Source organism: Pseudoxanthomonas sp. 134C1 (genome assembly GCF_057773065.1).
On record NZ_JBYMTH010000005.1, the window covers coordinates 57672 to 114849 of the forward strand.

48 protein-coding genes and 1 other RNA gene (2 of these 49 only partly in view) are annotated in these 57178 nt (G+C 67.3%); 13 read left to right on the forward strand and 36 right to left on the reverse strand.

Going from position 1 to position 57178, the window contains the following annotated elements:
* The 3 genes from AC3DEZ_RS11550 to AC3DEZ_RS11560 all read left to right on the forward strand — a co-directional run.
* Positions 1-841, forward strand: partial view of a LysR family transcriptional regulator gene (locus tag AC3DEZ_RS11550; RefSeq protein ID WP_488388339.1) — the 3' portion only. 59 nt of this gene lie to the left of the window's left edge; the window shows 841 of its 900 coding nt (coding positions 60-900); its start codon lies off the left edge, out of view; the stop codon is at positions 839-841.
* A 215-nt stretch (positions 842-1056) separates the two neighbouring features.
* Complete coding sequence (gene acnA, locus AC3DEZ_RS11555) at positions 1057-3816, forward strand: aconitate hydratase AcnA (RefSeq protein WP_488388340.1); 2760 nt, start codon at positions 1057-1059, stop codon at positions 3814-3816.
* Positions 3817-4421: 605 nt separating this feature from the next.
* A complete protein-coding gene (locus AC3DEZ_RS11560; RefSeq protein ID WP_488388341.1) occupies positions 4422-4862 on the forward strand; it encodes a hypothetical protein in 441 nt (146 codons plus the stop codon).
* Between the two features lie 10 nt (positions 4863-4872).
* Here AC3DEZ_RS11560 and AC3DEZ_RS11565 read toward each other — a convergent pair whose 3' ends face one another.
* On the reverse strand, positions 4873-5343 hold the full coding sequence (locus tag AC3DEZ_RS11565) for a nuclear transport factor 2 family protein (protein WP_488388342.1): 471 nt from the start codon (positions 5341-5343) through the stop codon (positions 4873-4875).
* 114 nt (positions 5344-5457) lie between these two features.
* On the opposite strand from AC3DEZ_RS11565, the gene AC3DEZ_RS11570 reads away from it, so the two are divergent.
* Together AC3DEZ_RS11570 and AC3DEZ_RS11575 are read left to right on the forward strand one after the other, a co-directional pair.
* Positions 5458-7149: a long-chain fatty acid--CoA ligase gene (locus AC3DEZ_RS11570; protein ID WP_447102068.1), complete on the forward strand. Its 1692-nt coding sequence runs from the start codon at positions 5458-5460 to the stop codon at positions 7147-7149.
* Positions 7150-7380: 231 nt separating this feature from the next.
* Positions 7381-8247, forward strand: a complete 867-nt coding sequence (locus tag AC3DEZ_RS11575) for a crotonase/enoyl-CoA hydratase family protein (protein ID WP_295375678.1) — start codon at positions 7381-7383, stop codon at positions 8245-8247.
* A 114-nt stretch (positions 8248-8361) separates the two neighbouring features.
* Here AC3DEZ_RS11575 and AC3DEZ_RS11580 read toward each other — a convergent pair whose 3' ends face one another.
* The 4 genes from AC3DEZ_RS11580 to prfB all read right to left on the reverse strand — a co-directional run bounded on the left by AC3DEZ_RS11580 (position 8362) and on the right by prfB (position 14752).
* On the reverse strand, positions 8362-10548 hold the full coding sequence (locus AC3DEZ_RS11580) for an ATP-binding protein (RefSeq protein ID WP_488388343.1): 2187 nt from the start codon (positions 10546-10548) through the stop codon (positions 8362-8364).
* A 3-nt stretch (positions 10549-10551) separates the two neighbouring features.
* Positions 10552-11691, reverse strand: coding sequence for an HD domain-containing phosphohydrolase (locus AC3DEZ_RS11585; protein ID WP_183641532.1), 1140 nt, complete (start codon positions 11689-11691; stop codon positions 10552-10554).
* 330 nt (positions 11692-12021) lie between these two features.
* Positions 12022-13545: a lysine--tRNA ligase gene (lysS, locus tag AC3DEZ_RS11590; protein WP_488388344.1), complete on the reverse strand. Its 1524-nt coding sequence runs from the start codon at positions 13543-13545 to the stop codon at positions 12022-12024.
* A gap of 81 nt (positions 13546-13626) precedes the next feature.
* Positions 13627-14752 (reverse strand): peptide chain release factor 2 gene (gene prfB, locus AC3DEZ_RS11595; protein ID WP_488388345.1). Its coding sequence is split into 2 segments (ribosomal slippage): positions 13627-14676 and positions 14678-14752, totalling 1125 coding nucleotides; the frame shifts between segments, so codons are not numbered across the junction.
* A 163-nt stretch (positions 14753-14915) separates the two neighbouring features.
* Between prfB and AC3DEZ_RS11600 the strand changes: the two genes are divergently transcribed.
* Positions 14916-15551 carry a hypothetical protein gene (locus AC3DEZ_RS11600; protein WP_488388346.1) on the forward strand — a complete coding sequence of 212 codons (636 nt, stop codon included), beginning with the start codon at positions 14916-14918 and terminating at the stop codon, positions 15549-15551.
* Positions 15552-15829: 278 nt separating this feature from the next.
* On the opposite strand, the gene AC3DEZ_RS11605 is transcribed toward AC3DEZ_RS11600, so the two are convergent.
* From AC3DEZ_RS11605 to hrcA, 23 genes are all read right to left on the reverse strand, one after another.
* Positions 15830-16711 carry a LytTR family DNA-binding domain-containing protein gene (locus AC3DEZ_RS11605; RefSeq protein ID WP_488388501.1) on the reverse strand — a complete coding sequence of 294 codons (882 nt, stop codon included), beginning with the start codon at positions 16709-16711 and terminating at the stop codon, positions 15830-15832.
* Between the two features lie 95 nt (positions 16712-16806).
* Positions 16807-19743, reverse strand: a complete 2937-nt coding sequence (locus AC3DEZ_RS11610; protein ID WP_488388347.1) for a DUF2135 domain-containing protein — start codon at positions 19741-19743, stop codon at positions 16807-16809.
* 78 nt (positions 19744-19821) lie between these two features.
* Complete coding sequence (gene recJ / locus AC3DEZ_RS11615) at positions 19822-21546, reverse strand: single-stranded-DNA-specific exonuclease RecJ (RefSeq protein ID WP_488388348.1); 1725 nt, start codon at positions 21544-21546, stop codon at positions 19822-19824.
* Positions 21543-22487, reverse strand: coding sequence for a phosphoglycerate mutase (locus AC3DEZ_RS11620; protein ID WP_488388349.1), 945 nt, complete (start codon positions 22485-22487; stop codon positions 21543-21545). Before AC3DEZ_RS11620 ends, recJ begins: the two co-directional genes overlap by 4 nt.
* Before the next feature lie 7 nt (positions 22488-22494).
* The gene (gene greA, locus AC3DEZ_RS11625; RefSeq protein WP_447105247.1) at positions 22495-22953 is read right to left on the reverse strand and encodes a transcription elongation factor GreA; all 459 of its coding nucleotides are present in this window, start codon (positions 22951-22953) and stop codon (positions 22495-22497) included.
* 14 nt (positions 22954-22967) lie between these two features.
* Positions 22968-26210: a carbamoyl-phosphate synthase large subunit gene (gene carB, locus AC3DEZ_RS11630; protein WP_488388350.1), complete on the reverse strand. Its 3243-nt coding sequence runs from the start codon at positions 26208-26210 to the stop codon at positions 22968-22970.
* 4 nt (positions 26211-26214) lie between these two features.
* Positions 26215-26826: a hypothetical protein gene (locus tag AC3DEZ_RS11635; protein ID WP_488388351.1), complete on the reverse strand. Its 612-nt coding sequence runs from the start codon at positions 26824-26826 to the stop codon at positions 26215-26217.
* Positions 26823-27950 (reverse strand): glutamine-hydrolyzing carbamoyl-phosphate synthase small subunit, encoded by a 1128-nt coding sequence (gene carA / locus AC3DEZ_RS11640; RefSeq protein ID WP_488388352.1) that lies wholly within the window; start codon positions 27948-27950, stop codon positions 26823-26825. Before carA ends, AC3DEZ_RS11635 begins: the two co-directional genes overlap by 4 nt.
* Positions 27951-28211: 261 nt before the next feature.
* Positions 28212-30050 (reverse strand): carboxypeptidase regulatory-like domain-containing protein, encoded by a 1839-nt coding sequence (locus AC3DEZ_RS11645; protein WP_488388353.1) that lies wholly within the window; start codon positions 30048-30050, stop codon positions 28212-28214.
* Positions 30047-32221 (reverse strand): hypothetical protein, encoded by a 2175-nt coding sequence (locus AC3DEZ_RS11650; RefSeq protein WP_488388354.1) that lies wholly within the window; start codon positions 32219-32221, stop codon positions 30047-30049. The genes AC3DEZ_RS11645 and AC3DEZ_RS11650 overlap by 4 nt, the downstream gene beginning before the upstream one ends.
* Positions 32218-33378, reverse strand: coding sequence for a BatA domain-containing protein (locus AC3DEZ_RS11655; RefSeq protein WP_488388355.1), 1161 nt, complete (start codon positions 33376-33378; stop codon positions 32218-32220). Before AC3DEZ_RS11655 ends, AC3DEZ_RS11650 begins: the two co-directional genes overlap by 4 nt.
* Positions 33375-34271: a DUF58 domain-containing protein gene (locus AC3DEZ_RS11660; RefSeq protein ID WP_488388356.1), complete on the reverse strand. Its 897-nt coding sequence runs from the start codon at positions 34269-34271 to the stop codon at positions 33375-33377. Before AC3DEZ_RS11660 ends, AC3DEZ_RS11655 begins: the two co-directional genes overlap by 4 nt.
* Positions 34272-34284: 13 nt before the next feature.
* On the reverse strand, positions 34285-35280 hold the full coding sequence (locus AC3DEZ_RS11665) for an AAA family ATPase (RefSeq protein ID WP_488388357.1): 996 nt from the start codon (positions 35278-35280) through the stop codon (positions 34285-34287).
* A gap of 61 nt (positions 35281-35341) precedes the next feature.
* Positions 35342-36016 carry a DUF4159 domain-containing protein gene (locus AC3DEZ_RS11670; protein ID WP_488388502.1) on the reverse strand — a complete coding sequence of 225 codons (675 nt, stop codon included), beginning with the start codon at positions 36014-36016 and terminating at the stop codon, positions 35342-35344.
* Positions 36017-36236: 220 nt separating this feature from the next.
* Positions 36237-37571, reverse strand: a complete 1335-nt coding sequence (locus tag AC3DEZ_RS11675; RefSeq protein ID WP_488388358.1) for a TldD/PmbA family protein — start codon at positions 37569-37571, stop codon at positions 36237-36239.
* A 97-nt stretch (positions 37572-37668) separates the two neighbouring features.
* Positions 37669-39303, reverse strand: a complete 1635-nt coding sequence (locus tag AC3DEZ_RS11680) for a TldD/PmbA family protein (RefSeq protein WP_488388359.1) — start codon at positions 39301-39303, stop codon at positions 37669-37671.
* Positions 39304-39723: 420 nt separating this feature from the next.
* Positions 39724-40443 (reverse strand): 4-hydroxy-tetrahydrodipicolinate reductase, encoded by a 720-nt coding sequence (dapB, locus tag AC3DEZ_RS11685; protein WP_488388360.1) that lies wholly within the window; start codon positions 40441-40443, stop codon positions 39724-39726.
* 147 nt (positions 40444-40590) lie between these two features.
* On the reverse strand, positions 40591-41784 hold the full coding sequence (locus AC3DEZ_RS11690) for an aminotransferase-like domain-containing protein (RefSeq protein WP_488388361.1): 1194 nt from the start codon (positions 41782-41784) through the stop codon (positions 40591-40593).
* A gap of 68 nt (positions 41785-41852) precedes the next feature.
* Complete coding sequence (locus tag AC3DEZ_RS11695; protein ID WP_488388362.1) at positions 41853-42968, reverse strand: prephenate dehydrogenase; 1116 nt, start codon at positions 42966-42968, stop codon at positions 41853-41855.
* A 53-nt stretch (positions 42969-43021) separates the two neighbouring features.
* On the reverse strand, positions 43022-44137 hold the full coding sequence (gene dnaJ / locus AC3DEZ_RS11700) for a molecular chaperone DnaJ (RefSeq protein ID WP_488388363.1): 1116 nt from the start codon (positions 44135-44137) through the stop codon (positions 43022-43024).
* A gap of 127 nt (positions 44138-44264) precedes the next feature.
* Complete coding sequence (gene dnaK, locus AC3DEZ_RS11705) at positions 44265-46187, reverse strand: molecular chaperone DnaK (protein ID WP_488388364.1); 1923 nt, start codon at positions 46185-46187, stop codon at positions 44265-44267.
* 107 nt (positions 46188-46294) lie between these two features.
* The gene (grpE, locus tag AC3DEZ_RS11710; protein ID WP_447102045.1) at positions 46295-46813 is read right to left on the reverse strand and encodes a nucleotide exchange factor GrpE; all 519 of its coding nucleotides are present in this window, start codon (positions 46811-46813) and stop codon (positions 46295-46297) included.
* Positions 46814-46855: 42 nt separating this feature from the next.
* Positions 46856-47908, reverse strand: coding sequence for a heat-inducible transcriptional repressor HrcA (hrcA, locus tag AC3DEZ_RS11715; protein WP_447105245.1), 1053 nt, complete (start codon positions 47906-47908; stop codon positions 46856-46858).
* Positions 47909-47997: 89 nt separating this feature from the next.
* On the opposite strand from hrcA, the gene AC3DEZ_RS11720 reads away from it, so the two are divergent.
* Entirely contained in the window at positions 47998-48486 is a 489-nt protein-coding gene (locus AC3DEZ_RS11720) for a DUF2269 family protein (protein ID WP_488388365.1), read from the forward strand.
* A gap of 83 nt (positions 48487-48569) precedes the next feature.
* A complete protein-coding gene (recN, locus tag AC3DEZ_RS11725) occupies positions 48570-50240 on the forward strand; it encodes a DNA repair protein RecN (RefSeq protein WP_488388366.1) in 1671 nt (556 codons plus the stop codon).
* Between the two features lie 117 nt (positions 50241-50357).
* On the opposite strand, the gene fur is transcribed toward recN, so the two are convergent.
* Positions 50358-50762 carry a ferric iron uptake transcriptional regulator gene (fur, locus tag AC3DEZ_RS11730; RefSeq protein WP_447102042.1) on the reverse strand — a complete coding sequence of 135 codons (405 nt, stop codon included), beginning with the start codon at positions 50760-50762 and terminating at the stop codon, positions 50358-50360.
* Positions 50763-50867: 105 nt separating this feature from the next.
* On the opposite strand from fur, the gene AC3DEZ_RS11735 reads away from it, so the two are divergent.
* The gene (locus AC3DEZ_RS11735; RefSeq protein ID WP_447102041.1) at positions 50868-51266 is read left to right on the forward strand and encodes an outer membrane protein assembly factor BamE; all 399 of its coding nucleotides are present in this window, start codon (positions 50868-50870) and stop codon (positions 51264-51266) included.
* Positions 51267-51272: 6 nt separating this feature from the next.
* Here AC3DEZ_RS11735 and AC3DEZ_RS11740 read toward each other — a convergent pair whose 3' ends face one another.
* Positions 51273-51527, reverse strand: coding sequence for an RnfH family protein (locus AC3DEZ_RS11740; RefSeq protein WP_488388367.1), 255 nt, complete (start codon positions 51525-51527; stop codon positions 51273-51275).
* A 2-nt stretch (positions 51528-51529) separates the two neighbouring features.
* On the reverse strand, positions 51530-51958 hold the full coding sequence (locus AC3DEZ_RS11745) for a type II toxin-antitoxin system RatA family toxin (RefSeq protein WP_488388368.1): 429 nt from the start codon (positions 51956-51958) through the stop codon (positions 51530-51532).
* 40 nt (positions 51959-51998) lie between these two features.
* Between AC3DEZ_RS11745 and smpB the strand changes: the two genes are divergently transcribed.
* Both smpB and ssrA read left to right on the forward strand, forming a co-directional pair.
* Positions 51999-52487 carry an SsrA-binding protein SmpB gene (gene smpB, locus AC3DEZ_RS11750; protein ID WP_447102039.1) on the forward strand — a complete coding sequence of 163 codons (489 nt, stop codon included), beginning with the start codon at positions 51999-52001 and terminating at the stop codon, positions 52485-52487.
* Between the two features lie 266 nt (positions 52488-52753).
* Positions 52754-53107: a transfer-messenger RNA gene (gene ssrA, locus AC3DEZ_RS11755) on the forward strand.
* A 105-nt stretch (positions 53108-53212) separates the two neighbouring features.
* Here the strand turns inward: ssrA and AC3DEZ_RS11760 are convergent.
* Both AC3DEZ_RS11760 and AC3DEZ_RS11765 read right to left on the reverse strand, forming a co-directional pair.
* Positions 53213-53623 carry a low affinity iron permease family protein gene (locus AC3DEZ_RS11760; protein WP_488388369.1) on the reverse strand — a complete coding sequence of 137 codons (411 nt, stop codon included), beginning with the start codon at positions 53621-53623 and terminating at the stop codon, positions 53213-53215.
* A 137-nt stretch (positions 53624-53760) separates the two neighbouring features.
* A complete protein-coding gene (locus AC3DEZ_RS11765; RefSeq protein ID WP_488388370.1) occupies positions 53761-54561 on the reverse strand; it encodes a nucleotidyltransferase domain-containing protein in 801 nt (266 codons plus the stop codon).
* A 233-nt stretch (positions 54562-54794) separates the two neighbouring features.
* On the opposite strand from AC3DEZ_RS11765, the gene AC3DEZ_RS11770 reads away from it, so the two are divergent.
* Positions 54795-55001: a hypothetical protein gene (locus AC3DEZ_RS11770; protein WP_488388371.1), complete on the forward strand. Its 207-nt coding sequence runs from the start codon at positions 54795-54797 to the stop codon at positions 54999-55001.
* Positions 55002-55126: 125 nt separating this feature from the next.
* On the opposite strand, the gene AC3DEZ_RS11775 is transcribed toward AC3DEZ_RS11770, so the two are convergent.
* Positions 55127-55834, reverse strand: coding sequence for a DUF2306 domain-containing protein (locus tag AC3DEZ_RS11775; RefSeq protein WP_488388372.1), 708 nt, complete (start codon positions 55832-55834; stop codon positions 55127-55129).
* 225 nt (positions 55835-56059) lie between these two features.
* On the opposite strand from AC3DEZ_RS11775, the gene AC3DEZ_RS11780 reads away from it, so the two are divergent.
* Positions 56060-56440 (forward strand): hypothetical protein, encoded by a 381-nt coding sequence (locus AC3DEZ_RS11780; protein WP_488388373.1) that lies wholly within the window; start codon positions 56060-56062, stop codon positions 56438-56440.
* A 27-nt stretch (positions 56441-56467) separates the two neighbouring features.
* Here the strand turns inward: AC3DEZ_RS11780 and AC3DEZ_RS11785 are convergent, their stop codons facing one another.
* Both AC3DEZ_RS11785 and AC3DEZ_RS11790 read right to left on the reverse strand, forming a co-directional pair.
* The gene (locus AC3DEZ_RS11785; RefSeq protein WP_488388374.1) at positions 56468-56815 is read right to left on the reverse strand and encodes a hypothetical protein; all 348 of its coding nucleotides are present in this window, start codon (positions 56813-56815) and stop codon (positions 56468-56470) included.
* A 232-nt stretch (positions 56816-57047) separates the two neighbouring features.
* Positions 57048-57178 carry the 3' portion of a chaperone modulator CbpM gene (locus AC3DEZ_RS11790; protein ID WP_447102032.1) on the reverse strand. 145 nt of this gene lie beyond the right edge of the window, so the window shows 131 of its 276 coding nt (coding positions 146-276); its start codon lies off the right edge, out of view; its stop codon occupies positions 57048-57050.

Sequence of the window (57178 nt, forward strand, 5' to 3'; positions counted from 1 at the left end):
CAGCTTCCATCGGGCCGCGGAAACCCTGCATCTTTCCCAACCCGCGCTCAGCCGTCGCATCCAGAAGCTTGAGCAGAACGTCGGCGCTCCGCTGCTGGAGCGGACTACCCGCCACGTGGTGCCGACCGCACTAGGACAGGATCTCCTGCCACTGGTGAGGCGACTGATCGAAGAGTTCGATGGCTCACTTTTTTCCCTGCGCGACACCGACCAGCATCGCGGTGGCCAGGTCACCATCGCCTGTCTGCCGACCGCGGCGTTCTACTTCCTGCCCAGCGTGATTGCGCGCTTCCAGCAGGATCATCCGCAGGTGCGCTTCCGCATCCTGGACCTTCCGGCCACCGAGGGCCTGCAGTCGGTGGAACGCGGCGAAGTCGAGTTCGGCATCAACTTCATGGGTGCGTCGGATCCGGATCTGATCTTTGACACCCTGGTCGAGGATCCCTTCGTGCTGGCCTGCCGGCGCGACCATCCGCTCGCCCGCAAGCGCAAGGTGAGCTGGAGCGACCTGGCGCCACACCGGCTCATCACCGTGCACCGCACCAGCGGCAACCGCACGCTGCTCGATGGCGCACTCGCGCGCGCGAACCTGCGGCTCAACTGGTTCTACGAGGTGACCCACCTGTCGACTTCGCTCGGACTGGTCGAAGCCGGCGTCGGCATCTCGGTGTTGCCGAGGATGGCCACTCCGCGCGGCGAACACGCCACCCTGGTGACGCGCCCGCTCGCCAATCCGGTGGTTTCGCGGACCATCGGCGTGGTGCGTCGCCGCGGCGCGCAGCTGTCACCGGTAGCGGAGGATTTCCTGCATACCCTCAAGCGCCTCTGGAAGGGAGGGTGAGCCTTCCCGCCCCACCACGCGACCGTCCGGCCACATGGCAAGCCCCTTCCGGCAACACTGCGGTCCACCGCCGGCCCTTGCCTGATTCCATCCGCAACACCATTTGAGGGACAATCCCGTGTGCCGCCCGCGGTTCCCCACGCCGGCGCCTGCGTTCCGCAAGCATCCGGTCCATGGCCGTTGCCATCGCCAGCATTCGCAAAGGAGTACCCCGCATGAGCGACTCTTTCTCCACCCGCAGCCGTCTCGACGTCAACGGCAAGTCCTATACCTACTTCAGCCTGCCCACGCTGGGCCGGCGCTTCGACATCGCCCGCCTGCCCTACTCCATGAAGATCCTGCTGGAGAACCTGCTGCGCTGCGAGGACGGGGTCAGCGTGACGCCCGAGCACATCGAGGCGGTCGCGAAATGGGACGCCACCCGCGAGCCGGATACCGAAATCGCGTTCATGCCGGCGCGCGTGGTCCTGCAGGACTTCACCGGCGTGCCCTGCGTGGTCGACCTGGCCGCCATGCGCGACGCGGTGGTCAAGCTGGGCGGCAACCCGGGCCAGATCAACCCGCTGATCCCCTCCGAGCTGGTGATCGACCACTCGGTGCAGGTGGACGTGTTCGGCAAGCCGGATGCGCTGGATCTGAACGGCAAGATCGAATTCGATCGCAACAAGGAACGCTACAGCTTCCTGCGCTGGGGCCAGAAGGCGTTCGACAACTTCAAGGTGGTGCCGCCCAACACCGGCATCGTCCACCAGGTGAATCTGGAGAACCTCGCCCGTGTGGTGATGACCACGCAGAGGGACGGCGAGGCCGTCGCCTATCCGGACACCGTGTTCGGCACCGACTCGCATACCACGATGATCAACGGCATCGGTGTGCTGGGTTGGGGCGTCGGCGGCATCGAGGCCGAAGCGGCCATGCTCGGCCAGCCTTCCTCGATGCTGATTCCGCAGGTCGTCGGTTTCAAGCTGACCGGCAAACTGCCCGAAGGCGCCACCGCCACCGATCTGGTGCTGACCGTCACCCAGATGCTGCGCAAGCTGGGCGTGGTCGGCAAGTTCGTCGAGTTCTACGGTGACGGCCTGCAGCATCTTCCGCTCGCCGACCGCGCCACCATCGGCAACATGGCGCCCGAGTACGGCGCCACCTGCGGCATCTTCCCGATCGACGCCGAGTCCTTGAATTATCTGCGCCTGTCCGGCCGCGGCGAGGAGCAGATCGCGCTGGTCGAGGCCTATGCCAAGGCCCAGGGCCTGTGGCACGACGCCGACAGCCCGCATGCGCAGTACAGCGCCACCCTGCATCTGGACATGGGCGATGTGAAGCCGTCGCTGGCCGGCCCCAAGCGTCCGCAGGACCGCGTGCTGCTGGAAGACGTGCAGCAGAATTTCCGCGACAACCTGCAGCCGTTCGCCGAGGCGCGCGACAAGCGCAGCGACGCGATCTCCGATTTCGTCGCCGAGGGCGGTGGTTCGGCGGTGGGCAACGAAGCGCTGAGCCGCGGTTATGCCGACATCGAGACCGAAGGCCAGAAGGTGCGGCTGAAGGACGGCGCCGTCGTCATCGCCGCGATCACCTCCTGCACCAATACCTCCAATCCCGCGGTGATGATCGGCGCCGGCCTGCTCGCCCGCAATGCCGCCGCGAAGGGTCTGAACCGCAAGCCGTGGGTCAAGACCTCGTTGGGACCGGGCTCGCGCGTGGTCACCGACTACCTGGAAAAGGCCGGCGTGCTGGATGACCTGGAGAAGCTGGGCTTCTACGTGGTCGGCTACGGCTGCACCACCTGCATCGGCAACTCCGGTCCGCTGCCGGTGGAAGTCAGCGCGGGCATCGCCACCGGCGACCTGGTGGTGACCTCGGTGCTGTCCGGCAACCGCAACTTCGAAGGCCGCGTGCACCCGGAAGTGAAGATGAACTACCTCGCCTCGCCGCCGCTGGTGGTCGCCTACGCGATCGCCGGCACCACCGACATCGACCTGACCACCGAGCCACTGGGCATCGGCAGCGACGGTCAGCCGGTCTACCTGAAGGATATCTGGCCGAGCAACGGTGAAATCGGCGACTTCATCGCCCGCACCATCGGCCCGGAAATGTTCACCAAGAACTACGCCGACGTCTTCAAGGGCGACACCCGCTGGAACACCATCGCCTCGCCCGACGGCGAGCTGTATGCCTGGGATTCGGATTCGACCTACATCAAGAATCCGCCCTACTTCGACGGCATGACGATGGCGACCGGCGGCATCGACGACGTGCACGGTGCGCGCGTGCTTGGCCTGTTCGGCGATTCGATCACCACCGACCACATCTCGCCGGCCGGCAACATCAAGAAGGATTCACCGGCGGGCCGTTTCCTGATCTCGCGCGGCGTGCAGCCGGTCGATTTCAACAGCTACGGCAGCCGCCGCGGCAACGACGACGTGATGGTGCGCGGCACCTTCGCCAACATCCGCATCAAGAACCTGATGTTCGGTGGCGAGGAAGGCGGCAACACTCTGTACCACGCGCCCGGCGGCGGGACGCCGGAGAAGCTGTCGATCTACGACGCGGCGATGAAGTACAAGGCCGACGGCGTGCCGCTGGTGGTGCTGGCCGGCAAGGAGTACGGCACCGGCTCCTCGCGCGACTGGGCGGCCAAGGGCACCAATCTGCTGGGCGTCAAGGCGGTGTTCGCCGAGAGTTTCGAGCGCATCCACCGCTCCAACCTGGTCGGCATGGGCGTGCTGCCGCTGCAATTCATCGAGGGGCAGAACGCGCAGACCCTGGGACTGGATGGTTCGGAGGTGTTCGACATCGCCGGCCTGCACGATGGCGCATCCAAGGTCGCCACCGTCACCGCGCGCCGCGCCGACGGCCAGGAAGTCCGCTTCCAGGTCAAGGTGCTGCTGCTGACGCCGAAGGAAGTCGAGTACTTCCGCCACGGCGGCCTGCTCCACTACGTGCTTCGCCAGTTGGCGGCGCGCAAGGCCGCATGATCGAACGCTGATACAACGGAAGCCCCGCCCCGCGAAGCACGCGGGGCGCTCTCCCGGCGCGCGAGCCGATGGCTCGCAAACGCGCCGGTTTCGCCCGCCACGGCGGCCTGCTCCACTACGTGCTTCGCCGGTTGGCGGCGCGCAAGGCTGCATGATCGGACGCTGATACAACGGAAGCCCCGCCCCGCGAAGCACGCGGGGCGCTCTCCCGGCGCGCGAGCCGATGGCTGGCAAACGCGCCGGTTTCGCCCGCCACGGCGGCCTGCTCCACTACGTGCTTCGCCGGTTGGCGGCGCGCAAGGCCGCATGATCGAACGCTGATACAACGGAAGCCCCGCCCCGCGAAGCACGCGGGGCGGCGTGACGGAAAGAGCGCCCGGTCCTTCAGCAGGATCGGGCGTCACCTTGTTCCCTGTGGGAGCGACGTAAGTCGCGACAGGCGCTGGTGGACGAATGTTCCCGTCGCTCCCACACAATGGGCATGGTCGGGCTCCGCCGAAGGATTGAATCTCCCCAAGCATCCGCCCGGCGGTTGCCGGTTCCTGACGGCGCCAACGTGGCACCTGGTGAAGGACCGGATCCGCCGGTTCGCCCGGGGAAACACCATGCGCGCACTACTGTTGTCCGGCGGGCTCCTGCTGCCGGTGCTGTCCTGCGTCCCGGCGGCCCACGCCGTCGAGATCACCGGCATGAAGGACTTCGCGCCCCTGCAGGGACGCTACGCGCCCGGTGGCGACTGCGGCCGGCAACCGCGGATCGTCATCGACGCATCCGGCATGGGCTTCGAGGTCGAGGGCCGCAGCGAACGGGTGACGCGCCTGGAGTACGCGGCCAGCTATGGCGGCAATTTCTACGAAGGCAGCAGCCAATGGTTCTTTCCATTCGGGCGCGACGGTGCCTATCCGGTGTTGATGACCTTCAACGCGGACGAGAAACCCGGCGTGCTGACCGTGACCCCGCACGACGAGGGATATGCCGGCGGTCCGCCCTTGTCGCTGCGCAATCGGGCGCTGGTCGCGGGATCGCCCTACCTGCGTTGCCGCTGACCCGGCCGGCTCAGGGACCCGTCTGCCATTCCGCGTAATGGAGTCGCCATTCGTCGTCTTCCCTGCGCCAGCCGGTGGTGACGCGATACGCCTGCGCGCTATCCGGCAGCCAACGGCCACGGCCGGCGCCGGTGAGCAGGGCATCGAAACGAACGGTCGCGGTGTCGGCCTGCAGGCTGACATCCAGCTGTCCCGTGGTCACCCCGACGCTCTCGCGCGCCAGCAATTGCGCGCGCAGCAGGTTGTGCAACGCAGCACGATCCATGCCCGCGGGGCCGGAGAAATCCTCGGCGACCCCTTCCATCGCGTCCGCCGGCTGGCGTTGTTCGACCGCCCGCTGCAGGGCCGCGAACTGATCACGCAGTTGTTGCTCGGGTGTGGGTCGGGCGCAGCCCGCCAGGTGCAGCGACAGGACCAGCAACAGGCATGTTCGCCAGAGCCTGGCGCGGGTGGATTCGGGCTCCCGGATTACGTTCTTCACCCGCCCTTCGCCTTTTCCATCCGGAACGGTATGCTCACTCTCGTGGACCCCACACGGCGTTCGCGCCGACATTGCATACATACCCGAAGCATGGCCCTGGGGAGGGAGTAGAAGATGAGTCAAGACCGTCCGTGGTTCAAGAGCTATCCGGAAGGCGTTCCGCACGAAATCGACCTGGATGAATACCGTTCCATCGTGTCGGTGCTGGAAAGCGCCATCGATCGTTATCGCAACCGTCCGGCGTTCTCGAACTTCGGAAAGAGTCTTACCTATGGCGAGATCGACACCCTCAGCAAGCAGTTCGCCGCCTACCTGCTCGGCGAACTCAAACTGAAGAAGGGCGATCGCGTCGCGATCATGATGCCCAACTGCCTGCAGTACCCGGTCGCCATCTTCGGCGTGCTGCGCGCCGGACTGACGGTGGTCAACGTCAATCCGATGTACACCCCGCGCGAACTGCGCCACCAGTTGTCCGACTCCGGCACCAGCGTGCTGCTGGTCGTGGACAACTTCGGCAAGACCGTGCAGGAAGCCATTCCGGGCCTGACCTCGCTCAAGCAGGTCATCACCACCGGCCTGGGCGACCTGCTGGGTTTCCCCAAGGGACCACTGATCAACTTCGTGCTGAAGTACGTCAAGAAGATGGTGCCCGACTACGACATCGCCGGCACCGTCCGCTTCAAGGACACCCTGACCCTGGGCCGCCTGCAAACCTTGCCCGAGATCGAGATCGCGCCGGAAGACATCGCTTTCCTCCAGTACACCGGCGGCACCACGGGCGTGGCCAAGGGCGCGATGCTGACCCATCGCAACATGGTCGCCAACATGCAGCAGGCGTCGGCGTGGATTGGCCGTGACGTCAAGTCCGACGGCGAGTTGATCGTCACGGCGCTGCCGCTTTACCACATCTTCGCGCTCACCGCGAACTGCCTGGTGTTCATGAAGTTCGGTGCGTCCAATCACCTGATCACCAATCCGCGCGACATGCCGAACTTCGTCAAGGAGATCAGCAAGATCCAGTTCACCGCGATCACCGGCGTCAACACGCTGTTCAACGGCCTGCTGAACACGCCCGGCTTCGATCAGGTCGACTTCTCGCGCCTGCATCTGACCCTGGGTGGCGGCATGGCGGTGCAGCGCGCCGTGGCCGACCGCTGGAAGAAGGTCACCGGCGTGACTCTGGTGGAGGCCTACGGCCTGACCGAGACCGCGCCGGCGGCCTGCATCAACCCGATGGACCTGAAGGACTACAACGGCGCGATCGGCCTGCCCATCCCCTCGACCGACGCCTGCCTGAAGGACGACGACGGCAATCTGGTCGCGCTGGGTGAAGTGGGCGAACTCTGCATCAAGGGACCGCAGGTGATGCGCGGCTACTGGCAGCGTCCGGAGGAAACCGCCAAGGTCGTCGATGCCGATGGCTGGCTGCACACCGGCGACATGGCCAAGATGGACGCCGAAGGTTTCTTCTACATCGTCGATCGCAAGAAGGACATGATCCTGGTGTCCGGCTTCAACGTGTACCCGAACGAAGTGGAGGACGTGATCGCCGGTCTGGAAGGCGTCCTGGAAGTGGCGGCGATCGGCGTGCCGGACGAGCGCTCCGGCGAGGTGGTCAAGGTGTTCGTGGTCAAGAAGGACCCGTCCCTGACCGAGGAGAAGATCAAGGCCTACTGCCGCGACAACCTGACCGGCTACAAGCAGCCCCGCTACATCGAATTCCGGACCGAGTTGCCGAAAACCAATGTCGGGAAAATCCTCAGGAAGGAGCTCCGCGAGCCGCCCCCGACCGGGGCATCCCGCTGAGAATCGAAAGGCCGGCGAAAGCCGGCCTTTCTTTTTCCCTGAAAACTTTAGGGTTAAATTTGAGAATATCATCACATTTATGAACAACGGGAAGGGATAAACCCTGTCCCCAGCGGTCCAGTCAGTGTGCGTCGTCTTTTCACTATCCGTTCAGGTGTAGCATCGCGCCGTGCCCAGCACGTCCCCAATACCAATCCCCACACCATCGGCCACAAGCCACCAGGAGTCATCATGAACAACGTCGAAAAACTGCAGCGCACCCGCAATTTCTCCACCATTCGCGTGGAATCCGCGCCCGATGGCAACAGCCATTGGATGTACATGCACAACGACGCTGGCAAGGGTTCCCGGCCGTGCTTCCGCAGCGAACTGCTGGATGAAATGTGGAGCTTCACTTCTTCGATCACCCTGCGCGAGAGCGAGCGCCAGTCCGGCCGCCTGCGCCACTTCGTGCTGGCCTCCTCGGCGCCGGCCTTCAATCTGGGCGGCGACCTGGAGCTGTTCGCCAAACTGATCCGCGCCAATGACCGCGAACATCTGCTGGCCTACGCCCGCCGCTGCATCGATGGCGTGTACACGCTGCACACCGGCCTGGGCGGTGATGTCCGCACGATCGCGCTGCTGCAGGGCGACGCCCTCGGCGGTGGCCTGGAAATGGCGCTGGCCTGCCACACCATCGTCGCCGAGGAAGGCGTTGAAATGGGCCTGCCGGAAGTCCTGTTCGGCCTGTTCCCGGGCATGGGCGCCTATTCGTTCCTGTGCAAGCGCGTGTCGCCGCAGCTGGCCGAGCGCATCATCCTGGAAGGCAACATGTATTCGAGTGACGAGTTCTACAAGATGGGCGTCGTCGACATCCTGGTACCGAAGGGTCAGGGCGAAGCCGCCGTGCAGGATCTGATCCGCCAGCAGCAGCGTGCGCCCTACTCGCATCTGGCGATGAACACGGTCCGCGGCCTGGCCCAGCGGGTCAGCTACGACGAACTGATGAACATCACCGAAGTCTGGGTCGACACCGCGCTGGCGCTGGGCGACAAGTCCCTGCGGATGATGGAGCGCATCGTGCGGGCGCAGGAAAAGCGTGCCATGCAGGCCGCCTGATCGAAGTTCGAATCGCAGCCACCACAGGGGGCGGGGACTGCGCAAGGCACCCCGGATGGCGGGCAGGCCATGGCCGCCCGCCCGAGCTTTACCCCCTGATATCGCGCAACCGGTTCAATTGCGCTCGTGGCTGCCGTGATCGGGTGAATGGCGTGCCCGCTCGCGCGCTTCCAGAGCCGCCCTGCCTTGGGCCAGATAGGAATTCACCGCGGCCAGCCGTTGCCGCCACTCACGCGCGACCTGCCAGTCGGCCAGCCGCATCAGCTCACTCGCGGCCGCCGCCAGTTTGATCAGGCCGAGGTTGCTGGCGACGCCCTTGAGCGCATGCGCGTGATCGCGGAGATGTTCGCCCTGGCCATGCTCCATGGCATGCGCCATGGCGCCGATGCAGCCATCGGCATCGTTGAGGCACTGCGCGATGAATTCGCGCTCGAAGGCTTCGCCCATGCCCAGCGCGCTGAGTTCGTCCAGCACGGTCATGTCGAGGATCTCGTCGCCCACCCGCACCGCGGTGGTCGGCACCGGCGTCTGCGCCTGCGCGGTGACCGCGCCATTGGTGGCGATTTCGGCGAGCGTATCCAGCAGGCGGGTCGCGACCACCGGCTTGGCCAGGAACGCGCGGGCACCCGCGCGCTCGCAATTGCGGATGGCGTCCGGGGTGACGTCCGCGCTCAGGATCACCACCGGCGTGCGCTGGCCGGAACCGGCTTCCATCACCCGCAGTTGCTTGAGCAGATCCAGGCCGCTGACGTCGGGCATGTGCAGATCGCAGATGACCGCATCGTAGTCGAATGAATCCAGCGCATTGAGCACGTCCTCGCCGCCGTTGACGCAGGTCACGCGATGGCCGGCCTTCTGCAGCAGGCGCTGCACGACCATCCGGTTCGCCTCGTGATCGTCGGCGACCAGGAGCTGCATGCTGCGCACCCGCGCGCGATGGCGCAGGAACGGATCGGAGAACGCGATGATGTTCTCGGCGCCGGGCTTGCCGGTGCCTTCGTCGAGCCAGTGCGCGGGCGCGTGGATGGCCGGCGTGACCTCGCGGGGCTGGACCGGTTCGAACGGCAGCTCCACCCAGAACGAACTGCCGCGCTGCTCGCTGCTCTCGAAACCGATGGTGCCCCCCATTGCCTCGGTCAGGCCCTTGGCGATGGTGGTGCCCAGGCCGGTGCCGCCATAGCGGCGCGCCAGGCTGACGTCGGCCTGCTCGAACGCCTCGAACAGGCGTTCGCGGACAGAGGCCGGGATGCCGATGCCGGTATCGGTCACGGTGAAGCGCAACCGGTTCGGACTGCCGGCCAGGGCGACCTGCAGGCGCACTTCGCCCTTGTCGGTGAACTTGACCGCGTTGCCGGCCAGGTTCAGCAGGACCTGGCGCAGGTGCCCGGAATCGCCGCGCAGCACCGCAGGCACGTCGTCGTCGAACTGCACTTCGTAATTGAGCTGCTTGCCGCGCGCCTGCGGCAGCAGGATCAGGCCGATGCTCTCGACCAGCTCGCGCGGCGAGAACTCGACCACGTTGAGCTTGAGCTTGCCGGCCTCGATGGCCGAAATGTCCAGCACGTCCTCCACCAGCGCCAGCAGGCTGCGGGTGGAAGCCTGGATGGTCGACAGGCACTCGCGCTGTTCGCTGTCCAGACGGGTGGTCGCCAAGAGCTCGGACATGCCGGCCAGACCGTTGAGCGGCGTGCGGAACTCGTGGCTCATGTTGGCCAGGAAGCGGCTCTTGGCCTCGTTGGCCCGGCGCGCTTCCTCGGTGGCGCGGGTCAGATCCCGCAGCAGGCCGGACAGGTACATCGGCACCGCGATCAGACCCACCCACAGGCCCAGGCCGAGATCGAGGTTCTGCTGCCAATACGGGCTGATCGTCAGCACGATGCCGAAACTGATGCAGGCCGAGGCCACCGCGCCGAGCAGATAGCGGTTGCCGTAGCGCAGGCCGTTGCCGACCGTCACCCACATCAGGATCACGTACAGCCACGCCAGCGGCTCGCCCTTGAGCACCATCGCCACGGTCATCAGGCCGTAGTCGGTGAGCATGCCGATGACCCGGCGCACATGCGACTTGCCGGGCTCCAGCAGGATCGCGATGAACAGCATCAGGCCGATCGCGGCGCCGACGCCGCTCATGGTCGCCGACCAGCGGTACACGTCCGGCGGCAGCGCCCCGTACAGGGCGGCGATGCCCATGTACACGATGACGCCGGTGAAGATGATCACGCGGATCGCGGTCTGGCCGTGCTCACTGTCCGGCCGGTTGGCCAGACGGTTCTTGATCCAGGAGGCCAGATTGCGTTCCATGACTCATTCCATCCCTGGACGGCTCTGCACCGTCGAATAGCGCTCGCAGATGTCGTCCAGACGTTCCCGCCCGCGGATGAGCGCATCCACGCAGGAGGGGTCGAACAGGCGGCCGCGCTGCGCGTACAGGTACGCCAGCGCCGCATCCTTCTCCCAGGCCTTCTTGTAGGGCCGGGGCGAGATCAGGGCATCGAACACATCCGCGACCGCCACTATCCTCGCTTCCAACGGAATCTCGTCGCCGACCAGGCCATCCGGGTAGCCGCTGCCGTCGTAGCGTTCGTGATGGCGCAAGGCGATGATCGCGCCGGTCTGGATGAAGCGGTTCTGGCTGCCCGACAGCAACTGATGGCCGATCTTCGGGTGCCGGCGCATCACGTCGGTCTCGTCCTCGGTCAGCGGACCGGGCTTCATGAGCACCGAGTCGGGAATGGCGATCTTGCCCATGTCATGCAACGGCGCGGCCAGTTCGATCGCCCGGACCTCGTCCTCCGGCAGTCCCAGCTCGTCGGCGATCAGCGCGGCCACGTGGGCCATGCGCTCCAGATAGGCGCTGGTGCCGCTGTCGCGGTACTCGATGGCGCGGGCGAGCCGCGACAGCGTTTCGCGTTCGCGCTCTTCGACCTCGTGCATGCTGGACAGCAGGCGCTGCTCCAGCGACAGGGCGCGCTGCTTGACGTTCTCGGACTGCTGGCGCAGCTGCAGCAGGTTGCGGCAGCGGGCGCGCAGTTCGCGCGGACGGACCGGCTTGACCAGGAAATCGATCACGCCCGCTTCCAGCGCCGCCTGGCGGATCGGCTCGTCGCCGACCACCGTGATCAGGATGATCGGGATGTCGCGGTGCAGCGGCAGGCGGCGGAACCGGCGGGCGAACTCCAGCCCGTCCATGCCCGGCATGCGGTAATCCAGCAACAGCAGATCGGTGCGGTTCTTCTCGCACCACTCCAGCGCGACCTGGGGATCCCCGAAGTCGTGCACGCTCAGTTCCGAGGCGATGTCCTCGATTACATGGCGCAGCATCGTGCGCGCCGAAGTCTGGTCATCGACGATGACGATATTCAAAGCGCTTCCCGCCCCTTGTGGCCACATGAAGTGACTGTCGGGCAAGGATACTCCGGCGATGGCTGCACTGGCATCTAGCATCGGAACCGTTTCCTGCGTGTATCGATGGCGTCTGGATCCCTCTCCTGCCCCGGCTCTCGCGTGTGGACACGAGGGCGTGGACGGGAAACGTGGGATTTTTGACGCAGGAAGCGTGCCAGTGTGATGACAGGCCTCTACCATGGGTCGGAACCGCGAAGGCCATCACGCAAAAAAGCCCGCGATAGCGGGCTTTTGACGCCGGAATCCGGCGGGCGGCCTGGGCGCTCCAGGCAGGTCGCGCCGGGAATCCGGCATCCCGGGCGGGGCGCGGTGGGTGCCGGTAACCGACCCGGTGCGTCACCCCGCTTGCCGCGCTGCGGCGGTTCCGGCTCAGCCCTGGTGTTCCGGCCGCATGTAGGGGAACAGGAGCACGTCGCGGATCGAGTCCGAGCCGGTCAGCAGCATCACCAGCCGGTCGATGCCGACCCCGAGGCCGCCGGTGGGCGGCAGGCCCACTTCCAGCGCCCGGATGTAGTCGGCGTCGTAATGCATCGCCTCGTCATCACCGCCTTCCTTGGCCGCCACCTGGGCCTGGAACCGCGCGGCCTGGTCTTCCGGGTCGTTGAGCTCGGAGAAGCCGTTGGCGAGTTCCTTGCCGTTGATGAACAGCTCGAAGCGATCCGTGTAGCCGGGGTTCTGATCGTTGGCGCGGGCCAGCGGTGATACCTCGACCGGATGGTCGGTGATGAAGGTCGGCTGGATCAGCGTGTGTTCGACGGTCCGCTCGAAAATCTCCAGCAGCAGCTTGCCCCAGCCATGGGACGGCTTGACCGTGATCTTCAGGCGCGCGCAGTGGCGCGCCAGTGCCTCGCGATCCGTGCAGTCGGCCAGGCTGATTTCCGGATTGTGGTGGCGCACCGCCTCGTCCATCCGCCAGCGGCGGAAGGCGGGCTCCAGATCGATGGCCTGGCCTTCCCAATTGACCGCGCCGGTGCCCAGCACCTCGTGGGCGACATCGCGGATGACCGATTCGGTCAGGTCCATGATCTCGTTGTACGTGGCGTAGGCCTCGTACAGTTCGAGCATGGTGAATTCCGGATTGTGGCGGGTACTGACGCCTTCGTTGCGGAAGTTGCGGTTGATCTCGTAGACCCGCTCCAGGCCACCGACCACCAGCCGCTTGAGATACAGCTCCGGCGCCACCCGCAGATAGAGATCCATGTCCAGCGCGTTGTGATGGGTGACGAACGGCTTGGCCGCGGCGCCGCCGGGGATGTAATGCATCATCGGCGTTTCCACTTCCAGGAAGCGGCGCGCGTCCAGCCATTCGCGGATCGCGCGGATGATGCGCGAGCGCTTGATGAAGACGTCGCGCGCTTCCGGGGTGACGATCAGATCCACGTAGCGCTGGCGGTAACGCTGCTCCACGTCGGAAAGGCCATGCCACTTGTCCGGCAGCGGGCGCAGTGCCTTGGTCAGCAGTCGCAGATGCTCCGCCTTGACCGACAGCTCGCCGGTCCTGGTGCGGGTCAGCGCGCCCTCGGCGGCGACGATGTCGCCGATATCCCAGCCCTTGAAGGCCTCGTAGGTGTCGCCCAGCGCATTGGACTGCAGGAACAGCTGCAGGCGGCCGGACTCGTCCTGGATCTGGACGAAGCTGGCCTTGCCCATCACCCGCTTGGCCATCAGGCGGCCGGCGACGCTGACGCGGCGGCTGGCCGCTTCCAGGCTCTCGGCGGTCCACAGATCCTGGTCGGCGTACTGGGCCTGCAGGTCGCCTGCGTAGTCGGCGCGGCGGAAGTCGTTCGGATAGGCGATGCCCTGCCCGCGCAGCGCCGTGAGTTTCGCGCGGCGCTCGGCGATGAGGCTGTTCTCGTCGGCGTGGGGCGTCTGCGCGGGGGTCTCGTCGGTCATGGCGGGTACGGGTCGGTGGGAAATATGGAGGTGCGGCCGGGCCGCGGAATCGGGTCGGGGCCGCGGCCCCGTGCCCGCGGATTATGCGTCGATGCGTTTGGCGCCGGCTTCCAGGCCGGTCTTCAGGCTGGCTTCCAGGAATTCGTCCAGATCGCCATCCAGCACCTTCTGGGTGTCGGTACGTTCGATGCCGGTGCGCAGATCCTTGATCCGGCTCTGGTCGAGCACGTAGTTGCGGATCTGGCTACCCCAGCCGATGTCGGCCTTGGTCGCTTCCAGTGCGCTCTTCTCGGCGTTGCGCTTCTGGATCTCGATCTCGTACAGCTTGGCCTTCAGCATCTTCATCGCGCGATCGCGATTGGCGTGCTGGCTGCGTTCGGTCTGGCAGGCCACCACCACGCCACTGGGCACGTGGGTGATGCGCACCGCCGATTCGGTCTTGTTGACGTGCTGGCCACCGGCACCGGAGGAGCGGTAGACGTCGGTCTTCAGATCGGCCGGGTTGATGTCGATGTCGATGTTGTCGTCGACTTCGGGGGCCACGAACACCGAGGTGAAGCTGGTATGGCGGCGGTTGTCCGAATCGAACGGCGACTTGCGCACCAGCCGATGCACGCCGATTTCGGTCTTCAGCCAGCCATAGGCGTAATCACCCTCGACCCGGAACGTCGCCGACTTGATGCCGGCCACTTCGCCGTCGCTGGCTTCCATCAATTCGACCTTCCAGCCGCGCGACTCGGCCCAGCGCAGGTACATGCGCAGCAGGATTTCGGCCCAGTCCTGGGCCTCGGTGCCACCGGCGCCGGCCTGGATGTCGACGAAGGCGTTGGCGCTGTCCATCTCGCCGGAAAACATCCGCTGGAACTCCAGCTTGTCCACCCGGCCGGCATAGCGCTCCACGTCGTCGACCACCGCCTGCGCGGTTTCCTCGTCGTTCTCGCCCTCGGCCAGTTCCAGCAGTTCGCTGGAGCCGATCAGCCCCTCGTCGATCTCGCGGATGCCATTGACGGTCTTGTCCAGCAGCGAGCGTTCGCGGCCCAGTTGCTGGGCGTATTCGGGATTGTTCCAGATGTCGGGGCTTTCCAGCTCCCGGTTCACTTCTTCCAGGCGTTCGCGCTTGGAATCGTAGTCAAAGATACCCCCGTAGCGAGGCCAACCGGTCCTGCAGGTCGGCGATGCGCTGGCGGATGGGATTCAGTTCGATCATGGCGGGCGGTGGGGCACACAGAGGAACCGGGGATTGTAACAAGCGGATGCCCTCCTCGCCCGCCGGGGCATGCGGAAAGGCGGTTCCCTGCAATCGGGGAGGATTCCTATGGCCTTCGTCATCCCCGCAAGCAGAATGGTCCGCTTTCCCTGCCTGGACCCGTATGAGACCCGTTACCCTCCCTGCCCTCGCGTGCGTGCTGCTGGCGCTGTTCCTGGCCGGCTGCGCCGGAAACGTGCGCTGGAAGCATCCCACGCCGGATCCGGATCTACTGCGTCGGATGCTGTCGGACATCCGGGGCTTCCACGTCACCGGCGACAATGACCGGGAGGACCACTCGCTGCTGTCTCCCGAAAAGGCCCGGGCCATCCTGGCCGGCCAGCAAGCGCCCGACGAGGACACGCCGGCGTTCCAGTTCATCGAGGTCAGTGGGCGAACCCTCACCCTCAGTGGCTACGGCCGGTACTTCATTCCAGGAGACGACCTGTCCCTGCCCCGTCGCCGCTATGTGTACCGCTACGTCGGCGAGCTGACCCACGCGGCCTACGCGCTTCGGCACATGGCACCCACGGTATGCGATCTGAAGCTCTATTCGCGGCCCACCCAGGCGCTGGCATTCACGTGGGTGGACGGCGGAGCGGATCACGGCGTCACCCAGCTCATGACATTCGACGGCCAGCTGAGCGCGGACTGCCGCTACACGGAAACGCCCGAGGGCGGCGTGACGCCGCGCTACGGCAGACTGTCCGGCCATCAGCCCTACGCCCGCGGGTCACTTCGCTCCGTGTGGATGTTCTGATCGCCCGTCCGTGGCGGCATATGTCCCTGTCGTCCTGAACGCCGGGAGGAAAGCATGGAGACGCTTTCCGCCCGACTCATGATCTCGATACTTGCCCATCACCGACATGCCCGCCACGTGCGGGCTCACCAACGAGGCAGTCCCATGTCCATCAGGCGCCCATTTTCCGGACCCGGGATCGGCGCCGCGGTGCCGGCATCGCCCAACGGCCCGCATCCGCCAACATCCGGAGCCAGGCCGTTGGCGGCGATGCCGCAACCCGTTCCCGCGCGCCGGTTCTACCCGGGGTCGGTGCTGGTACGACTACGCAGATCCGCGCGGTAACGACGGCTGCACGGCAACGCGGTCGCGTCCTTGAGATGGATGCGCGCATCGCCGGTGTCCAGCGGTTCGATCGAGACGACCTGATCCAGGTTGACGATGTAACTGCGATGGATGCGGGCGAACCGCGTCGGATCCAGTTTGGCCTCGATGCCGGCGATGGTGCTGCGCAGTGGGTAGTCGTGGCCGCGTACCCGCAGGTTCACGTAGTTGCCGGCCGCCTGCAGCCATTCGATATCGCTGGCCGCCACCAGGAATTCGCGTCCGAGCTTGCGGACCAGGAAGCGTTCCGGGCGCTCCACCGGTTCCAGCGGCGGGCCCTCGTCGGGCACGTCGAGCAGGCTGGCCTCGCCCTGCCAGCGGCGCAGCAGGAACCGATAGACCTCGATGGTCAGGACCACGCCAATGAAAGTGCGCACGTCCTTGAGGTATTCGTAGAGCAATTCGCGCGGCCAGGGACCGAAGTCATACTCCGCCCCCTGCCAGCGGTAAGCCAGGATGCGCAGCGCGACCATGCCGGCCACGTGCAGCAGCGAGTACGCCACGCTGGCCAGCAGGTACCACGGCAGTTGCCGCCGCAACGTATCCCAATGGAGCGGAAACCGGCGGGTGAACACGACCACCGCCGGCACCAGCGCCAGCAGCAGGATGCCGCTGGAGGTCTCCCAGACCACCGGTTCCCAGTCCGCGAATCCCAGTCCGCTCCGGTGCACGTCCATCACCGCGGTGATGCTGTTGCCCACCGCGTTGACCAGCATGCTGATCACCCAGAAGCCGACTTCGAAGCTGCGGCGCCATGGCTGGAAGCGGCGATGAAGTGTGTCCGAGGAAGAGCCCATCCGCGCATTGTAGGTGCGCAAGGCACTCCCGCGTCCGCCCACGCGCACCCGACGCCTCGGTGGACGCCCCCGCGGTCTGGCGGGGGCGCAGGCGCTCAACGCACTTCGAACTCGCCGACCAGGACGGTTTCGCTGGCCTCCTTGAGGCGCAGGGTGACGATCTGCCGCTGCTCGCGCGGCGTGCCGAACCGGGTGATGAAAGCCAGTTGCAGGGTGGTCGCGCCGGTCACCAGCGACTGGTGGTCACCGAAGAAGTTGGCTTCCACCCGGTACCTGCCGGGCTTGGCCACCCGCAGCGCGAATTCCTCCGGACCATAACCTCCAGTGAAATCATCCGACAGGCGACCGCCCTGGTAGGTTTCCGGGTGGCTGTAGAAACATTTCTCGCCGTTGGGATCGGTGACCCACAGATCCATGTCGCTGTTGTCGCTGTCCCAGGTGAGCACCGCGCGCAGATCCAGCGGCAGATTGCCCAGCAGACGCGGATCGATGGCATGGGTATCCAGCGGCTTTCCGGCGTTGGCGATGATGGCGTTGAGTTCGGTCAGCGCGATCATCTTGACCCCGTCGAAACGGTCGTCCCAGTCACGCCGCACCACTTCGTACAGCGACGCGATGGCGGCCTGCGGATCCCCCGCCTCCGCCTGCGCCAGGCCCAGATCGCGGAAGCTCTGCGGTTCTTCTTCGGCCATGTCGCGCACCCGCCGGAACTGCTCCAGCGCGAGCGCCGGCTCCTTCGCCTGCATCAGGCGATAGGCCAGTACGCGCAGGATGTGGCGGTTCTCCAGATCCAGTTCGGCCAGATTGGACAGAACGCGCAGGGCAAGTGCGCGCTGCCCCTTCTCGAACAGGATGTCGGCCACGTCTAGGTAGAACGCGGTGCTGGCCGCATGCTCGTCGCGCTCGTCGAGATAGAGCGCGTAGATGTGATCCGCGGGCGCGGCGCGCAGGCGGCGGGCGTAGGGGGAATCCGGCTGCCAGGGTTGCAGGGTCACCTGCACGCTTTCCGCGCCGCCGGTCACCGCCACGCTGTCCAGCGTCGCTCTCTCCCTCGCCAGCGCCAGGTTGCCTTCCGGCATCGGTTGCGTGACCGACGCAGGCGCCGACGGGGGTGGAGGCGCGGCGGCCACCGGTGCCGCGGCAGCGTCCGCGGCCGCGTATCCATCCGTGACGCGATCCGCTTCGCCCCGGCGACGTTCAAGCTTCGGCGGCGCCGGCGGCCGGCCCTTGGGCCAATCCCGATTCCACCATTCCCGACGCTCCTCGAACGCGATCGCCACTTCATCCAACCGTTCGCGCTGGCCGCGTTCGCGGTCCCGCACGCGCGACGCCCAGGCCTGTTCGTAGGCGGCGCGCAATTCGACCGGCGGGACGATCTCGTGCTCCACGTAGTCTTCGATGGTCTCCAGGACCATCAACGAGGTCTCTCCGGTGACCAGCCCGAACTGCTGGCCCATCCGCCGGATCCGGCCCGCGTTGGCCGTCGTGTCCTGGCTCCAGCGATCCACCCAGTAGCCCGCCCACAGTTGTCCCACCGGACCACTGAGCGCGGCGCGCGTGCCGTCAACCGGCACCTGGACGCGGTGCAGGCGGCCGTCCGGGGCGCGGTAGGTGACCCGCAGCTGCGCCGTCGACACGGTCAGGCGACCGGCGATGCGCAGCAGTCCGTCCTGGGGCGTGGCCGAAGGCGCGATCCATTCCTCGCCCCCCTCCATTTCGATGGACTGCAACCTGATCCGCTCGCTGAGCAGATCGTGCGCGGCCGCTTCCACGCCGGCCGCGTCGAACAGGATCGCGCGCCCGCCGCGCGCATCGGCCCAGCCACGCAGGCGACGCCCGTCGGCGTGCGGGCCGGCGGCACTCAGGGCGAACAGGCGCTGCCCGGCCTGCAGTTCGGGGAACTCGGCGGACGGGCCGTAGTTGTCCACGCCATCACTGACCAGCAAGTATTCGCCGATGTCGGACCGTGGTCGCCACGCGCCCAGCCGACTGGCGCCATCGTAGACCGTGGCGCGCAGTTCCTCGCGCAGGCGCGACCAGTCTCCCCGCCGCACCGGATAGCGCATCGCGGGTTCGGCCACGTCGCGCAGGCGCACCAGGCTGACGTCGATGTCGCCGGCCGCGCGCAGGTAACGATCCAGCACCGCCAGTTCGGCCTCGTGATCGCGTCCGCGCGCCGACCCCGAACTGTCCCACAGCAGCATCATCGCCTTGGGCAGGAGGCGTGCGACCGGAGCGTCCTCCACCGGCAACTCGGCAAGGAAATACAGCTGTTCCTCCAGCCGCTGCACGTGGCTGCGGGGGCCATCCGCGCGCGGGATGCGCACCTCCAGGCTGCCCTGCCCGCTGAAACCACGGCGCGTGAAGCGGGCGTCCCACCCCCCCGCTCCCTTGCGCCGGGTCAACGTGCCCGCCAGCGTTCCGCTCGCCTGCGGCGAGGTGGCGGCGCCGTCGACATGCATGTCCCACGTCAGCTCGTCCGCGCCGCGCGCGAACGCCAGCGAGACCGGCAACCGGTAGTGGTCGCCATCCCGCGCCAGCGTCTCGCTGTAGACCAGGCGCACCCGGCGGCTGCCGGTGGCCGGAATCGGAAAGATGCGCAAGCGGAAATGGTTGCCCGCGGTCTGCTCCAGCAATGCGGGATCCACGCCCTGGCGTGCGATGGCTTCGAACACCTGCCGGCCCTTGGCCTTCTCGACCGGCACCGCCGCGCGCATGTGCCCGTCGAAGTCCAGCGCGAACGCGGTGATGCGTTGTCCCTCGCGCAAGGGGAACGCCAGTTGCCCTTCCAGTGCGCGCCAGTTGGGATTGTGGAATTCCAGTTCGATGGTGGTCTGGGCGACGCCGCCGACCACCATCGTCTCCACCTGCGCCTGTCGCAGCCGCACCGGAAGATCGGCGCCGGCGACTTCCAGCAGCGGCAGGGCATCGCTCGACAGCCGCTGGGAGCGCAGGTCCCCGCCCCCGCCGCCCAGCCAGATCACCAGCGCTGCCAGACAGGCCGCCACCGCGGCCCATTGCTTCCCCTGCATGTGCTTCCCCTTTTGTGTTCTGGACTGGAACAGGCAAACGTCCGGCGCCGCCCAATGGGGTTGGCCGCATTCACCGTGTTACGGCACGGCCACCCAATGACGGATCAGCAACTGGATGCCCCGGCGGTCCTGATAGTCGTCGGTGTCCAGCTGGTAGACGGCGTGGACGCGCCTGGGCCTGGCCTGCTCGCGCCAGCCGCCGAACTGGATGGCGCCCAGGGGTTGCGCGCGTCCGGGCAGGCGCAGCGAGAACTTCAGATGCTTCGCGCCGACCACGCGCCAGTCGATCACCTCGAACTCGCCGTCGAACAGCGGCTCGGGAAAGCCCTGTCCCCAGGGCCCGCCGTCACGCAGCGCTTCGGCGTGGACGCGGTCGAATTCCTCGGGAAGGAGCTCGCCGTCACTCAGCCACTCGGCCTGCAGCAGGCTGTCGTCCAGCCATTGCGCGGCGATCTGGCGGAAAGCGGACTCGAAGGCAGGCAAGTGCGCCTGCGCCAGGCTCAGGCCCGCGGCCATCGCGTGGCCGCCGAACTTCTCGATCATGCCCGGATTCGCCGCGTCGACCGCCGCCAGCGCGTCACGCATGTGGAATCCGGGAATCGAACGCGCGGATCCGCGCAACGAATCCGCGCCGGGTTCGGCCGGCGCGAAGGCGATCACCGGGCGATGCAGGCCGTCCTTGATGCGCGAGGCGACCAGTCCGACCACGCCGGGATGCCACTCGGCGTCGAACAGGCACAGCGCGAGCGGGGGTTCGGCTTCGAGCGCTGCCAGTTTCGCCAGCGCGATCTGTGCCTCATCCACCATCTGTTGCTGGACGCCACGTCGTTCGGCGTTGATCTCGTTGAGCGTGGCGGCCATTTCCCGCGCCTGCGCGGGGTCGTCGCACAGCAGGCATTCGATGCCCAGCGACATGTCTTCCAGGCGCCCGGCGGCATTGAGCCGGGGGGCAATCGCGAAGCCGATGTCGGAGGCGGTCAGGTGGCGGGCGTCGCGTCCCGCGATTTCGATCAGGGCCTGCAGGCCCGCGCTGCCCTGCCCGCCGCGCAGGCGGCGCAGGCCCGCCCCCACCAGCGCCCGGTTGTTGTCATCCAGCGGCACCAGATCGGCCACCGTGCCAACCGCGACCAGATCCAGGAGCGTGGTCAGGTCCGGCTCGCTGCCCTGCGGCCAGCGGCCGGCATCGCGCAGCGCGCGGCGCAGGGCCAGCAGCACGTAGAACGCCACGCCGACGCCCGCCAGCGCCTTGCTGGGAAAGCCGTCCTCGCGCAGGTTCGGATTGACGATGGCGTCGGCCACCGGCAGCGCTTCACCGGGCAGATGGTGATCGGTCACCAGCACCTGCCATCCGTGTTCGCGCGCGCGCGCGATGCCCGCGTGGCAGGCGATGCCATGGTCGACGGTGACCAGCAGTTCCGGCGCCAGCGCGACCAGTTCGTCCACCAGTGAAGGCGACAGGCCGTAGCCATGCGCCATCCGGTTGGGCACCGTCGCGGTGACCCGCTCCGCGCCAAGCGCACGCAGGCCACGCACCATCAGCGCGCAGGCGGTCGCGCCGTCGCAATCGAAATCACCGACCACCACGATATGCCGGCGTTCGTCGATGGCCGCCCGCAGCAGGCGGCAGGCGGCATCCAGGCCGCCCAGCGCATCGGGCGGCAGCAGCTGCGCCAGCCGCGGCTGCGCGCCACCGGCCTCGACAATCCCGCGACCGGCGTACACACGCCGCAACAGGGGCAGCACCCGGGATGGCCAGTCGCCGGTCGCAACGGCTTCGCGCCGGCGAATTCGCGTGGCGGTCATGCGGTCAGGCCGGCGTCCACGCCGCCCAGGCGCGTCAACGGGCGACGCCAGAAGCGCCAACGCTGATCGCGACGCAGGATGAACCGGTCGCCATCCTCGAAATCCAGTTCCAGTACGCGCAGTTCGCTCCGCGCCAGCGCGGCCAGCAGCGGCTGCAGGGCATCGCGGACGAGTACGTCCAGTTGCCGCAGGTGGCGCAGGTCGATGAGTGCGTCGACCGCTCCGCCCTCGCCTTCGGCGGTCACGCCGGCCGCGTGCGCAAGCGCCCGCAGCAGGGCGTCCTGGCCTTTCACCTGGCGGAACCGGGTGGTCACCGACTGCGGCAGCCGGCCACCGCCCCAGAACCACAGCGAATTGACCGGCGCCTTGCCGGCCGCGACGCGACGCGCGTTCCAGGGATGGTTGTGCAGCACGATCTGCGCCTCGGTCAGCAACGCGCGCCAGCGGCGACCGTCATCGCCCTCGGGCAGGTGCGCGAACAGATCGTCGCCCAGCACGTCGTTGATCGGCGCAAATGCCGGCAGCCGCGCTTCCGCGGGCAGACGCAGATACCAGCGCGAGGGTTGCGGTGCGTCGAGCAGGAAACCGGCGTCGCCGAACAACGGCTTCAGCGCCGGCAGCAACTGGTCGGTGTCCTCCGCATCCAGTGCCAGCGCCTCGCCATAGGCGAGCATCCGCGCGCCGTTCATGTCCGGCGAGACCCGCGCCGGATCCGCGCGCAGCCAGTTGGCGCCTTCGGCGTCGCCGGCGTCCAGTTGCCGGGTCAGCGCGGCCACCGGCCAGTGATCGGGCACCAGGCGGAAATGCCGGCGAAGCTGTTCGCGTTCGCCGGCCTGCCCGCTCTGGCGATCGGCCCGTCCCAGGGCGCGGGCGACATCGACCGGCAGCGGCTGGCCCGCCAGCCGGTGGCGCGCGGGCAGCAGCAGGGTGGCCGTCGCCATCGCCGGGTCAGTCGGAGTAGCTGACGCCGACGATTTCGTACTCGCGCTGTCCGGCGGGCGCATCGATGGTGACCGCGTCACCTTCGTGCTTGCCGATCAGCGCGCGGGCCAATGGCGAGGAAATCGCGATCAGGCCCTGCTTGATGTCCGCTTCCAGGTCGCCGACGACCTGATAGCGCTTTTCCTCGTCGGTCTCCACGTCGGCCAGGGTCACCGTGGCGCCGAACACGATGCGCGTACCGGCGTTGAGCTTGGTGATGTCGATGATTTCCGAGTGCGAAAGCTCGCTCTCCAGCTGCTTGATGCGGCCTTCGATGAACCCCTGCTGCTCACGGGCGGCGTGGTACTCGGCGTTCTCCTTCAGATCGCCGTGTGCGCGCGCTTCGGCGATGGCGGTGATGACCTCGGGTCGCTTCACCGTCTTCAGCAGATCCAGTTCCTGGCGCAGCCGCTGCGCGCCCTTCATGGTTAGTGGTGCTCTCACCCTTGCAGCTCCTTGTGCAGTTCCTGCAGGGCCCAGACCGGGCCCGTACCGCGGAATTCCAGCGAATGGACCAGCGCCTTCGCGCCGGCAATCGTGGTCGAGTAGGTGACGCGGTGCTGGAGGGCCTCGCGCCGGATGGAGAAGGAATCGGCGATGGCCTGCCGTCCTTCGGTGGTGTTGACGATATACACGATCTCGCCGTTCTTGATCAGGTCGACGATGTGCGGACGCCCTTCGACCACCTTGTTGATCTGCTCGCAGGCGAAGCCATGCTCGCGCAGCCATGCCGCGGTGCCCTGAGTGGCGACCAGGCTGAAGCCGCGTTCGACCAGCGCCTGGGCCACCGGCAACACGCGCTTCTTGTCCGGATCACGCACCGACACGAACGCCTTGCCCGGCTGCGGCGCCTTGATGCCGCCGGCTTCCTGCGCGCGCGCCATCGCCGCGCCGAAACTGCGGCCCACGCCCATCACTTCGCCGGTGGAGCGCATTTCCGGACCCAGGATCGGGTCCACGCCCTGGAACTTGGCGAACGGGAAGATCGCCTCCTTCACCGAGTAGTAGTCGGGCACGACTTCGGCGGTGGCGCCCTGCTCTTCCAGGCTGCGGCCCGCCATGCAGCGGGCGGCGATCTTGGCCAGCGCCACGCCGGTGGCCTTTGACACGAAGGGCACCGTGCGCGAGGCGCGCGGGTTCACTTCCAGCAGGTAGACGGTGTCGTCGCCGTCGTCGTTGGACTGAATGGCGAACTGGGTGTTCATCAGGCCGACCACGTTCAGCGCCTTGGCCAGCTCGACCACCTGTCGGCGCAGTTCGTCCTGGGTGGCGGCCGACAGCGAGTACGGCGGCAACGAGCAGGACGAATCGCCCGAATGCACGCCGGCTTCCTCGATGTGCTCCATCACGCCACCGATCAGCACCTTGCCGGTGCTGTCCGCGATGATGTCCACGTCCACCTCGACCGCGTTGTCGAGGAAGCGATCCAGCAGCACCGGCGAATCGTTGGATACCTTGACCGCGTCACGCACGTAGCGCGCCAGGTCGGATTCGCCGTAGACGATTTCCATCGCCCGGCCGCCCAGCACGTAGGACGGACGCACGACCAGCGGATAGCCGATCTCGCGGGCCAGGGCCAGCGCCTGCTCGTCGGTGCGGGCGGTGCGGTTCGGCGGCTGCTTCAGGCCCAGTTTCTCGACCAGCTGCTGGAAGCGCTCGCGATCCTCGGCCAGATCGATGGAATCGGGCGAGGTGCCGATCACCGGCACGCCGTTGGCTTCCAGCGCGCGTGCGAGCTTCAGCGGAGTCTGGCCGCCGTACTGGACGATCACGCCCTTGGGCTGTTCCAGCTCGACGATGGCCAGCACGTCTTCCAGCGTCAGCGGCTCGAAGTACAGACGGTCGGAAGTGTCGTAGTCGGTCGAGACGGTTTCCGGATTGCAGTTGACCATGATGGTCTCGTACCCGTCTTCGCGCAGCGCCAGCGCCGCGTGCACGCAGCAATAGTCGAACTCGATGCCCTGGCCGATGCGGTTGGGACCGCCGCCGAGGATCATGATCTTGTCGCGCGAGGTCGGCTCGGCTTCGCACTCGTCCTCGTAGGTCGAGTACAGATAGGCGGTGCCGGTGGCGAATTCCGCCGCGCAGGAGTCGACGCGCTTGTACACCGGCTTCACGCCCAGCGCCTTGCGCAGCACGCGCACGGCGGCTTCGTCGGTGCCGGCCAACTGGGCCAGGCGCGCATCGGAGAAACCCATGCGCTTCAGGCGGCGCATGCGGCGCGCGTCCAGCGAACCCAGGCCATCGGCGGCAATCTGCTTCTCGTCGGCGATGATTTCCTCGATCTGGTCGAGGAACCAGGGATCGATGAACGACAGCGCGTGCACCTGCTCCACGTTCATGCCGGCGCGGAAGGCGTCGGCCACATGGAACAGGCGTTCCGGGCCCGGCGACTTCAGTTCGCGGCGCAGTTGCGTCAGATCATCCTCGCTGGACAGATCCAGGCCGGTGGGGTCGAGGCCGACCTTGCCGGTCTCCAGGCCACGCAGGGCCTTCTGCAGCGATTCCTGGAAGGTCCGGCCCATCGCCATCACCTCGCCCACCGACTTCATCTGGGTGGTCAGGCGGGCGTCGGCCTGCGGGAACTTCTCGAACGCGAAGCGCGGGATCTTGGTGACGACGTAGTCAATCGTCGGCTCGAACGAGGCCGGGGTCTTGCCGCCGGTGATTTCGTTCTTCAGCTCGTCCAGCGTGTAGCCGACCGCGAGCTTGGCCGCGACCTTGGCGATCGGGAAGCCGGTGGCCTTCGAGGCCAGCGCGGAGGAGCGCGACACGCGCGGATTCATTTCGATGACCACCACGCGACCGGTCTCGGCGTTGACGCCGAACTGCACGTTGGAGCCACCGGTGTCCACGCCGATCTTGCGCAGCACGGCGATGGAGGCGTCGCGCAGGCGCTGGTATTCCTTGTCGGTCAGGGTCTGCGCCGGGGCGACGGTGATCGAGTCGCCGGTGTGCACGCCCATCGGATCCAGGTTCTCGATGGAGCAGACGATGATGCAGTTGTCCGCGGTGTCGCGAACCACTTCCATCTCGAATTCCTTCCAGCCCAGCACCGATTCCTCGACCAGCACTTCGGTGGTCGGCGACAGTTCCAGGCCGCGGGTGACGATGTCGACCAGTTCCTCGCGGTTGTAGGCGATGCCGCCACCGCTGCCGCCCAGGGTGAAGCTGGGGCGGATGATGGTCGGGTAACCGACGCGGGTCTGGATCTCGATCGCCTCTTCCAGCGTGTGGGCGACCGCGGCGCGCGGGCATTCCAGGCCGATCTCGCCCATCGCCACGCGGAACAGTTCGCGGTCCTCGGCCATGCGGATAGCCTCGCGCGAAGCGCCAATCAGCTCGACGCCGTACTTTTCCAGCACGCCGTGGTCGGCCAGGTCCAGCGCGCAGTTCAGCGCGGTCTGGCCACCCATGGTCGGCAGCAGCGCATCGGGCTTTTCCTTGGCGATGATCTTCTCGACCGTCTGCCAGTTGATCGGCTCGATGTAGACCGCGTCGGCCATTTCCGGGTCGGTCATGATGGTGGCCGGGTTGCTGTTGACCAGCACCACCCGGTAACCCTCCTCGCGCAGCGCCTTGCAGGCCTGGGCGCCGGAATAGTCGAATTCGCACGCCTGGCCGATGACGATCGGGCCGGCGCCGATGATGAGGATGGTGTTTATGTCGGTGCGCTTGGGCATGGGCTTACTCGAAGAATTTCGGGGGGATGCCGCAGGCATCGGAGATTTCGGTGGCCAGCGCCTTCAACTGGAGATCGCTGGCCGAAGGCTGGTCCTCGTCCTGCTCGGTGAACTCGCCGTAGCCCGACAGTTCGCGCAGGCGCCGGTACGGCGGGCCGTAGGCGAAGGTCATGAAGGAAACGAGTCGATCCGGGGCCATTCCGGCCGGGTCGAAGCCGTGCCCGTCGCCGGACAGGGCGTTGTCGATTGAAAACCCGCCCAGTTCCTTCATCGCATCGCCGGCGCCCTCGTCCAGCAACTTCAGCGCGGCCTGGAACTCATCGGGAACCTCGTCGGCGTAGGCGTCGACCGCACGCCGCTTGCGCGCCACGAAAGCCGGCCGCGCGACCTGCTGGTTGAAGCAGGCAATCTGCTTTCCGTCCAGTTCCGCCTCCAGGGCCTCCGGATCCTTTTCCATCAACTGCGCGAAGATGCGGTGGATCGGGAACATGTCGACCAGGTACTCGGTCATCCGCTCGCGGGCCACGACATCGATCGTGGCCGGCGCGGCCGTGACGGCGCCGGCGCTGGCCAGCAGTCCCGCCGCCAACAGCAGGCGCGGCCGCAGGCGGCTCACGCCGTGCGTTCCATGCTGGCAACGAAACGGTCGAACAGGGGCGACACGTCGTGCGGGCCGGGCGACGCTTCCGGATGTCCCTGGAAGGAGAACGCCGGCGCATCGGTCAGTTCGATGCCCTGGTTGGTGCCGTCGAACAGCGAGCGGTGAATGACCCGCACGTTGGCAGGCAGGCTGCTCTCGTCGACCGCGAAGCCGTGGTTCTGCGAGGTGATCATCACCCGGCCGCTATCCAGATCCTGGACCGGATGATTGGCGCCGTGGTGGCCATGGCCCATCTTGAGAGTCTTCGCGCCGGCGGCCAGCGCCAGCAACTGGTGACCCAGGCAGATGCCGAAGGTCGGGATCTTCTTCGCCACGAATTCGCGGATGGCGTCGATCGCGTAGTCGCAGGGTTCCGGATCGCCCGGTCCGTTGGACAGGAAGATGCCATCCGGATTCAGCGCCAGCGCCTCGGCGGCCGGGGTCTGCGCCGGCACCACCGTCACTTCGCAGCCGCGTTCGGCCAGCATGCGCAGGATGTTGTGCTTGACGCCGAAGTCGTAGGCCACGACCTTGAACTTCGGTTCGGCGTGGACGAACTCGCCGCGATCCAGATCCAGCTGGCCGTCCTTCCAGGCGTAGCGGTCGGTCGTGGAAACCACCTTGGCCAGATCCATGCCCTTCAGGCCGGGGAACTTGCGGGCGGCTTCCAGCGCCTTCTCCACGTCCACGTCCGCGCCGGCCATCAGCGCGCCGTTCTGCGCGCCGCGGTCACGCAGGATGCGGGTGAGCTTGCGGGTGTCGATGCCGGCGATGGCGACGATGCCGCGGGCGATCAGCCATTCCGGCAGCGCCACCTGGCTGCGCCAGCTGCTGGGCCGGCGCGGCACGTCGCGCACGATCAGGCCGGCGCCCCAGACCTGGCGCGCTTCGTCGTCCTGGTCGGTGCAGCCGGTGTTGCCGATATGGGGATAGGTCAGGGTGACCAGCTGGCGGGCGTAGGACGGGTCGGTCAGGATTTCCTGATAGCCGGTCATCGCGGTGTTGAACACCACTTCGCCGACCGAAAGGCCGTCTGCGCCTACGGATTCGCCCTCGAATACGGTGCCGTCTTCGAGTACGAGGATTGCGGGTTGAGTCACGGGGTTCGCCTTGGGGTGAAGGAACCCTGCCCCTCCAACTTGCGGCTGCAAGAAACCGCGGACTCGGTGATTTTCCGGTCCGGGGCGGTGGGTAACAGGCGAGCGGGAATTATACGGGCGAGCCCCCTCCCGCGCTACAGTTTTTTGACCGATCCATTCGCAGTCCAGTGGTGTCCCGGTCGCTGTTCAGGCGGCGGATGCGCGGGTGGACGCCTCATTGGCGAGCGCGCGCCGGCCGCCGCGAAGGCGGCTTTCTTCGCCTCAGTGCGGGGACGCCGTGGCCTGGCCCGCGCGCCCCAGGCGCGAACGTTCGAACCACCACAACGCGACGCTGAAGCACAGCCACGCCAGCCACCAGGGCCAGGCATCGCCGCGCCGTGGCGGTGCGGCCATCGCGGCGGCAGGCGCGGTGGCGGGCGCCCCCACCCGTTGCCGGGTGGCTTCCCGCAGCGCCATGGCCCGCAGGCCGGGGGCCTCGCCGGCGGCGCGCACCGGGAAAGCCGATTCCAGGTCGCCCTGGCGAAGCCGGTGCCAGCCACGGTGACGCGGCCAGTAGGCGGCGCACGCCCGGCCGCCGCTGGCGGGATCCGGCAACAGGGTCGCGGTCGTGCCATCCGGCGCGACGACCCTGGCGTCTCCGCCGATGCCGCACAGGCGCATCCCACGCCCCGCCCGCGCCTCCGATTCGAGGGTCGGGGGCGACCCGCTTCTTGCGCGTGCCAACGTGGCGAAGGCTTCGCTCCACAGCGCCGCGTGGCGATCATCGCGACCGGCCAGGGTCAGCCGGAAAGTGTCGGTCAACGGCCACACGCCGATCCGGCCACGGCCCACGGCATGCCAATCCGCCACCGCGACACCGTCGGCGTCGCGCAACAACGGCAGTGCGTCCACCGAACCGTCGCGCAGGCTTCGCCGGCTCAACAGAGGGACGCCAGTGGCTTCCGCGTCGATGGGCGCATCCCGGCTGCCCGCGCCGCGCCTCGCACGCAGGCTGTGCTCGTCCTCGCGCGTGGATGCCAACCGGAAGTCCTTGCTTTCGCCGCCGCCGGATACGACGACGCCCAGTTCCCGCAACTGGCGGCGGGTGGTTTCCGGCAACGGTCCCTCGACACGCAGCAGTACACCGAGTCCACCCCGCAACGCGGACGCAAGCGCGGCGCGCGACGCGCCATCCAGCGTGGCCCAGGCGCGATCGTCCAGCACCAGCAGATCGAAGCGCGCGAGCGTGGCCGCGTCCAGCGGCAGCGGCGCATCGCCCAGTTGCAGGCCGGCGCCGACCTGGATCTGGACGTGCGGCTCCATCCCCGCATCGGTCATCCAGCGGCGCAGGTACTTCCATTCCGGATTGGGCGCGCCGGCGAGCACCCGGACCCGTGGCGCGGGCTCGGCGACGATCCGGATCGGTACGTCGACGTCCTCCACGCGCCTGCGCTGCCGATCGGATACACGCAGCCGGAACTCCACCAGTCCGGACGCGCGCGCGGCGCCATCGAGGGTGAAATCACCGATCCGGTCCGGGACGACCGCATCGAGCCGACGGCCGGCAGGATCCAGCAGTTCCACGATCGCGCCATCGACCTCATGCACGCGACCCGTGAGCGTGAACGGCGCGCCCGCCATCACCTGCTCCGGTACATCCAGGCGTATCAGGCCACGCGGTAGCGGCGCCGCCGTGAACGTCAGGCCGTATCCGCGCGTGGCGTCGCGATCGCGCGCCTCCAGGCCCGCGCCGATCACATGCAGTTGCCGCATGCCGGGATGCCGGCGCAGGGCGGTCGCCAGATCCGGGACGCGTTCGGCACCCGTCGCGGCGGGCGCCTCGGGCAGCGCGATCAGGACGTCGCCGGCGGCCGGGTCCGGGATGCGTGGCGCCTGCGCCCCCGCGGTCAACACCGTCATCGTGCCGGCTCGACCCGGCGACGTGGGCGGTACCAGGACGAAGTACAGCAGCAACGCGTACACCGGTTGGGCCAGCAGCAGCACGACGAGGCGCCATGCGCGCGCCGGTTCCACCGCGCGCCGCTGCCACCACAGCAGGCGCACGATGCCCAGCACGGCCGCGAACGCAAGCACTCCCGCCAGCAGCACGGAGAGGTTCATGGCGCGCCCTCCCGCCGCAGGGCGTCGAGATAGCGTTCACCCGCCGCGTCGGTGGTACGGCGCCGGACCTGCGCGGGCGGCCGCGCCAGCACCGTCCACAGCAGGCCGCGCAGGCGCTGCCGGCAATCGTGGCAATCCGGATCGCCGCGCACCGCGTCGATGGCCGCGAACAGGGACAGCGGATCGGCCACGCGCGCTTCGTTGTCGTGCAACCAGCGCTGCAGGGCATCCAGGTCCACCGCATCGGCCTCCGCCCCGCCCGGAATCTCTTCCAGCGCTTTCCAGGCGGCCGCGGGCACCGCCTCGGTGGGCGTCGCAGGCGCGAGCGCCAGCTCCCGCCGCGCCAATCCCTCGCGCTTGCCGCTCAGCCTGCGGGTCTCGTCGATGCCCGGCAGTTCCGGTCCCACCCTCGCCAGATAGATGCGGGTGGCCTGCTGCACCTGCTTGATGAACCCCAGTGCCTTGTAAGCGAACGGCAGCGCCTGATCCGGACGACCCTGGCGCAGATGCAGTTCGGATTGCCACATCTGGTCCAACGCCTGCTTGAGCGTCGCGCGCGTATCCGGATCCAGCAGCGTCGCCGCTTCGGCGTGATCGTGGGTATGTCCGTACTCGGCCAGCACATCCTGTTCCCTGCCGACGCCCTGCGCCGCGGTGTCGCCGGCAACCGGCGCCTCCGCATGATCGTGCCCGTCCCCGTCGTGATGGGCGGCTTCGCCGCCCGCCTCCTTGCCCTGGGCATCTTCCGCATCGTTGGTCGGCGGCGGCTTCGGTTCGCCCTCGGCTTCCTCGCCCAGGAACTGACCGTAGCGCAGGCGCAGGATGCGCTGATCCACACCGATCGCATCCGATCGCGCGAGGAAACGATCCCCGGCGAGCCGGCGCTTTTCCTTTTGCAGGGCCTCGGCATCGAGAATGATCTGGCGCTGACTGCGGAAATACGCCGGCAGCACTTTCTTGACCATGCCTTCCAGCCCGCTGGCCTCGCCGCCCGGATCCGAAGACCAGCGCAGGATCAGGCTGGGACTGCGCGCGGATTGCGGCCGGGGGGCGCGATTGTCGGCGACTTCCAATTGAACGATGAGATCGTCGCCGATGGCGAAGCCCTGCGCCGCCAGATCCAGGGCGATGTCGAACCGACGCGCGGTCGCGCCGCCCCTGCCCGGCACCGGCAGGATCTGTTCGCGAAACTGGATGTTCTCGCCACTTCCCTGCGCCAGCGTCACCCGCAAGCGCGCCTGTGACGCGACCCCGTGATCGTCCCGGGCCTCGAACGAGAGCGGCCAGCGCCGTTGGCCCGGCGCAAGCAGACTGAGCCCGCGATCCGGCGCCAGCACCGTGATCTGCGGAGGGCGATCCGGAATCGCATCGATGCGATGCAGGCGCGGCGCCGGTTGCGCCGGCGCACCACGCGGCAGCACGCGATACAGCACCGATTGATCCAGCGTGGTCGAAGCGGTCCAGGTATCGCCGGTCCGCGCCAGCGCGAGGCGCCGGCCTTGATGGAACACCAGTTCGGCCGCCTCGGGTTGCGGTGCGAAACGCAGGGTCCATTGCAGACGCGATCCCTGCGGCGCGCACGCGTCCAGGCTGGCCTCGTCACGCGCGGGCTGGCGTGTGTAAGCCGGTGCAACGACACGCAGGTGCTGCGCCACCAGCCGGGGCACGCCGGCCACGGCGGGCAGTTGCTCGTCGCTGGGCGCCAGCGTCACCGTCGCGGGGTGATCCGGTGGCCGGACCAGCAGCACGGCCACCACCAGCGCGCCCACGGCCCAGCTCGCGGCCAGCCCGCGCCGCGACCAGCCCGGCCGCAGCCCGGACCCGCCGCGCGCGTCCAGGCGCTGTTGCATGCGCGCGCGTTGCAGGCGCTGCAGGGCATTCAGGCGTGCCGGTTCGACGAACAACAGATCACTGCTGTCCTCCATTTCATGGCGCGCATCCAGACGCGCCACCAGCCAGGACCGCCCGAACGAACGCGCACGCCATCCTGCCAGCAGCGCCACGATGAGGATCGCGGGCAAAGCACCGACCACTGCCGCCGGCCATCCCCCTCCACGCCACCCGGCGACGGCGATGGCGGCCACCCACGGCACCCCCATCAACGCGATATCGGCGATCACCCGCCGACGGATCGCCGCCAGCCATGGACTCAGCGCGTGCGTGACGCTCATGGCGCCGCGCTCCGTCGGCGACGGGTCGCCCACCAGCGCTCCAGTACCAGCACCAACGCGATCAACAGCGCCAGCCCGGGTCGCAGATCACGGGGCGCCTGCGGATAGGCGGCAGCGCCGGCTTGCGGTGCGTAGTCGCGCGCCATCACCCGGGCGGGTGCGGACTCGGGTGGCGCGAACAGGCTTCGCAGCCGCGCGGGGAATGCGGGTTCCAGCAACTGCGGCATCGCCGCCGGTTGCAACGGGCGGGTCAGCCGCAGCACGCGTCCCCGTCCCCATGCGCCGCCTTCGACCAGTACCGCGCCGGCATCGGACCAGTACGGCGTCATCGCGACCGCCGGATCGACGCGTACGCGCGCGTCCAGCAGGGCGACGCCACCATCGGCGATCCATTCGCGGATTGGCGCCGGCAGGTCGCCCGATGCCAGCCAGACCAGGGCGCGGGCATCCACCGGAAGCGGCTGTTCCGGCGGGCCCACCGACAGTCGCGTCTTCACCGCGGGCTCGGACCAACCGCTTTCCACCGCGGCGCGCAGGTAGCGCACGCCATCCTGCCGATCCGCGGCGTGGCGTATGGCCAGCGCTTCCGGTGCGATCACCGCGACGCGCTCCGGGCTGGGCGCAGGACGTTCCACAATGCGCCAGTCCACCGTGCGTGACAGTCGCGGGCGCTCGGCATCCGCGCCGTCGAACCACGCCGGCACCACCATCGTCAGCGTCGCGCCGGATGGCAAGTCCGCATCCAACTCCCGCAACAGGCTGGCCATCGGCACGCGTCCGCGCGGCGCGGGCGTATCCAGGGCCGGGAAACCCGGCGCCAGCCAGCGCAGTTCGGCGCGACCGTCGGCATCGCGGCGCAGCGTTTCTGCATCCACCCCGGGCAGCACCACCGTCCACGGCCGTTCGCTGGCGCCGCCCTGCAGCACCGGCCGTGCCAGCCACAACGCGATCAGCGCCAGCAACAACAACCGCAACACCAGCAGCCAGCGCTCGTCGAACCGGATCCGATGGCGCGGCCGGGGTTTCTGCCGCAGCCAGCGCAACGCCGCGAAATCGGTCGGCCGCTGTTCGCTGCGCCGGGCCAGGTGCACCAGCAACGGCAGCAGCAGCGCGCCCAGCGCCGCCAGTGCGACCGGCACCAGCAGGGCCAGGCTCACGCGTACTCCGCGGCGTCACGGGCACCGAACAGCCGTCGCAGCGGCAGATCCAGCGGCTGATCCAGGAAGTAGTCGGCGTGACGGATGCCGCTGGCATCCAGACGCGCCTTGAGTTCGCGCCGGGCTTCGGCGAAACGCGCCAGATATTCGGCCCGCATGGCCGCGCCGTCGCCGAGCAGTTCCTCGCCGGTTTCCGGATCCCGGAAGCGGTGGCCGCCGGTGAAGGTGAAGTCGCGTTCCTCCACCGTCAGCAGCGGTATCACCAGCACTTCGCGACGCGCGGCCGCCAGCCGTTCGGCCAGGGCGACGCTGGCGTCGTCGAAACAATCGCCCAGCAGGATCACCAGATCTCCGGCGCCGATGCGTTCCCACAACGGCGCGAGTGCCTGCGGTCCGGGAAAACCGCCCCCGGCGGACAGGCCATGCAGTTCCAGCAGCAGGCGATCGCGCTGGCGCACGCCCGTCGCGGGCGCCACCACCCGCAGGCCCGCCTCGTGCAGCGCGACCAGACCGAAGCGATCGCCCTGGCGCAGCGCCAGTTCCGCCAGGCAGGCCGCCAGCGCCCTGGCCGCATCCAGGCGTGATCCTTCCGGACGGTCAACATCGGCCTGCGTCATCGAGGCGCTGGCGTCGATCAGGATCCACACCGCCAGGGGACTCTCGCGTTCGGCTTCGCGCACGAAGAAGCGATCCGAACGCGCATACAGCTTCCAGTCGATCTGGCGCGGCTCGTCGCCCGGCTCGTAGGCGCGATACTGGGCGAACTCCAGTCCGGCCCCCCGGCTGCGGCTGCGATGCAGGCCGATGCCCTGCCCGCCGACGGCGCGACGCGAGGTCAACCGCAGGTCCTTCAGGCGGCTGCGCACCTCGGGCGGGATCGGGTCGTACGACATCGCGCGTGGACGGTCAGGACCGCGCCAGCGGCACGTCGCGCAGGAGCGCGGCAATCACGTCGTCGGCGCTCTTCTGCTCGGCCTCGGCCGCGAACGACAGCAACAGGCGATGACGCATCACCGGCGCGGCCAGCGCGGCGACGTCATCGCGGGTGGCGGCCAGGCGCCCGTGCAGCAAGGCGCGCGCCTTCGCCGCCAGCACCAGCGATTGGCCCGCGCGCGGGCCGGCGCCCCATTTCACGTACTTGCGCACCTCTTCCGGCGCACCCTCGCCCGGTCGGCTCGCGCGTACCAGGCGGGTGATTCCGCGCAGCAGATCCTCGCCCAGGTGGACCTGTCGCACGTACTGCTGCAGCGTCAGCACATCGCCCCCCCGCATCACCTGCGGCACTTCGCAGGTCTGGCTTCCGGTGGTCTGCGACAGGATGTCGTGCTCCTCCTGCTCGCTGGGGTAATCCACGCGGATGTGCAGGAGGAACCGATCGAGCTGCGCCTCCGGCAAGGGATAGGTGCCCGCCTGTTCCAGTGGATTCTGGGTGGCGAGCACGAAGAACGGCGATGGCAGCGCATGGGTGACGCCGGCATAGCTGACCGTGCGTTCCTGCATGGCCTCCAGCAGGGCGGCCTGGGTCTTCGGCGGCGTGCGGTTGAGTTCGTCCGCCAACAGCAGATTCGTGAACACCGGGCCGGGCTGGAAACGGAATCGGCGATGGCCGGTGCCGTGTTCCTCTTCGAGCAGTTCGGTGCCGAGGATGTCGCTGGGCATCAGGTCGGGAGTGAACTGCACGCGCCGGAACTGCAGTTCCAGCGCCTGTCCCAGCGTCCGCACCAGCAGCGTCTTGCCGAGGCCCGGCACGCCTTCGAGCAGGCAATGACCACCGGCGAGCAATCCGATCAGCAACTGCTCCACCACGGCTTCCTGGCCGACGATGGCGCGGCCGATGGCATTGCGCAGGGAGACCAGCCGATCCAGTTGCGTCCGGATGTCGGTTTCGGAAAGTTCGTTCATCTGAAATCCCGTGAAGAAAAAAGGCGACGGGGCCGCGATCGCGCGGCGGCGGGCGTCCGGTTCATGAATTCAGCGCGTACATGACGATGTTGACCGCGAACTTCGTGTTGTCCTCGGCCAGGAACCGCTTGTTGCGCCAGTCGTAGTCCCATTCGCAACCGTAGTCCTTGTTGCTGTAGAGCACGCCCAGGCGGCCGTTGATTTCGATCCCCTGCAGGTACTCGTGGACCAGGTCGTCACCCCAGCCATTGAGCTCGAAGCCGGTGGCCGGCGGCCCGTCGAAGCGGAAGAAGCTGCGGTACAGCGGATGACTGTCGGGCAGTTTCTTCATCGCCTTCGCACCGAAGAGGGATGCCATCTGCGCTTCGAACGACTTGGCGAACAGGCCATCGATGTCGTGGTTGCAGTCGTCCACGAACACGAAGCCACCATTGCGCACGTAGCGCTCGAAGTTGCGCCGCTCGGCCGGATTGAATTCGACCAGCTTGTGACCGGCCAGGTAGCAGAACGGCGCCGACAGCACGCGCGGATCCGACAGCGCCAGCACATGCTCCTTCGGGTCGACCCGCAGGCCGGTGTAGTCGATCAGCGACGTGATCAGGTTGGACGGCATGCGCTGGTCCACGTCCCAGTCGCCCGAGTCATAGCGCAGGCGGGTGAACCAGAAGTCGTAGGCCGCCGCCGCCCGCGCCTCGCGCGGCGTCCCCAGCAGCGCGCCGGCCATTCCGCCCAGCATCAGGCGCAGGAATTCGGCCCGGGTCACCCGTCGGCCCTGCCCGTTCCGGTCCGCGACGGGAACGAACCACGCGTGAGCGGGAAGCGCGACGACATGAACAGGGAATCCATCAACGGCACAAGCATCTCGGGGGCGAACGGTTGCGCGGACAGGGCGTGGCCGCATGGGCGCGGTCCGCCCGCCCAGTCCCTTCCCGTCACCGGGAAGGGACGCGAACGGATCAGACCGCGTCGGACAGCGAGGTGAAGGTGAAGTCGCGCAGTTTCATCGGTGGAATCATCATCACGAACGAGGACTCGTCACCGGCCACGCGCACCGGCTTGCCCAGTTCCTCGATGTTGTTGAGCATGATCACCGGCGACTCGTTGAAGCGGAAATTCTTCACCGGGTACTTGATCTCGCCGTTCTCGATGTAGAAGGTGCCGTCGCGGGTCAGGCCGGTCAGCAACACGGTCTGCGGATCGACCAGGCGGATGTACCAGGTGCGGGTGACCAGGATGCCCTTCTGGGTGCTTTTCACCAGTTCGGCGGTGGACTTGTCGCCGCCGGCCATCAGCAGGTTGCCGGGCGAGCCGACCACGCGCTTGCCCTGCTTCTGCCCCCAGAAGCGCGAATAGTCCAGGCTGGCAATCTTGCCCTTCTCGACGATCGCCATTTTCTCGCGCGGCAGGTTCTCGCCATCCCATGGCAACACCGGAGCCTCGGGATGCCAGGGATCGGCGGTCAGGTTGACCCGCGGGTCGTAGACCTGCTCGCCGAGCTTGTTGCCGCCGCCCTTCTTGGACAGGAAGCTGCGGCCTTCGTCGGCCTGGCGGGCGTCGAAGAAATTCATCATGAAGGAAATCAGGCCCGCGGCCGCGGCCGGTTCCAGAATCACCGTGTACTTGCCCGGTTCCAGCGCCTTGGCGTCGGCCGATTCGCTGGCCTTGCGCATCGCGGTGCGGATGTCGCTGTCGGCCTTGAACGCGCTGGCGTCCTTCAGGTTGCGGCCCACCCAACCCGAGCCGCGCCCGTCCTCGGTGCGCACGGTGCAGGTGTAGTCGAAGCTGGTGGCGCGCTGGTAGCCGAAGTTGCCCTTGCTGTTGGCGAAGGCGACGAAGCTCTGGCCGTCCTCCAGGAAGCCGGCGGCGATCAGTTTCTCCGCCTTGCACGGCGCGATCGACGCGGCGGCCACATCGGCGCGGAACTCGGGCGTGATCGCGGCGGTGGACTCGCTGAAGGTCGGGCTGGCCTGGTAGGTCTGCTTGTCGATGGCCGGCATGAACTCCGGATTCTCCGGCGCCAGTCGCGCCAGATCCTCGGCACGACGGACCACGCGCTCCAGCGCGGCATCGTCGAACTCGTTGATGGTGGCGACACCCACCCGCTTGCCGAACGCCACCTGCACCGCAAGATCCGCGTTGCTGACGATGCCACTGGTGGACACATCGTTGAGCGCGAACCGGATGTTGCCGCTGATGCTGCCGCTCAGGCTGGCCGTGCACTCGTCGGCCTTGGACAGCGCGATGACCTTGTCCAGGATGGCCTTGGCCTGCGCTTCGGTAAGGATGCTCATGTTCTGGGATTCTCTCGTAAGGCGGAGCGCGCTCCGCTGCCGTTCGCTATCGGGAACCTCGGGATTCGGTGGAACCGGGCAGGCCCGGCTCGACGCCTCACCCCAGGCTGCGGGCAGTGTTGATGACGTTGATGCCGTTGAAGCGCGCGGTCGAAGAACCGTGCGACACCGCCGACACCTGGCCGGGTTGCCCCTTGCCGTCGAAGAACGAGCCGCCCAGGCGGTAGTCGCTCTCGTCGCACACCGCCGCGCAGGCGTTCCAGAATTCCGGCGTGCGGATCTGGTAGGCCACGTCCTCGATCTGCTGCGTTATCTTGCCGTTCTTGATTTCGTAGAACAGCTGGCCGCCGAACTGGGCGTTGTAGCGCTGCTGGTCGATGGAGAACGAACCGTCGCCGATGATGTAGATGCCGTTCTCGACGTCCTTGATCATGTCCGCCACGCTCAGCTTCTGCTTGCCGGGCTGCAGCGAGACGTTGGCCATGCGCTGGAACTGCACGCTGGACCAGGAGTCGGCGTAGCAGCAGCCGTCGGATTCGGTCTTGCCGAGGATGTGGGCCTGGTCGCGGATGGTCTGGTAGTCGACCAGCTTGCCGTCGGTGATCAGGTTCCAGCGTTTGGTCTTGACGCCCTCGTCGTCGTAGCCGACCGCGCCCAGGCTGCCGTCCTGCACCTTGTCGGCGAAGATGGTCACCTTGTCGCTGCCGTACTGGAAATGCGACTCACGCTTGTCCAGCGTGGCGAAGCTGGTGCCGGCGTAGTTGGCTTCGTAGCCGAGCACGCGATCCAGTTCCAGCGGATGGCCGACCGATTCATGGATGGTCAACCAGGTATGCGAGGGATCCAGCACCAGATCGTACTTGCCCGGCTTCACCGACGGCGCCTTGAGCTTGGCGCGCGCCTGCCTGGCCGCCGCGATGGCGTCTTCCTTCATGTCGTAGGACAGGCCGTAGTTGATCACGCCGTTGGGCGAGGCCATTTTGCCCGAGGCGTCGCCATCCAGGTACTCGAAACCCATGCCCATCGGCGCCGACAGGCCGTCGCGGGTGCGGAACTTGCCACTCGCCTTGTCGATGGCGGTGACGGTCATCGGCACCCAGATGCGGTGGATGTCCTGATCGATGTAGGAGCCGTCGGTGCTGGCGAAATACTTCTGTTCGTTGACCAGGAACAGCATCGAGTTGACGAAGTCCGCGCCGGCGTTGATCGCCGCCGCGTTGACGCCGAGCAGCAGGTCGGCCTTGTCCTTGATCGGCACGGCCATCGCGTTCTTGCGGATCGGCGTCTTCCACGCCACCTCGCCCACGCCCGGCGTGGCCGCCAGTTGCACCGGCCGGCTCTGCACCTTGCTGTTGGCCTTGGCGATCGCGGCGGCCTGCTGCGCGGCCCGGGCCACGCCCTGCGCGGTCAGCTCGTGGGTGGCGGCGAAACCCCAGGCGCCGTTGGCGATCACGCGGATGCCGACACCGGTGGATTCGGTGTTGACCACGTTCTGCACCTTGTCTTCGCGGGTGATCACGAACTGGCGCAGATAGCGCCCGATGCGCACGTCGCAGTAGCTGGCGCCGGCGTCCTTGGCCGCCGTCATGGCGGTGTCGGCCAGGCGCTTCTTCAGGCCGACATCGAGGGAAGTCTGCAATTCCTCGGCGGCGATGGCCTTGCCGAAGTACGCCGGCAGCATCAAGCCGCCGAGGCTGAGGCCGCTGTAGGCCAGGAAGTCACGTCTGCGCAAGGCTTGCTCTCCAGCGATGAGCCCCGCAGCGCGGAGCTGGAACGGAACGGACGGAATGAAGCGGGATGACGCGGGATGACGCGGGATGACGCGGATGAAGACGATGTTCGCGATTGCGGTGCGTGCCGGATTCTTGCCGGTGGCTGAACGCTCCGTCAAATGACTTTAGACATATAGGGCGCACATTCGGACGCATGTCCATGCGAGGCCGGCTCCCTGCGTTCGCACGCTCCCTCTCCGGGTTGCGTCGCCTATCGCGCCGCAACATCCACCGGGGTCCGCGGACGCGGACGTCCATCGCCCGGTGCGAAGCAATCGCCTGACGCGGCGATGCGGAAGCAAGGTTCCATCAAGACTTCGTTTGTCCGCGTCCTGCCGCCTGCCCGTGGCGGACCACCACGGACACGCGGGAAAGCCGTCCTAGTCGAGCAGGTCGCGGACGCGATACTGCCCGGGCGCACGGCCGGCCAACCGGTGCGCCACGTGCAGCGCGCCGCGCGCGAAGATGTCGCGATTGGTGGCGCGATGGACCAGTTCGATGCGCTCCCCCGGCCCGGTGAACTGGACGAGGTGTTCGCCGACGATGTCGCCGGCACGCAGGCTGGCATAGTGGACCGGCGCACCGGCCGACCCGGCCGCCTCGCCCAGGGTCAGTGCCGTGCCCGAGGGGGCGTCCTTCTTGTGGACGTGATGGGATTCGACCACGTCGCAATCCCAGCCACCCAGCGCCGCCGCGGCGCGTTCGACCAGTTCGGTCAGCACCGCGACGCCCAGACTGAAGTTGGAGGCCCAGGCCAGCGGTATCCGCGTGGCCGCCTGCGCCAGCGCGTCCTGCTGCGCCTCGCCCAGGCCGGTGGTGCCCGAGACCAATGCCGCGCCACGTTGCACGCACAGCGCCAACACCGGATCGAAGCCTTCGGGCAGGCTGAAGTCGATGGCGACATCGAACGCCGGCACCCCCGCCAGCTCGCTGGCCGCGAAGTACGGCACGCCCTCGACCACCCGCTGCGCGGGCGATTTCCGCATCACCGCCGCGACCACCTGGAGCGGCTGCGGCTGTTCGGCGGCCAGGCGCAACAGGGCCTGGCCCATGCGCCCGGAAGCGCCGTGGATGAGGATGCGGGTGGGCGTGGTTTCCATGCCCGGCATGGTAGCCGAGCCGGCCCCTTCGGCGAAGACGGCGGCCTTCTTTCCTTTGCGGGAGCGACGTGAGTCGCGAATGAGCCGCCATGATTTCCTGGGTATCGCGACTCGCGTCGCTCCCGCAAGGCGCCCGACAGGGATGTTTCAGGCCACCGCGGCGGCGATTTCCTCGCGCACCAGGGCGCCCAGCCGCGCCATGCCCTGCTCGATCTTCTCGGCCGACACGGTCACGAACGACAGCCGCAGCGTGTTCGGCTGCGGGGCGACGGCGAAGAACGGCGCGCCCGGCACGAACGCGACGTTCTGTTCGATCGCCCGTGCCAGCAGCGCACTGGCGTCGATGCCTTCCGGCAGCGTGACCCAGATGAACATGCCACCGGCCGGTCGGTTCCATTTCGCTTCCGCCGGGAAATGACGCTGCAGCGCGGACAGCATCAGTTCGCACTGATCGCCGTAGAGCTTGCGGATCTCGGGAATGTGCCGGTCCAGGAATCCGCCCTGCACCGCCTCGAACACGATTCGCTGCGAAAACGACGGCGTATGCAGGTCGGCCGCCTGCTTGGCCTGCACCAGCTTGGCGTGCAGCGGCTCGGGTGCAATCAGGTAGCCCAGGCGCAGGCCGGGCGCGAGCACCTTGGAGAACGAGCCCATGTAGACCACGTTGTCCGGATCCATCGACAGCAGGCTGGGCAACTGTTCGCCCTGGTAGCCGAGCTCGCCGTACGGATCATCCTCGACCACCAGCACGCCGGCGGCGCGCGCGCGCGCGATCAGCGCCCGGCGGCGTTCCAGCGGCAGGCGCCTGCCGGTCGGATTCTGGAAATTCGGCAGGCAGTACATGAAACGCCCGCCGCGCAGCTGCGCTTCGTCCAGCGCATCGACCACGATGCCTTCGTCATCACTGCGCATCGCCGAGAACGCCGGCTGGAACAGCGAGAACGCCTGCAACGCGCCAAGATAGCTCGGGGTTTCCACCAGCACCTTGCTGCCTTCGTCGATCAGCACCTTGCCCAGCAGATCCAGGCCCTGCTGGGAGCCGGTGGTGACCAGCACCTGGCCGGGCCGGACGGTCACGCCGTCGCGGCTGTGGCGCGCGGCAATCCATTCGCGCAGCGGCGTGAAGCCTTCGGTCGGTCCGTATTGCAGTGCGGCCTGCGGCGCTTCGGCGAATACCTTGTCGGTGGCCTCGCGCATGCGCTGGATCGGGAAGGTCGCCGGAGACGGCAGGCCGCCGGCGAAGGAGATCACCTCCGGACGCTCGGTGACCTTGAGAATTTCGCGGATCGCCGAACTGGTCAGCGCCTGCGCACGACGGGACAGGGTGAAATGGCTGCTCATCGGCGCAGTGTAACGGGGATATCGGCGCGCATCGTTTCGCACTGCGCCAATACGCCCCCGTACCCGCGCTAGCGGCCACTCCCCAGCACGCGTCCGATGCCGCTGGCATCGATCTCCGCCGCCGCCCGCCGCAGGCCATCCGCGTCCACGTCCACGTCGAAACCGATGCGGAAATGCACTTCGCCCCCGGGCGTGCGCGAGGAATGGATCGACGACAGGCTGACGCCGTGCCGTTCGAATACGTGCAGCAGCGCGCGCAGCGAACCGGGACGATCCTCCGGCAGATGCACGCTCATCGATTGCGCGCCGGCCAGATCGGCCAGCAGGTAGCCCAGTCGTTCGTAGCTGTAGTTGCCGTCGGCCAGCGCCTTCGCGCCCAGAGCCTCCCGGTTGCCGGACAGGAACTCCGCGCGGAACGCCGCGCGCGCGGCGTCGCCGCCCTCGCCCACCAGCGCGGCCATCCGGCCGATCTGGGCATGCAGCGCGGTCAGGATTTCATGCGCATGCGGATTGCCGAACTGGATGTCCTCGTAGATGGCCGGATTCAACGACAGGATGCGGGCCAGGATCGCCGCATCCATCTCGAAGGATGCGGAGCGGAACGGCAGCAGTTCGGCCAGTGCGCCCACCTGCGCCTCCTGTCCGCGCAACACCCCCGCCTGCGCCAGGTGGGTGGCGTGCACCATCGCCTGCACCAGCGCCATGATGCGATCGTGCTGCTCGGGTTCGGCCTGGACATACTCGCCCTCCAGCGCGCGCAGCAGGTCGTCCAGCCAGGGCCGCCACCGTTCCAGCCGGGCTTCGCACACCACCGTCACCCTTCCCTTCAGGGTCGGCGCCTTGGGCGGCGCGGTCATCGGATGCAGGCCGACCACCTCGGCGCGCGACCGCAGCATCGCGGCGATCGGCGCGGCCTTGACCGAAGTGACGTCCAGCCAGAGCCGGCCCTCCTCGTTGCCGCCGGCCAGTTCGACGTATCCCTGGATGATTCTGGCGGTGTGCCGGATCGGCGCGGAGAAGATCAGTACGTCGGCACGTCGCGCCAACTCCGCTTCCGGCAACGAATCCGGATCCGCGGGATCGTGTCCGATCACCGTCAGCCCCATGCGGGTCTCGAAGAAGCGGCGCAGCCAGCGCCCATAGGCGCCGGCACTGCCGACGATGCCGATCAGGGGGTGGGACACGAAAAAGGGCTCCTGGTGGGAGCCCTCATTCTAGGTCAGACCTTCGTGACGGGTCAGGACGTCATCCGATCCCAGAAACCCTTCACGCCGTCCAGGAAGGTCGCCGACTTGGGCGAATGCTTGCGCGCCTCGTCGCCGATGAAGGTCGCCTCGAACTTTTCCAGCAGTTCGCGCTGTTCGTTGGTCAGGTTGACCGGCGTCTCCACCACCACGCGGCAATACAAATCGCCCTCGCTGCGGCTGCGCACCGACTTCACGCCCTTGCCACGCAAACGGAACAGCTTGCCGGTCTGGGTTTCGGCGGGAATGCGGATTTCCGCTTCGCCCTTGAGCGTGGGGACGCGCACGGTGTCGCCCAGCGCCGCCTGCGAAATCCGGATCGGCACCTCACAATGCAGGTCGTCGCCGTCACGCTGGAAGATCTCGTGCTCGCGCACGCGCACTTCCACGTACAGATCGCCCGGCGGCGTGCCGGGAGGGCCAGCCTCGCCCTCGCCGGTCAGGCGGATGCGATCGCCGCTGTCCACGCCGGCCGGAATCTTGACCGACAGGACCTTCTCTTCCTCCACGCGACCGGCGCCATGGCAGGTCTTGCAGGGATTCTTGATGGTCTGGCCACGCCCGCCGCAGGCCGGGCAGCTCTGCTGCATGGCGAAAATGCCGCGCTGCATGCGCACGTTGCCGCGTCCGCCGCAGGTCGCGCAGGTTTCGACCTGGCCGTCTTCCGAACCCGAGCCATGGCAGGGTTCGCAGGCCACCAGCGTGGGAATCTCGATGCGCTTCTCGATGCCGGCCACGGCTTCTTCGAGATCCAGCTCCATCACGTAACCGATGTCGGCGCCGCGACGGGCGGCGCGCGCGCCACCGCCGCCGAAAATGTTGCCGAAGATGTCGCCGAAGATGTCACCCATGTCCGGCCCGCCGGCGCCACCGCCCCCCATGCCGTGCTCGAACGCGGCATGCCCGTGGGCGTCATAGGCGCGGCGCTTGGCGCCATCCGACAGTACCTCGTAGGCCTCCTTGCATTCCTTGAACGATGCTTCGGCCGCCTTGTCGCCGGGATTGCGATCCGGATGGAACTTCATCGCGCAGCGGCGATAAGCCTTTTTCAGCTCTTCATCGCTGGCGGTGCGGGCCACGCCCAGGACTTCGTAGTAATCGCGTTTCATCGGCAAACAGGGATTGGAGATTCGGGATTGGGGATGGCGGACAGCATCGGAATTTCAGATACCGGAAGGGGATCCGGAAACCGGAAACGCTGTTCCGAATCCCGAATCCCCATTCCCGATTCCCGGCTTACTTCTTGTCGTCCTTGACTTCGGTGAACTCGGCGTCGACCACGTCGTCGCCACCGGACTGCGCGCCCGGGGCGGCGCCGTCATCGGCACCCGGCTGCTGGCCCGAAGCGGCGGCCGCGTAAAGCGACTGGGCCGCCTCTTCCAGGGTCTTGGACCTGGCGTCGATCTGGGCCTTGTCGTCGCTCTTCATCGCCGTTTCCAGTTCGGCGATGGCGCCCTCGACCCGGCCGATCACGTCGCCCGGCACCTTGCTGCCATGCTCGGTGATGGCAGTGCGGGTGGCGTGCAGCAGGCCGTCGGCGTGATTGCGCGCCTGCACCAGTTCGTGGAACTTCTTGTCCTCGTCGCGATGCGTCTCGGCGTCGGCGACCATGCGCTGGATCTCTTCCTCGGACAGGCCCGAACCGGCCTTGATCTCGACCTTCTGTTCCTTGTTGGTCTTCTTGTCCTTGGCCGAGACATGCAGGATGCCGTTGGCGTCGATGTCGAACGACACCTCGATCTGCGGCAGGCCGCGCGGCGAGGGATCGATGCCGGCCAGGTCGAAGCGGGCCAGCGACTTGTTGAAACGGGCCTGTTCGCGCTCGCCCTGCAGCACGTGCACGGTCACCGCGGACTGGTTGTCCTCGGCCGTCGAGAAGGTCTGCGAAGCCTTGGTCGGGATGGTGGTGTTCTTCTCGATGATCTTGGTGAACACGCCACCCAGGGTCTCGATGCCCAGGCTCAGCGGGGTCACGTCCAGCAGCAGCACGTCCTTTACATCACCGGCCAGCACGCCGCCCTGGATCGCGGCGCCCAGCGCCACGGCCTCGTCGGGGTTGACGTCCTTGCGCGGTTCCTTGCCGAAGAACTCGGCCACCGCCTGCTGCACCTTCGGCATGCGGGTCTGGCCGCCGACCAGGATCACCTCGCCGATCTCGCTGGCGCGCAGGCCGGCGTCGTTCAGTGCGATGCGGCACGGCTCGATGCTCTTCTTGATCAGGTCTTCCACCAGCGCTTCCAGCTTGGCGCGGGTCAGCTTGATGTTGAGGTGCTTCGGACCGGAAGCGTCGGCGGTGATGTACGGCAGGTTGACTTCGGTCTGCTGCGAGCTGGACAGCTCGATCTTGGCGCGCTCGGCGGCATCCTTCAGGCGCTGCAGGGCCAGCGGATCCTTGCGCAGGTCGATGCCCTGGTCCTTCTGGAACTCTTCGACCAGATAGTCGATGACGCGCTTGTCGAAGTCCTCGCCGCCCAGGAAGGTGTCGCCGTTGGTGGCCAGCACCTCGAACTGCTTCTCGCCGTCGACGTTGGCGATCTCGATGATCGACACGTCGAAGGTGCCGCCGCCCAGGTCGTACACGGCGATCTTGCGATCGGTGCCGTCGGCCTTGTCGAGGCCATAGGCCAGCGCCGCGGCGGTCGGCTCGTTGATGATGCGCTTGACGTCCAGGCCGGCGATCTTGCCGGCGTCCTTGGTGGCCTGGCGCTGGCTGTCGTTGAAGTAGGCCGGCACGGTGATGACCGCTTCGGTCACCGTCTCGCCCAGGAAGGCCTCGGCGGTCTTCTTCATCTTCTCCAGGATGCGCGCGGAGATTTCCTGCGCGGACAGCTTCTTGCCGTCGGCGGTGGCCACCCAGGCGTCACCGTTGTCGTGCTGGACGATGGAATACGGCACCAGGCCGATGTCCTTCTGCACTTCGGCGTCGGTGAATTTGCGGCCGATCAGGCGCTTCACCGCGAAGAAGGTGTTCTTGGGGTTGGTGACGGCCTGGCGCTTGGCCGAGGCGCCCACCAGGACTTCGCCGTCCTTGGTGTAGGCGACGATGGAGGGGGTGGTACGGTCGCCTTCGGAATTCTCGATGACGCGTGCCTTGCCGCCTTCCATGATCGCCACGCACGAATTGGTCGTGCCCAGGTCGATGCCGATGATCTTGCCCATTGTCGGGTTCGCTCCCTAAAAGTGTCTGTCTTGGTCCGGCGCTGGGCCGGGGATGGTCTGGATGTGGGGTCCGGCCGGCGCGGTTCAAGCGCCGCCGGCCCGGGCGTTCAGTCCTGCCTCGCCACCACCACCAGCGCGGGGCGCAGCAGGCGGTCGTTGAGCAGGTAGCCCTTCTGGAACACCTGCACCACGCTGCCGGGCGCGGCGCCGGGAACGTCGGCCTGGCTGATGGCCTGGTGGTGTTCCGGGTTGAACGGGGCGCCGACCGGATCGACCACGGTCAGGCCGTTGTCGCCGGCAACCTTGAGCAGTTGCTTGTAGGTCAGTTCCAGCCCCTCGCGCAGCGGATTGGCCTCGCCGCCGGCCGCGGCCAACCCGGCGTCCAGGCTGTCGAAGACCGGCAGCAGGTCGCCCAGCAGGCGTTCGTTGGCGAATTTGCGCGCCATCTCGATGTCGCGCGCCACCCGCTTGCGCTGATTCTCCAGGTCCGCCCGCTCCAGCAGCGAGGTGGCCCGCAGCTGGTCCAGCTCGTTGCGGAGCGTTTCCAGTTCGGCGATCAGGGGGTTGTCGGCTTCTTGCGGTTCGGGCGTCTGGCCCAGTTCGGAATCGTGTTCGTTTTGGCTCATCTCGGGTCCCGTCGCGGCGGTTCCTGCCGCATGACAGGCAACTTATTGGGCCGGGCTGTCCGGATTCAAGGCGGCCCCCAGCGCATCGGCGGCCGCCTGCACCACCGGAATCACCCGGTCGTAGGCCATCCGGGTCGGGCCGATGACCCCCAGCACCCCCAGCACCTGCCCGCCGGCCATGTACGGCGCGGTGACCACCGAAACGCTGTCGTGGCGGGCCAGCCCGGTGTCCTCGCCGATGAAGATGCGCACGCCCGGGGCGCGCAGGGTGCGCTCCAGCAGCTGCAGGATCTCCCGCTTGCGGGCGAAGGTCTCGAACAGGTCGCGCAGGCGCTCCAGGTCGGACAGATCCTGCACGCTCATCAGCCGGGTCTGCCCGGCCAGCACCACGTCGTCACCCGGCGGCGCCAGCGCCTGTTCGGCCAGATCCACCGCCTCCGCCAGCAGTCCTTCCATCTCGCTGCGGGCCGCGCGAAGCTCCCGCAGCAGGGTGGCGCGGATGTCGGCCAGCGGGCGCCCGGCGAAATGGGCATTCAGATAGTTGGCGATCCGCTCCAGCTCCGAGCGGTCGTAGACCCGCCGCGGCTCGATCACCCGGTTCTGCACATCGTTGTCGGCGAACACCAGGATCGCCATCACCCGGCGCCCGTCCAGCGGCACGAAATCGATGTAGCGGAACGCGAACTGCTCGCGCCGGGGCGCACTCACCACCCCGACGAAATGGGTCATCGCCGACAGCAGCTCGGAGGCGTTGCCCAGCAACGCCTGGGTGCCCGCCCCGGCTGGCAACTCGGCGCGCAGGCGGGTGATCTCGCCCTCGCCCAGCGACTTCACCTGCACCAGACTGTCCACGAACACCCGATAGCCCTGGGCGGTCGGCACCCGCCCGGCGGAGGTGTGCGGCGAGCTCAACAACCCCACTTCCTCCAGCTCGGCCAGGATGTTGCGGATGGTCGCCGGGCTGACGTCCAGACCGCCATGGCGGGCCAGGGTCTGCGAGCCGACCGGTTCGCCGTCGCGGATGTAACGGGAGATCAGCGCCCGCAGCAATTGGCGGGCGCGGGGGTCCAGCGGGGTGTCGGCGGATGCGGCCATCATCGACGAATAGATAGCGGTATCGCCCGGCGACCGCAAGCATTGAAGTGACTTCCGGCCACTTGGCGACGGCTGGCGGATGCGGGTCAATGGCCATCCCTCCGGTTCCTCCCGCCGCCATGATCTATCTGCTGTTCAAACTGTTGCACGTCGTCGCCGTCGTGCTGTTCCTCGGCAACATCACCACCGGCGTGTTCTGGGTCCGCCACGCCGCCCGCCACCGTTCCCCGCCCCGACTGGCCGAGGCGATGGCGGGCGTCATCCGCAGCGACCGGGTGTTCACCGTGCCGGCGGTGCTGGTGATCATCGCCAGCGGCGGCCTGGCGGCCTGGCAAGGCGGCTGGCCGGTGCTGCGCACCGGCTGGATCGCCTGGGGCATCGGCCTGTTCGTGCTGTCCGGATTGGTGTTCGCGGCGCTGGCTCCGCTCCAGCACCGCCTGCGGGTGCTGGCCGGTCGCGAGGACATCGGCTGGGACGACTGCGCTCCCCTGTTGCGGCGCTGGAACCGCATCGGTGTCGCCAGCCTGCTGCCGGCCTGGCTGGCGCTGGCCGCGATGGTGCTGAAGGTGCCCGCGTAGGGCTGTCGCGGTTTCTGCGACGGCCCCCGCCGATGCTGCCGCCGCGTGCCATGCGCGTCATGGCTGGCCCTTACAATACGTGCATGCTCAGACACCTCGCGATCAAGGATTTCGCCGTCGTCCGCGCCACCGAACTGGAATTCGGCCCCGGCATGACCGTCATTTCCGGTGAAACCGGCGCCGGCAAGTCGTTGCTGGTGGATGCCCTGGGCTTCCTGTCGGGCCTGCGCGCCGACAGCGGCGTGGTCCGCCACGGCGCCGAGCGCGCCGAACTGTCCGCCGAATTCGCCATCGAGGCCAACGCGCCGGCGCTGGCGTGGCTGCGCGAACAGGAGCTGGACGACGAACTGGCCTGCCAGCTGCGCCGGATCATCCGCGCCGACGGTGGTTCGCGCGCCTGGATCAACGGCCGCAGCGTCACCCTCGGGCAATTGTCGGATCTGGCCGGACGGCTGGTGGAAATCCACGGGCAACACGAACACCAGGCGCTGATGGACAAAGCCAGCCAGCGCGAGCTGCTGGATGGCCACGCCCGCAACGCGGCCGAACGGCAGGCGGTGGCGGCGGCCGCGGCGCGCTGGTCCGAGCTGCTGCACGAACGCGACCACCTGTCCCGCCAGGGCGATGTCTCCGATCGCATCAACTATCTGGAACACCAGCTCGGTGAACTGGCACGCGAGGACCTCGCCCCGGCCAGCATCGAGAACTTGGTCGCGGGTCATCGCCGCCAGGCCCACGCCACCGGCCTCATCCAGGCCTGCGAAGCGGCGCTGACGCGTCTGGGCGGGGACGAATCCCCGTCGTTGTCGCGCCAGCTGCAGCAGACCCGCGGCGAACTGGCCCGGCTGGCGCAACACGAACCGCGGCTGGCCGAGATCGACGGCATGCTGGAAAGCGCGAACATCCAGATCGACGAGGCGCTCGGCCTGCTTGGCCAGGTCCGCGACGATCTGGACGCGGATCCGGAGCAATTCGAGGAACTGGAACAACGGCTTGGCCGCATCCACGACCTGGCCCGCAAGCACCGCACGACCCCGGACGATCTGGCGCGGGTACGCGACACCATCGCCACCGAACTGGACGGTCTGCGCGGCGCCGGTGAGCGCCTGCTCGGCCTCAACAAGGAGATCGAGGCCGCCCGCGACGCCTGGAAGACCAGCGCCGCCCGGTTGACCCGCAGCCGCCAGCGCGCCGCGCGCGAACTGGGCAAGACCACCACCGCCCTGATCGGCGAACTGGGCATGGGCGGCGGACGGTTCGAGATTGCGCTGGAGCCCAACGAGGGGGACCGCCCGGATCCGGCCGGCGCCGAGCGGGTCGAATTCCTGGTCGGCGCCAATGCCGGCCAGCCGCCCCGGCCGCTGCGCAAGGTCGCCTCCGGCGGCGAGCTGTCGCGCATCTCGCTGGCCATCGAGGTCGCCGCGCTCGGTGTGGACACGGTGCCGACCATGGTGTTCGACGAAGTCGACTCCGGCATCGGCGGCGCGGTCGCCGACATCGTCGGCAAGAAGCTGCGCGCCCTCGGCGCGCAGCGGCAGGTGCTGTGCGTGACCCACCTGCCCCAGGTGGCCGCCCAGGGCCATGCCCACTACCGGGTCAGCAAGGCGCCGGTGGACGGCATGACCCAGAGCGCGGTGGAAGTCCTGACCGCCCGCCAGCGCGAAGAGGAACTGGCACGCATGCTGGGCGGCGTCGAGGTCAGCAAGGAAGCCCACGCCGCGGCCAAGCGGCTGCTGGCCGACGTCGCAGGCTGAGGATTCCGATCACGGCCAGCTCTTTTCGAGTCTTCCCCCCATCGCGATGGGAAGCCTCGGGCGGGCAGGAACGTTCGCGGCCGGGAGGCCGCTCGCACGTACGGGTTGACGGCTGGATCAGCGCTTCTTGCGCACGTACAGGACCAGCGAATGCTCTTCCAGCAGGTAACCGTGCTTGGCGGCGATTTCGCGCTGGAGCTTCTCGATTTCCGGGCTTTCGAACTCGATGATCTTGCCGGTGTCCACGTCCACCATGTGGTCGTGGTGACCACCGCGATCCAGTTCATAGACGGCCTGGCCGCCCTCGAAGTTGTGCTTCAGCACCAGCCCGGCGGCTTCGAACTGGGTCAGCACCCGGTACACCGTGGCCAGGCCGATTTCGTCGCCGTGCTCGAGCAACTGCCGATAGATGTCTTCGGCACTGAGGTGGTGCTGTGCGCTTTTCTGCTCCAGCAGTTCCAGGATGCGCATCCGCGGGTGGGTGACCTTGAGGCCAACCTTGCGAAGTTCTTGGGATTCCATATCGGCGTCTCCGTTCATAACCGGTTTAGCGCCGGCTGCCTGAAGCTGGGTTGCGGCGGTCGCCGGAAGTGTATCATCGGCATGTTTTCCACCTGTAGCCGTCCCATGCGCAAACTCCTGCTGGTCGCCGCCCTCGCCTCCCTGACTGCCGGCTGCGGCATCCTCTACAAGCAGCCGATCTACCAGGGCAACCTGCTGGACAAGGCGGCGGTGGATCAATTGCAGGTCGGCCAGAGCAAGCAGCAGGTGCAGGCATTGATCGGCAGTCCGTCCATCGCCGATCCGTTCCATTCCCAGCGCTGGGATTACGCGGCCAGCGAACGCACCAACCGTCGCGGCACCACCGAGATCAAGACGCTGACCCTGCATTTCCAGGGCGATACGCTGGCGAGCTGGGAAGGCGAATACTTCCCCGAAAACGACCTGCAGCTGGCCTCGGACGTGCGCAAGTTCGGCCCGAACCTGGCCAAGGACAAGAAGAAGGGCGGTCGCGGCGGCCGCTGAGCCGGCCTAGGCCTTGCGGGCGCGGCGTCGCCGCGCCTCCTTGGGGTCCAGCGTCAACGGCCTCAGCAGTTCCACCCGGTCCCCGTCCCGCAGTTCCGCATCGGCCCGCGCCACCACACCGTGGACGGCATGGCCGGCAATCTCCGGATCATCGGCGAATCCCGACGCCTGCAGCGCGTCGGCCACCCGCGCGCCTTCCGGCAACTCCAGCACCACGGAATCGAACCGGTGCGGCCAGGCGCGGATGACCTCGATCCGCATGCTCATTCCCCGCGGTCGGCCACGCGCACGAAATCGTCCACCATGCGATCGGCCAATCCCTGGAAACCCAGGGTCAGCGCCGGCAGCAGCAGGCGGCTGGTCGGCTCGAATTCCAGGGTCAGGCCGACCTTGCAGGCGCTTTCGTCCAGCGCGTGGAATTCCCACTGGCCGTGCAGCTTGCGGAAGGGTCCGGCGACCAGCTTCATGTCGATACGGTGCGGACGGTCCAGGGTGTTCTCGGTGGTGAACCAGGTGCTCAACGAGCCCAGCCCCAGATCCAGCCGGGCCACCAGCCGCTGTTCGCCGGCCTCGATGACTTCGGCGCCGCGGCACCAGTCGAAGCGGCGGGGATAGGCGGGGACATCGTTGACCAGGTCGAACATGCGGCTGGCGGCGTGTTCGACCAGGGCGCTGCGGCGGATGGTTGGCATTTGACTCGCTTGTGGTTCCGCCTTCGGCGACAATAAACGGATGGGCAAGAAACCGGACAAGAATAAAGCAACTGGCACCATCGCGTTGAACAAGCGCGCCCGCCACGAATACCACCTGGAGGAACGCCTCGAGGCGGGACTGGCGCTGCAGGGCTGGGAGCTCAAGGCGATCCGCGCCGGCCGGGCCAACATCACCGAGGCCTACGCGACCATCCGCCATGGCGAGATCTTCCTGTTCGGTTCCCAGATCACTCCGCTCATCCAGGCCTCCACCCATGTGGTGGCCGAGGATCGCCGCACCCGCAAGATGCTGCTGCACCGGCGCGAAATCGATCGCCTGATCGGCAAGGTCGAGCGCGACGGCTACACCCTGGTGCCCACCTCGCTGTACTGGAAGGGCAACAAGGTGAAGGCCGAAATCGCCCTCGCCAAGGGCAAGCAGTCCCACGACAAGCGCGCCGCCAGCAAGGAACGCGACTGGGCCCGCGAAAAATCGCGCGTCATGCGCCAGCACAACCGCGACGCCTGATCCCCCGGTTCTTCCGTAGGAGCGACGTCAGTCGCGACCGCGCGAACAGAACTGCACGGCACAAGCCCTACGAACGGATCACGCCCCTGCCGGGACATCCCGGCTCGGGAATCCCGGTCGCGACTGACGTCGTTCCTATCTGGCGGCACGGCGCCCTCCCCGCGCTAACCGCCGGTTGACCGCCGGTTGACCGCCGCGCCGTCACGAGCTTGTAACCACCCCACCCCGCCCCTACACTGTCGCGGTCAGGAAACATTCTGGCTCCCGGGGGTGCACTGGCTTCGACGGGGGTTGCAAAGTTGCCTGGTGCATGCCGAGGGGGCAGCTTTCCTCGTAAATCCAGCGGCAAAACTCTAGTTGCCAACGACGACAACTACGCTCTCGCCGCTTAAGGCGTAAGCCCCGAAACTGCTTGTGTCCGTGTTCGCAGCGTAGGGTCACTATCACGGAATCGCCGGGAGCCGCTGCCTGTCAGCTCCCGGTCAACCTCTAACAGGCTGGTCCTGCGGTGCGCTTTGCCCACCGTGCTGCCGCAGGACGAGACTCAACGGGGGGATAAGCATGTAGTACCGGGGATGGAGTGCCTTCGGACGGCGGTTCAATTCCGCCCACCTCCACCATTTCAAGAAAAGGCCCGCTTCGGCGGGCCTTTTTCTTGGCGATGCGCGGATCGGGAGTCTTGACAGCCTTTTGGCGTGCAATCGAGGGGCTTTGCTCCCGCAGAGCTACCGCGCCTTCTGGCGGGATTCGTGCCGCTGCCGGCGCGCATCCTTCGCCTTCTGCGCCATCGCTTCGTAGTGCTCGCGCAGTCGTTCCAGTTCGGACTCCTCCAGTTCCTCCAGATCCAGCAGTTCGTTGTTGGCCCGCGAGGTGACGTGGATCAGTTCGTCCAGTTTTATCTGCATCGCCTGGGTGTCGCGGTTCTGGGTGTTCTGGATCAGGAAGACCATCAGGAAGGTGATGATGGTGGTACCGGTGTTGATGACCAATTGCCAGGTGTCGCTGAAGCCGAACACCGGCCCACTGATCGCCCAGACGATGACCACGGCCAACGCCAGGCCGAAACAGGTCGGCCGCCCGGTGAACGCGGAAGCATGCTTGGCCAGGCGGGTGAAGGTGGAAGTCGAATTGTTCATGACGCATGTCCCGGCTACCGATGCTGGCTGGACTGTGAAGGCACCCGCATGTGCAGCCGGTGAAGGGGCCGCGTCTCTCGTCCGCCCTCCATCCGCGATACGAAAGCAGCCATCCCAAGGACGACTCCAGGTTCCGCTCAAGCCGGCAAGTCGGCATCCTGGTCGAGAAAGTCCAGGAGCGCATCGGGCATGTGGACCACCTTCTCGCGGGGCGGCTCGTCATCGCGAAGGTCCACGTAGATCGCGGCCGCCGCCGACAACGCCCCGCGAATCGCCCTGGCGTCGTGAATGGCGACCGTGCGGGCCAGCAGTTCTCTCTCGGGACCGCCCGACATTTCCATTCGCCTCACTCCGCGCTGCGGGCGTCCGGCCCGGCGATGAAGCATCGGACCCAATACCTGATCCCGAAAGAAGGCGAGCATGCCCATGGCTTCGAACAGTTCACCCCGCCCCAGCTTGACCGCACCGTAGTGCAGCCAGACCCAGGCCCGCTGTTCGAACCATTCCGGGGTTCGATCCGGCCAACGGATGGCCGCGGCATCCAGGCGGGCTTCGATCCCGCTGCCGTCACGGGCGAACAGCACCACGGGACGTTCGACGAGCTGGTCCAGATCACCCGAAACGACGAACTTGAAATCCACGTGGAGCAAGGGCGGCCCGTACAGGCAGATGAGCAACCTGGGCTCGCCGACGTGCTCGCCGGTGAAGGCGGACAAGAGCTCGCCCAGGCTTTCGGCGAACGACCTGCGCGATGCCATCACTTCCGCGTAGGCGTCATCGTCCACCACGATGACGAAATCAAGATCCGAATAGCGATCAAAGCCGCCATGGAGATAGGAGCCGCCCGCGAGCAGGGCCTTCAGCCGCGGGTCGCTGGGGACCGCGGCGCGCATCCTTTCGAGAAATGCCTGGTGCGGTTGTGGAAGCACGCGGGTCATGTCGGTTTTCCGGGCTGGCTGTCCAGACTACTGGAGTGCCCGCGGCGAGGCCAACATGTCATTGTTTCCGCGAGCCCGGAAAGGCTCCAGGGGCATCGTGGGGAATGGGACTTCCCTCCACTGCCCATGCCACGACGGGCGTCGCCATCCATACGTCTTCCCGGAGACCGTTCCGGGAGTCTAGGCCATCGCCTATTCTCTCCAGCATCTTCCATCCCTGCCCGGAAAACCGCATGTCGCTTTTCGATCTGACGGATGCCGTGGATCTGTTTCTGTCCTGGCGGTTCCATCTCGGTCTCGCGCTCACCGTGGCGGCTTGCCTGAGGGTATTTCAGCTGATCGAAACGGACGTCCTGCGTTGGGCATTCTGCACCCCGATCGCTGTTATCGGGGTTTTCCTCAGTTTCCAATGGAAGCACCGCGCCGAATCCGACAGATAGCCGGAAGATCGCGTCGAGGCGTTGTCCGGATTCGCAGGGGTTCCCTTGCCAGAAGCCGCGCTGCAACCGCGGAGTACCTAGAAGGAAAGTCCGGCTCGACATTGCAGGTCGGAGCCTGCTCGCCTTCAGACCGATTCCGGTTCAAGTGCTCCTGATGCCACGCGCGATTGCCCGCGACGCACCTCCGACCGGCGTCCCCCGCGGCTGGCCACGCCCACGCCATACACCAGCAACGGCGCCGCCCAGCTCAACCACAGCAGGGTCGGAATCATGACCATCGGCGAGGCGATTTCCATCATGCCGGGTATCCGGATCATCGCCCGGAAGGTGATCGGGGCGAGCGTCACCAGATAGCAACCGATCATCCACCGCCGGTGCGTGTCCACCCGTCCGCGGCGGATGGCGCGATAGCCCATGAAGGCGGTGACGAGCCACGCCAGCGCGGTGGCGCCGAAGGCGGTGCGGATCGAACCCGGCGCGGGGCTGGTCAGGATCAGGCCCACCGCGCCCACGCAGGCGACCAGCATGCCCAGCAGGAAGATCCGCCCTGTCCAGCGATGCAGTCGCGGATAGCCGCGGCGAAGCCGTGGCACGAACTGCAACGCGCCCAGCAACACCGTCAGCACGCCACCACCGATGTGCGTCCAGAGCCATTCGCGCCGGGTCCAGAACATGCCATAGCTGCCGGCATCCAGTTCCGTGTACTTCTGGTAGGCGATGGACAGGAACTCGCCGGCTCCCAGAGCGACCAACAACCAGGCCATGGTGAGCGACGCGATCTTCAGAAGGTGGCGATGCAGGTATGGAGTCCGGACCTGGGTTGCGGAAGACATGCGGATGCCATCAACGGGATGCCGCGGACAGCCTAGCGCAATGCCCCCGAACCAGACAGCGGCGTATTCAGGCGGCAGGCCGATGCGGATTTCCTGGCTCTGTCCGTTGTTGGCGCCGTCGTGCCGACGTAGGATGAGCCGCGTCAGGGGAATCGCGAGGGACAAGGTGTTCGCCCGGACGTCCTGTTCTGTCAACGGATGGTGCCCGCTTTGGACGCAACATCATTGCCCATCGTCGCTCTGGGGGCCATTGCCCTATTGACGGTCGCTGCCTGGCCCGCCTGGTTCGCCTGGATCGTTGCATGGCGCTCCGGCATGCCGATGAATGCCCGCCGTTCCTTCATCTTGGTTTGCCTGCTGTTGTCATTCGGATTTTTCACGCTTGCAGGCGTGGCCTTCCTGCCACTGGGCCTGGCGGATGTCTTTGTTGTCCCTCAATGGGCCGCGGGCGGTCACGAACGCACGGCCATCGCGATCCACTTCCTGTCCGAGTACGGTTCGATCACCGCATGCCTGACGGCGGGCTTGCTGGCATCGTTCATCGTTCCGCTGAAGTTGCGGCGTGTCTGGCCGCAGATGCGTCTCGTCATGCGCGGCGGCAAATAGCCGGCGGACGAGGATGGCCCCGCGCAGTCAGTCCCGCCAGGAGGCGGAGCCTGGACGCCCTTCCATTCCGCTGGGATCGGCCGACAGCAGATCCTCGTGCAGCATGAAGACGTCGTTGCCGTCCACACCCGGATCGCCGATGGCGTAGAGCGTGGAGAACACCGCCTCGTAGGTGGTGTTGCGCATCAGCAGGCAGATGTCCCCGGGATCGGCGCCAAGGGCAAGCAGGCGCTCGAGGGCGGGCCCGCTGTCGGCCAGGGGATCATCCGGTCGCTGCTTCGCGTAGGCGATCACCTGGGCCAGACCTTCCGGCCTGAGCTGGAGGTTGATCACTTCCGTCCAGAGGTGTGCCAGAAGGTTTTCGCGAGTGGACATGATGTTCCTGCGATGGTGGGGTTGGCTCATGCCGGACCACGGCAGGCCTGGCATGCAATTCATCGGTCTCGGTTCTGCCGCGAAGGGCAAACTCCCCTCGCTCCCCTTTTTCGAAGGTGGACGCAAGGCGGAGGGGTGCCGAATTGAATGGACATCCTGATAGGGGTGCGAACGCGAACCGCGATATCCCATCCTTGCATAACGGTTCATCCGCGCAGGGATGCGCGTCCGCCTATCCGCCCTTGATCTCCCCGCGCAGCTGCGACAGCAACCGGCGCAGTCCGTGGATCTGATCGATGAGGTGCAACGCGACGTCGATGCCCTCCTCGTTCACGCCCAGATCATCGGACAAATCGCGGACCA

Bases quoted from the DNA above. Each gene is read 5' to 3' on its own strand.
- AC3DEZ_RS11670 (WP_488388502.1), bottom strand. From the start codon at position 36,016: ATGCTGGGCGGAATGGCCGGCGCGCTGCTGGGGACGCCGCGCGAGGCG.
- AC3DEZ_RS11735 (WP_447102041.1), top strand. From the start codon at position 50,868: ATGCGCAAACTCCTGCTGGTCGCCGCCCTCGCCTCCCTGACTGCCGGC.
- smpB (WP_447102039.1), top strand. From the start codon at position 51,999: ATGGGCAAGAAACCGGACAAGAATAAAGCAACTGGCACCATCGCGTTG.
- dapB (WP_488388360.1), bottom strand. From the start codon at position 40,443: ATGGAAACCACGCCCACCCGCATCCTCATCCACGGCGCTTCCGGGCGC.
- dnaK (WP_488388364.1), bottom strand. From the start codon at position 46,187: ATGGGCAAGATCATCGGCATCGACCTGGGCACGACCAATTCGTGCGTG.
- AC3DEZ_RS11720 (WP_488388365.1), top strand. From the start codon at position 47,998: ATGGCCATCCCTCCGGTTCCTCCCGCCGCCATGATCTATCTGCTGTTC.
- AC3DEZ_RS11675 (WP_488388358.1), bottom strand. From the start codon at position 37,571: ATGAGCATCCTTACCGAAGCGCAGGCCAAGGCCATCCTGGACAAGGTC.
- AC3DEZ_RS11650 (WP_488388354.1), bottom strand. From the start codon at position 32,221: ATGAGCGTCACGCACGCGCTGAGTCCATGGCTGGCGGCGATCCGTCGG.
- AC3DEZ_RS11605 (WP_488388501.1), bottom strand. From the start codon at position 16,711: ATGGGCTCTTCCTCGGACACACTTCATCGCCGCTTCCAGCCATGGCGC.
- carB (WP_488388350.1), bottom strand. From the start codon at position 26,210: ATGCCCAAGCGCACCGACATAAACACCATCCTCATCATCGGCGCCGGC.
- AC3DEZ_RS11645 (WP_488388353.1), bottom strand. From the start codon at position 30,050: ATGAACCTCTCCGTGCTGCTGGCGGGAGTGCTTGCGTTCGCGGCCGTG.
- hrcA (WP_447105245.1), bottom strand. From the start codon at position 47,908: ATGGCCGCATCCGCCGACACCCCGCTGGACCCCCGCGCCCGCCAATTG.
- AC3DEZ_RS11785 (WP_488388374.1), bottom strand. From the start codon at position 56,815: ATGTCCACTCGCGAAAACCTTCTGGCACACCTCTGGACGGAAGTGATC.
- AC3DEZ_RS11575 (WP_295375678.1), top strand. From the start codon at position 7,381: ATGAACAACGTCGAAAAACTGCAGCGCACCCGCAATTTCTCCACCATT.
- AC3DEZ_RS11745 (WP_488388368.1), bottom strand. From the start codon at position 51,958: ATGCCAACCATCCGCCGCAGCGCCCTGGTCGAACACGCCGCCAGCCGC.
- grpE (WP_447102045.1), bottom strand. From the start codon at position 46,813: ATGAGCCAAAACGAACACGATTCCGAACTGGGCCAGACGCCCGAACCG.
- greA (WP_447105247.1), bottom strand. From the start codon at position 22,953: ATGAAGGGCGCGCAGCGGCTGCGCCAGGAACTGGATCTGCTGAAGACG.
- dnaJ (WP_488388363.1), bottom strand. From the start codon at position 44,137: ATGAAACGCGATTACTACGAAGTCCTGGGCGTGGCCCGCACCGCCAGC.
- recN (WP_488388366.1), top strand. From the start codon at position 48,570: ATGCTCAGACACCTCGCGATCAAGGATTTCGCCGTCGTCCGCGCCACC.
- AC3DEZ_RS11740 (WP_488388367.1), bottom strand. From the start codon at position 51,527: ATGCGGATCGAGGTCATCCGCGCCTGGCCGCACCGGTTCGATTCCGTG.
- AC3DEZ_RS11570 (WP_447102068.1), top strand. From the start codon at position 5,458: ATGAGTCAAGACCGTCCGTGGTTCAAGAGCTATCCGGAAGGCGTTCCG.
- AC3DEZ_RS11765 (WP_488388370.1), bottom strand. From the start codon at position 54,561: ATGACCCGCGTGCTTCCACAACCGCACCAGGCATTTCTCGAAAGGATG.
- AC3DEZ_RS11580 (WP_488388343.1), bottom strand. From the start codon at position 10,548: ATGGAACGCAATCTGGCCTCCTGGATCAAGAACCGTCTGGCCAACCGG.
- AC3DEZ_RS11775 (WP_488388372.1), bottom strand. From the start codon at position 55,834: ATGTCTTCCGCAACCCAGGTCCGGACTCCATACCTGCATCGCCACCTT.
- AC3DEZ_RS11585 (WP_183641532.1), bottom strand. From the start codon at position 11,691: ATGCTAGATGCCAGTGCAGCCATCGCCGGAGTATCCTTGCCCGACAGT.
- AC3DEZ_RS11560 (WP_488388341.1), top strand. From the start codon at position 4,422: ATGCGCGCACTACTGTTGTCCGGCGGGCTCCTGCTGCCGGTGCTGTCC.
- lysS (WP_488388344.1), bottom strand. From the start codon at position 13,545: ATGACCGACGAGACCCCCGCGCAGACGCCCCACGCCGACGAGAACAGC.
- fur (WP_447102042.1), bottom strand. From the start codon at position 50,762: ATGGAATCCCAAGAACTTCGCAAGGTTGGCCTCAAGGTCACCCACCCG.
- AC3DEZ_RS11760 (WP_488388369.1), bottom strand. From the start codon at position 53,623: ATGAACAATTCGACTTCCACCTTCACCCGCCTGGCCAAGCATGCTTCC.
- AC3DEZ_RS11620 (WP_488388349.1), bottom strand. From the start codon at position 22,487: ATGGCGACGGCCACCCTGCTGCTGCCCGCGCGCCACCGGCTGGCGGGC.
- acnA (WP_488388340.1), top strand. From the start codon at position 1,057: ATGAGCGACTCTTTCTCCACCCGCAGCCGTCTCGACGTCAACGGCAAG.
- recJ (WP_488388348.1), bottom strand. From the start codon at position 21,546: ATGACCGCCACGCGAATTCGCCGGCGCGAAGCCGTTGCGACCGGCGAC.
- AC3DEZ_RS11665 (WP_488388357.1), bottom strand. From the start codon at position 35,280: ATGAACGAACTTTCCGAAACCGACATCCGGACGCAACTGGATCGGCTG.
- AC3DEZ_RS11690 (WP_488388361.1), bottom strand. From the start codon at position 41,784: ATGAGCAGCCATTTCACCCTGTCCCGTCGTGCGCAGGCGCTGACCAGT.
- AC3DEZ_RS11770 (WP_488388371.1), top strand. From the start codon at position 54,795: ATGTCGCTTTTCGATCTGACGGATGCCGTGGATCTGTTTCTGTCCTGG.
- AC3DEZ_RS11660 (WP_488388356.1), bottom strand. From the start codon at position 34,271: ATGTCGTACGACCCGATCCCGCCCGAGGTGCGCAGCCGCCTGAAGGAC.
- AC3DEZ_RS11600 (WP_488388346.1), top strand. From the start codon at position 14,916: ATGAGACCCGTTACCCTCCCTGCCCTCGCGTGCGTGCTGCTGGCGCTG.
- AC3DEZ_RS11610 (WP_488388347.1), bottom strand. From the start codon at position 19,743: ATGCAGGGGAAGCAATGGGCCGCGGTGGCGGCCTGTCTGGCAGCGCTG.